Origin of the sequence: Mesobacillus maritimus (genome assembly GCF_023715205.1) — a bacterium.
Lineage (GTDB): Bacteria > Bacillota > Bacilli > Bacillales > Cytobacillaceae > Mesobacillus_B > Mesobacillus_B maritimus_C.
This window is the reverse complement of record NZ_JAMBNR010000008.1, coordinates 115,343-173,013: the sequence shown is the minus strand read 5'-3', so window position 1 is coordinate 173,013 and position 57,671 is coordinate 115,343. Positions and strand designations below refer to the sequence as shown.

Sequence of the window (57,671 nt, the reverse complement as noted above, 5' to 3'; positions counted from 1 at the left end):
TCCAAAATTTGTAATCCCTGTTACTTTACCTTTTACTTTACTGCCGATTTCGACTGACATAGAAATATGGTTCCCCCTCAATAATGTTAAACACCACTTCATTATAACAAATAATCGAGAAATAACCTCGCACTATTTTTCACCTATTTTTACCGTTTTCACAATCGGTTATTCTTGTTGTAGGGTGATTTTGAAATGGTCATACTAACAGAAACTTAGCACAAGTTCAGCATTATGGGAAGTAAAGAATGAAATTTATGTAATAAAAATAAGGGGGAAAGTAATAAATGGGTGAAGAAACGACAGAGAAAAAGGTTAAGACAGCGAATATTGGCGACGTTATCCAAATCTCAAAAGGTATTGAAAAAGGGAAAAAAGGCAAGGTTGTTGTATTGCGTGAAAACTCCGTTATCGCAGAAATAGGGAAGAATAAAAAAACAGATGAACCGATTAAAACAGTCGTTAATCATAAAAATTACAAATTGGTGAAATAAACGAAAGGGAGCAGGGGTACCTGCTTCCTCTTTAATCATGTATTTTGCTTGTTAATGGGAAAAGGTACAGCAGCAGAATGATGTATGTTGATTAAGAAAATGTTTGAGCCATACTAAAGGATTTATGGAAGAAATAATTAAGACTTGAACATGAAATGCCTGCGCATTATGCTAATTAAGGTATAAATATTAGATTTGCCACAACTCATGAAAACACGGAGGTTATCAAAATGACACTTGAAGGAAAAGCGGCAATTATTACTGGAGCTAGTAGTGGGATTGGCGAAGCAACAGCATTAGCCTTAGCTAACTTAGGAGTGAATGTTGCGCTTGCTGCACGTCGGACAGACCGACTTGAGGAATTAAAAGTGAAGATTGAAAATAATACAAATGCCAAGGCGATTGTTGTTAAAACAGATGTGACAAGTAAAACAGATGTAGAAAACCTAGCTAAAGAAACTAAAACGGCATTCGGTAACATCGATATTCTTGTTAATAATGCTGGTGTGATGCTGTTATCCTATTTAAAAAACGATGCAATCGATGAATGGATTCAAATGGTCGATGTTAATGTCAAAGGGGTGCTACATGCACTACATGCGGTTTTACCAACAATGCTTGAACAAAATGAAGGTCATATTATCAATATTTCATCAGTTGCCGGACATGAAGTTGCTCCGAATCATTCTGTTTATTCTGCTACAAAATATGCAGTAAAAGCTTTATCGATGAGTATGGAAAAAGAATTTAGCAGGACAGGGATCCGCGTGACGAACATTTCTCCAGGAGCGGTTGCTACTGAGCTAGCCCAACATATTACAGATGAAGAAGTACTTGAGAGTTTTGCTGACCAGAAAATCACGTTTTTACAGGCGGAGGACATCGCAAATGCGATTACATATTCGGTAACACAACCAGAACATGTACATGTTAATGAAATCATCGTACGGCCTAAAATGTTTTTAGGCCAAGTTTAATCATCCCTTTTTGAAAAAGTCTCCCGCTTACATAATTCATAACCATTAGTATAAGCTAACAGTGGAGGTGAATGTTTGTGGAAAAACGTGATGAGAACATTTACAACAATGAAGCTCAGGCAAATGGACAAAAGCAAGGTTTCTTTGCTTCATTAGAAAACTTAAGCAATAATCTTTTATCATATGTCACGGATGAGGATCCAAATAATAATCAGGAAGATCAATTACATTAACCTATAAAAACGCCGATTCGGCGTTTTTTATTTTTTCTTGTTGAAGTGAGTAATTAGTATAATCATAAACCCCAAGAGCGATGAATTTTTGATGAATAATCAGACGGCACGCGTTTTTGAGAGAGTTATGGTACAATCTGTTCATAGAATGAACGGTGTTTTGGCGTTATCAAAAGAAAGGCGTCATTTGATTGGGAGGGGCAATTGGTTTGGACATTGTAATTACTCAGAAAAGTATTAAAGAGAAGTGTGGAACCGTCTCCTTCAAAAGAGGAGACGCTTTTTATCGTGCCAATAAAGTAATCATTCAAGAGAATACAGATGATCAATGTACAGCTATTGTACAAGGTACAGAAGACTTTCATGTAAAGATTGAAAGAAGAGATGCAGGAGGCTACCAATCACATTGTTCCTGTCCTAAACTGGCGAGTGTGAAAAATGATTGTCAACATGTTGCAGCCGTCTTAATTGCTTTTTATGAACAACAACGAGTAAATAAGCAACAAAAGATGCCCGCCACATTTGATGAGGGTGAACAGAACATATCCAATGATTTTTTGACGCTTTTTAATAATGAACCGCGACGTGAAAGGGGTCATCAGTATCATTTTGAAAATCGAGAAATACTAGATATTCAATTTCTATGTAAACCAGTTGAAGACGATAATCGACAACTAAAAATGGCAATTGCAATAGACATTGCCTCAAACCAGGTAGAGGACATTCACTCATTTTTACTGAAAGTAGACGAAGGATTACCAGTGGAGATGGGGTCATTCTACTATGATCCTAAACTCCATTGTTTTGAAAGGGTTAATGAAAGTGTTCTTCAGCAATTGATTCAAGTTGTAAGAGATGAAAATGCTTTTGTTTCTAAAACAAAGAAACAGCCAATGCTGATAATCCCGGCCTCGGCATGGGAAAAGCTTGTCCTTGCTTTAAACCAAGCTTCAGGTGTAAAAGTTCAGTTTCCAGGTTTTACTGTTAATGGACTTCACCTAAGCGAGGGTCCACTTCCTTTGAAATTTGAATTGATTCAAACCGAAGGCAATCAAATCCAATTAAAAGTTGAAGGGTTAGCAGAGCTAATCGTTCTACATCCCTATCAAACAGTTATGGCTCAAGGAAAGCTTGTACAGTTAAAAAAGAATGACTTTACCCGCTTACATGAGCTAATTCGTATGCTTGAGCCATATGGAAGAAGCCGGTTACCAATCCAAAAAAATCAATTAGGCTTTTTTATTGATAAAGTGGTTCCAGGAATAAAGCAGTTAGGTGAGGTGAAAATCCCTAGCAAGCTTACAAAAGAGATGTATCAAACGCCGCTTAAAGCCAAGTTGTATTTGGATCGAGTGAATAATCGCTTACTGGCGGGTTTAGAATTTCACTACGGAAGTATCGCTTTTAACCCATTAGATCATCGGGAACGAAGAGCTGCATCCATGGTAATCCGTGACGAAGAAAAAGAAAATATGATAATTGACTTAATGGAAGAGAGCGAATTTGGAAGAACAGAAAGTGGTTATTTTTTGCATAACGAGCAAAAAGAATATGAGTTCTTATATCATACAGTTCCAAAGTTACAGAAGTTAGTACAACTCTATGCAACAACTGCAGTCCGTAACCGAATGTTCAAAGGGAATCAAGCTCCACGTATTCAGATTAAGGTTAAAAAGCAACGTACCAATTGGCTGGAGTTTAAATTTAAAATGGACGGGATTGCAGATCATGAAATAAAAGAAGTGTTACAGGCTTTAGAAGAAAAACGTAAATATTATCGCCTAAGAAATGGAGCATTTCTTTCTTTGGAGACGAAGGAATTCGAGGAAATTGAAAGATTTCTGAAAGCACTTCCTATCGAGAAGGATGAAATTGAATCAGAATGGCGTGTACCACTTGTCCGTGGTCTTGGTTTGCTAGACAAGGTGGGAAATCAGGACATGTTACAGGTTGAGGAATCTTTTCGTGAATTTTTAAAAGAACTCACGCAGGTAAAGCTAGATAAATTCAAGGTTCCGGACCAATTAGGGCCGATTTTAAGAGAATATCAGGTCGCGGGATTTCAATGGATGAAAACATTGGCCAGCTATGGGTTTGGAGGAATTCTCGCCGATGATATGGGACTAGGAAAAACGGTGCAAAGTATTGCTTTTATTTTATCAGAGCTTGAGCAAATACGCTCTGAACGGTGCCCGGCGTTAATTGTGTGTCCGTCATCCTTGTCTTATAACTGGTTAAGTGAATGGATGAAATTTGCTCCGGAAATTCACGCCATTGTTCTTGATGGTCATCATCAAGAACGGAAAGAGCTGCAAAAACAGATTAAAGAAATGGATGTGGTCATCACTTCCTATCCGCTTTTGCGCCAGGATATCGTTTGGTTCGAAAAACAATCTTTTCATGTGGTGTTTTTTGATGAAGCACAAAACTTTAAGAATCCATTGACGCAGACAGCACGTGCAGTAAAGAAGCTTAAAGCAAACCATCGTTTTGCTTTAACGGGTACTCCAATGGAAAATTCGCTTGAAGAATTATGGTCCATTTTCCATGTTGTTTTTCCTGAGTTATTTCTTGGTTTAAAAGAGTTTAGTCAATTAACACAAAAACAAATTTCACGGAGAATTCGACCATTTATGCTCCGTAGGGTCAAGGAGGATGTTCTGGGAGAACTGCCTAAAAAAGTTGAATCGCTGGAATTTGTGGATCTTCTTCCCGAGCAAAAGAAATTATATGGTGCATATTTAGCAAAATTACGTCATGATACCTTAAAGCACTTAGATAAAGACACATTTCGTAAAAATAAGATAAAAATTCTGGCAGGGTTAACCCGTTTGCGGCAAATTTGCTGTCATCCCGCATTGTTTGTGGACAGCTATCAAGGTGGTTCGGCAAAATTTGATCAGCTTATACAGATAGTCGAGGAAGCAAGAATTGCTGGACGAAGATTATTGATTTTCTCTCAATTCACAAAAATGCTTGAAATCATCGGAAGAGAATTAGCGATTCGCGGTTTGCCGTTTTTCTACTTGGACGGACAAACACCTTCTAACGAACGAGTGAATTTATGCGACAAGTTCAACAAAGGAGAACGTGATTTCTTCCTCATCTCCTTAAAAGCAGGAGGAACAGGATTGAACTTGACCGGGGCTGATACTGTAATTCTTTATGATTTATGGTGGAATCCTGCGGTGGAGGAGCAGGCTGCTGACCGGGTACATCGCATGGGGCAAACTAAAAAAGTAGAAGTGATTAAAATGGTCACTCGTGGTTCCATTGAAGAAAAAATGAATGAATTACAAGCAAGAAAGAAGCATTTAATCGATGAAATCATTGAAGCTAATGAAGATACTTCCTCCCTTACCGAAAGTGATATTAAAGAATTGCTGATGATTGATTAACAAAGGCTGTTTTCGTAAAGTTTGTTGTTAAAATCCTAAAGCCGATAATGTACGGCGTTTGAGGTTTTATTCTTCTTGTTCTTTAACTTTTAATTATGTAGTACGACCAGTTCTTAAAATATAATTATCCCTTTATATAAGCTGTCTTATAGTAATATTGTGAGAGTTCCTTAAGGGACTCTTTTTTTGGAGGTTTAAAAAACTATTGGTAAAAATCCTTATTTTGTAAATAATATTTATAATATGGTTTTAAAGGATAAGGGAATAGGTCGAGAACAAAGAGGAGGAAACTCTTCATAAGGTAAGAAAGACTGAAACATCATTTGGAACGGTTCCTGCTAGGTACTACAATATAATAAAAGTGAAGGTGGGGTAAAATGCCACGGAAACTTTCAATTGTTCAAGATGAAAATATAGCGGACGCGGAAGAAAAAGAGAAACAAGAAGAGAAAGAAGAAAAAGAGAAAGATAAGAAAAAGGAAATAAGAACGAAATCCGACGAAGAAAAGACGGATCCAAAGCTAGAAATTGAAAATCTAAATCGGATGTTAGCAGCGGTTCTGGAGTATTTATCAGATGATGAAGTAGAGGAGATTGATATTGAATATTTACTTGAAAATACTGAAGGATTACGCGATTGGTGGGATCAGTACCGAGAAAAAAATCGCAAGAAGATTGAAGAAGAAATTACAAAGTCTTTAGGTGAGTTGACATTAGAAGAACTTGAAAAAATTCGTGAACAATTGAGAGAAAAAAAGAGCTGACCACATAAATTAGAGGGATTAGACTGGAGTCTAATCCCTCTATAATTTATTTTGTTAACCGTTCCCACTCTGTTGCTAATAAGGAAAAAACGTAGGCATCATGATGCTGTTTCCCTTGATAGAGATATCCTCTTAATAATCCTTCATGTGTAAATCCTAACTTTTCTAGTAGCATATTAGAAGCTTTATTTGTCGGAAATGTAACGGCGCCGATTCGAAACAATTCTAGTTCTTTAAACGCAAACCGTAAAACCTCTTTAACTGCTTCGGTAGTATAGCCCTTTCTCCAATAGGCAGGATGTAATTCATAACCGATTTCAGCTTTTTTGCCCCATAAGCTTAAATTGTTTAAACCTAGAGTTCCAATGAATTCTCCTGTTTCCTTGTGTATCATTCCCCATCTCATGGCTTTTTGGTTTTTAAATCCCTCTTGGAATGAACCAATCAAATTAGCAGCTTCTTCTAAAGTTGTTAATCTGTCCATCCCATAGTACTTTGTTACTTCTTCTTTTGACATGATCTCATAATAGCACTCCATATAATCTGGCGTGATTTGTACTAATTGAAGTCTCTCAGTGCTTAACTCTGGAAATTCCATCCTAATCTCTCCTAATTTGATATCGAACAATCTAGTTTTAATTCTTCGCCAGGGTAAAGGAAAAATCCTTTAATAATAAAACAAACAGGCTAGAACTAACGAACTATATTGAGGATTAGTCCTTTTATCGGTTTTAAAATCAGATTATTTAGAATAGTCATAACAATAATTGGCGTGTCCTTTTAAATGAACAAGGGCAAATCTTCACAGAAAAATGAGATGAATGATCATCAGGATTATACACTTTAGCAGTAAATCTCGAAATTCGGAAATGTCTTGTTTGTGTAAAAAACTATAGGAGGCGGTTAGGTGTTGTCAAAATATCCTCAAATGAAGAAGTGGCTTTATAGTATGTTAATACTCGTTTTTCTTATTTTAGAAACGCCATTCATTTTAATGGCAAATGCTGCTGAACCTTTTGTGTTAGGGCTACCATTCTTTCTTTTTTGGAATCTACTATGGTGGTTGATCGGAACAATACTCTTTTTCATTGCTTACTTAACAGACTGGGGTAGTAAATCAGTTAAAGCTAAATCTAAATCTAAATAGGATAAAGAGAGGAGGAATTAGATGACAGTAGGTGTTTTGATTATCGCAGCATTTATGATTATTCCGTTAGTAGTTGGCTTTTTTGCAGCTTCAAAGTCGACCAAAACGAGTGAAGATTTCTTTATTCAGGGCAGGGGAATGGGAGCTGTTGCGGTGTTCTTTACAGTAGCTGCAACTTGGTGGAGCTCATTTGCCTTTCTAGGCTCGAACGCTACTTTTTATACGAGTGGTCCTGTCTATTTAACGGCATTAGCATGGAATCTACTATTTGGGTTTATGTACTATTGGGTCGGGAAACGAGTTTGGTACCTAGGTAAAAGATTTAATTATATTACTCCATCTGATTTATTAGGTGATTTTTATAACAATGAGAAACTACGTATGGTTGTTGCAGCAATTCTGTTAATCTTCACCATTCCATACTTACAAATTCAATTAACGGGTGGAGCTTACTTAATTGAGGTCGCATCAGGGGGAGTCATACCTTTTTGGTTTGCAGCACTGATTTTTTACTTCATCATTGTCATTTATGTTTGGGTTGGTGGGATTCGAGCGGTTGCATGGACAGATATTATTTATGGGGCATTGCTTTTCTTTGGGATGTTGTTTGCAGGTATTTATATCTCTCAATATCTTGGAGGCCCTACAGGATTATTTAAGAGTTTATTAGAAAATAGTCCTGAACATTTAACTTTACCTGGGCCTCTAGGCACTAGTGGATACGGACAATGGTTTTCGCTGTTTATCGTGACTGCCATTGGTGCATTTATGGGGCCACAGATTTGGTTGCGGATGTATGCTGTAAAAAGTGGCAAGCTGTTTAATTTAATGCCTTTCTTACTAGGATTTGCAGCAATTGCCTATATGGGGTCGGTCTTAACAGGTTTTTCTGGCGTACTTTTAGAGCCGGATGTCGCTAATGCTGATCAAATTTTACCGATTATGCTTACGAAATATGCACCATTTGCATTAGCATCACTCATTTTAGCTGCTGGTGCAGCCGCGGCTATGTCTACGGCGAACTCCCAAATTCATGCAATTTCGACGATCGTAACATTAGATATTTATCAGCGGTATGCAAATCCGAACGCGAGTCAGGACAAGATTGTCAAAGTTGGCCGCATTTCATTAGTCGTTTTTTCCCTTATCGCATATGTGATGGCTTTAACTGTACCGGGTGTACTTGTAACGATTGGGATTGCAGCATTAGCGGGAACAGCTCAATTAATTGTCCCGACGATTGGTGCGATTTCATGGCGAAGGTCACATCCAACTGCTGCGATGTGGGGACTAATCGGAGGGGTAGCGACGGTCCTTTTGATTACATTTATTCCAGCTTTCAGTGCACCTCTAGGATTTCATGCGGGTGTTTGGGGTCTGCTCGTAAATTCAATTCTCTTTATTTTGATTAGCTTGAAGTTAAAGAGAACAGATGAAAAAGTGGTTAAAAGATTTGATGAAGCTCGCTTTGACTATAACCAGGAATATCATCCTGAATTAATTGATGATTCAATCGAAACTAGAAAATCAATTTAATGATAGGCTGTTTTCGTAATTTTATCTAAAGTCGATTCTAACGTAATAGTAGCCATTTCGTATGTTTAAATTCGTTTGCAAGCTCTCACTCGTTTTTGTTCAAAGCAACAAAGTTTGAGAAAAGAGCTTAATGAAAAGGAGAGTATTAATTATGTCTAGTTATTCGGAAGCGGTCCAATTAACGCGGGAATTGGTGCAAATACCAACCGAAAACCCAAATGGTACAGAATTAGAATGTTCTAAATTTGTAGAGTCCTGGCTAAGAAAACTAGAAAATGTAAGTGTTAGAACCCAAAAAGTAGAGGAAAGCAGAATCAACATTATCGCGAAATATGCGGGAATATCCTCCTCTCTTCCACCTCTTGTTATAATTGCACATATGGATACCGTACCGGTCGAAGGAAATTGGTCAGTGGACCCCTTTGGTGGAGAGATTATAGACGGAAAGTTATACGGTCGGGGTTCATGTGATATGAAAAGTGGTTTAGCATGTGCATTAATGACGATGAAACAGGTGAGTGACAGCAATACCAAGCTTTCTAGAGATTTATATGTGATAGCCAGTATTGATGAAGAAGGTCCTTATATGAAAGGAGCAGTAGCTCTTGTCGATGAAAAAATCATTCCGAAGGATGCTTTATTAATCGCCACAGAACCGACCAATGCTACTTTGGCAACCGCTCATAAAGGGACAATTTGGTATGAAGTGAACATAACAGGAAAAAGTTCTCATGGCGGGAATGCACACTTAGGGGCAGATGCAGTACACGCTGCTGCAGAGATCATCAGCTTAATCAAAGAAAAAGTGAAGGAGTTGCCATATCACCATTCTATATTTGGGGCGCCGGCAGTTTCGGTTGGTACAATCCAAGGAGGTCATAAAACAAATATGGTCGCGGGTTCTTGTCGCTTTGAACTTGATTTTCGCCTTGTACCACCGATGACGAAAGAAGAAGCCAATCAACTCGTGAAAGAAGCAGTCTTGCAGGGGTGTAATCACGTAGAAGCGACAAGTGCAACAATTGAACATTATGGCTGGGAACGGCCCCCAATCGAAACGTCAAATGATAGTTCTTTGATTGATTTCTTCCATGCTGCATATTCCGATGTAACAGGTTTTAGAATACAAGAAAGCGGCTTTCCGGCATATACGGATGTAAGTATGATTGGATTAAAAACAGGAAACAGAGATCTGGTTGTATTTGGCCCAGGTCACTTAGATCAAGCCCATGCAATCGATGAGTATGTTGACATTGCTCAAATTGATTTGTGCGTACAAGTTTTAACAGAAGTTGTTAAATTATCATGATTCGGACTTTTTCTTTAGGAACCATAAATAATATGCTATTTTTAAACAAGGAGCTAACAATAAAGAAATAATAAGAATGGTTGAGGGAGAATTCCATGAAGGTACGCTTGAGTGCATATAATGAAAATTGGGTCATTCAGTTTCAACAAGAAGCTCAACGGATGCGAGAAATCTTTGGCGAAGAAATTGTTCGGATTGAACATTTTGGAAGTACCGCTGTAAAAGGAATGAAAGCCAAACCTGTCATTGACATGATGTGCCTTGTCAAAAATATCATAAAAGTAGATGCTATGAATGACAAACTGATTTCACTTGGATATGATGTAGCGGGTGAATGGGGAATTGAAGGAAGACGGCTGTTTCGAAAAGGTGGAGAGAATAGAACCCATCATATTCATTTTTATCAAGAAGGTCACCCAGAAATTGACCGTCACTTAATCTTTCGCGATTATTTACGTGCACATCCTCAAAAGGTAGATGAGTATAGTGCATTCAAGGAAGGGTTGGCACAGCAATATAAAGAGACAAAGGAATATAGCCCCGCTAAAAAGAAATTTGTAAGTGAAATGGAGCTAAAAGCACTACTTTGGTTTGTTAATAAGAAATGAAGAGCATAAAAGTGGTAAGCGCCGCTTTTATGCTTTTTTAGTATAGGGAATCCGTTCTGTCCTACTTTTCTATTGTTTTAATAAAAATTCATTGCCATCTTCATCTTCAAATTGAACAAAAGTTCCCCATTGCATTTTTTGAGGTTCCCCTTGGAACTTTACTCCGTTAGCTTTTAACGATACATATGTAGTTTGTACGTCTTCACATTCGAAAACGATAGATGCTTGCTTCGTTTCTGATCCTTGCATCATTGCTTTTGGATAAATAACTAGGTGGGATTCAGCTCCTTTTGGTGCCACCTCAAGCCAATAGGCATTAGGACCCATTGGGTGTTCCGCGATTACTTCGAAGCCTACCTTTTCTGACCAAAAAGTTTTCGCTTTTTGTTGATCTTCAACGTAAACAGCAACTGTTGCGATTTTCTTAATCATTCTGAATACCCTCCGCTTCTTAATCATGGTTATTATATCAGAGAACCTCAAATTGATGCCATTTAGGTAAGATGAAAATTTTTTTGAAATTCCAAAAAAATACTTTATTTAGGAATAAATACTTAGTACAATAGTTGTGTAAGCTATCGTTGTGGAGGTGAAAGGGATGGAAGCAAAACCAATGCATTATGATGGAAGTCAGCAGAACAATGATAGTTCAATAAATCATCAGACTACATACGAACCATTTATGCTAACAGATGAAATGAGAGTAAATATTAGTGGGAATCCATATTTTGTTCCTGAATCTGAATAATAGGAATGTAGTGAAAATCGCTGTCTTTTAAAAGGACGGCGATTTTTTTATGCTCAAAATAGTGATTTAGTATGGGGATAAGGTATATATTTTCTTTCCGCTGGAAAACTAAAATGCATATATTTTAGAAAACAGAAAGGAAAGATGAACTATGACAAAGGTACTATATATTACAGCTCATCCACATGATGATACGATGTCATACAGTATGGCTGTGGGGAAAGCATTTCTCGATACGTATAAGGAAGTAAATCCCGACCATGAAATCGTTAATGTGGACCTGTATAAGGAACATGTTCCACATATAGATGTCGATGTCTTTAATGGCTGGGGAAAACTTCGTTCAGGAGAAGAGTTCGATAAACTATCTGCAGAGGAGAAAGCTAAAGTTGGTCGTCTTTCAGAACTAAGTGAACAGTTTATTGGGGCGGATAAATATGTATTTGTAACGCCTTTATGGAATTTCTCTTTTCCACCTGTGATGAAAGCTTATATTGACTCTGTTGCAGTGGCAGGAAAGACGTTTAAATACACGGAACAAGGTCCAGTGGGGCTATTATCAGATAAAAAAGCATTACATATTCAAGCACGGGGTGGGATCTATTCCGAGGGACCAGCAGCGCAACTTGAAATGGGACATCGGTACTTAGAAATCATTATGCAATTTTTTGGCGTTCCATCCTTTGAAGGTCTGTTTGTAGAAGGTCAAAACGCAATGCCAGATAAAGCAGCTGAAATAAAAGAAAATGCGATTGCCCGTGCCAAAGATTTAGCACATACATTTTAAAGTGGGGCAATTATAAGCGGAACCGATTTAGAAGGAAGTCTAAGTCTGTTTCGCTTTTTTTTGTGGATTTCTGGTTTCCTCTTTTCCCGTACCAGCGCTCGGTAAGAACCCACTTGAATTCATCGTGTAATGAATTGCGTTTGATTCGGAAATTAAGTAAGGAAGATTATTACCCTAGATTCAGATTTGAGTGTAAAATAAGATAAATAAAGGACTTTGGTAAAAAGGGGCTTGTCTTTAAAGTCCACATGTATTCGGTCTTGTTAAGAGGAGAAACAGAGAATGATGTCAGATAATCACACTGAAATAAAAGTAAAAAATCCACAATTGTTCATTGTGGCGATTGCGTTAGGGGTAATATTAAATCCTTTAAATACCACAATGATTACGGTCGCCCTTCCTGCCATTCAAAGTGAGTTTGAATTAACTTCCAAGGAAATCTCTTGGTTGATTGCATCCTATTTTATTGTCAGTGCGATTTTTCTTCCACTAATCGGGAAATTGAGTGATTATTATGGTCGGAAAAGGATCTTTCTTTTAGGCTTGCTATTGGTCGGAATCTCATCCTTTCTAGCTCCATTATCGCCCAATATGATGGTACTGCTTGGAATGAGAACAATCCAAGCCGTTGGAACCTCCGCCCTTTATCCGGCAGGCATTGGGATGGTACGTTCCTATGTTGAAAAAAATCAAAATCGAGTCATTGCCACATTATCTGTCTTTGCCACGACATCGGCTGCTTTTGGTCCAACGATCAGTGGATTGTTGATTCAACTTGGCGGGTGGCCCGTCATCTTTTATGTTAACTTTCCTGTAATTTTGGTCTCAGCATTGCTAGCCATTAGATACATACCGAACGATATTGTCACCACGAAAACAAAGTATAAATGGGACATTGTTGGAATCCTTTTATTTGGATCGTTCATGTCCTGTTGGATGTTTTTTTTACAGGCATTAGAAGAAGGTGTGAAAGTTTGGCCACTACTGTTAGCGGTCACACTAACGCTCGCTTTTTATTTTTACGAAAAGAAAAAAGCAGAGCCGTTTATCAATGTGAGCTTTTTAAGGAAGAATCTAAACATCTCTTTTATTTATGTTCAGTATGTATTAGCAACGGTTGTGTTTTTCGCGATGCTGCTCGCAATGCCTGCATATTATCAGATGGTTCTACATCTTGATTCAAAGACAGCCGGCATCATGATGCTGTCCCTTTCCGTGTTTGCGATGATGATGACACCAATCGCTACTCGATGGACAGAGAGGCATGGATTTAGGTTTCCGCTGTTGTTTGGGTCGATTGTGGGGATTATCGGCGTTGGATTGTTATTAACTGCGCATCAGTCATCCCCATTATATTGGCTGTTTATGATTTTGGCGATTTTAGGAATAAGCAATGGAGCCTTAAGTATAAGCTCACAAAACCTGTTGTATTCATTCGTAACAAAGGAGCAAAGCGGAATTGCTTCAGGTTTGTTGATGACCTCGAGATTTATTGGGAATATTTTAGCTTCTAGTCTTTATGGGGTGGTGTATGCAACGGGAATTAGTGATGCTAATAAAAATTCGATGACAATTGTGTTGCTAATCGTATCGTTTGTGATGATTCCAGGTGTGTTTTTTGTTACAAAACGGAAAGCTTCTGAAGGTGAAATATAGAACATAGGTGATGGGGGAACTGGATTATGAAAAATAAAGACGAAATCGAAATAAAAACGTTTTCAGTTGGCTTACCGCAAAAGGTGAAGGTCATGTATGGACAAGATTATGAAATGGATTCGGCTATATGCAAGCAAGCGGTCGATGAGGCTTTCTTAGCAACGGATGGTTTCCGGGGGGATGGCGTAGCTGACCTTCGATATCATGGGGGGCCAGATCGTGCCGTATGTGTCTATCCTTATGAACATTATGCTCTATGGGAAAAAGAAATAAACCAAAAGCTACCTTCGGCGGCATTTGGAGAAAATCTCACATTGACTAATATGCTAGAAAAGAATGTTTGTATCGGCGATATCTATAAAGTTGGTGATGCGATTGTCCAAATTGCCCAAGGACGAGTACCTTGCAGCACGATTACGAAACGGTTAGGGAACCCTATTTTATTGAAAAAAATGGTTCAGACTGGTTTTACGGGGTATTTGTGCCGTGTTTTGGAAGAAGGAACGGTCAGGAAAGATTCAAGGATTGAATTAATACTGCCTCATCCTAAAAAGGTAAGTATTCATAAGGCAAATGAAATTTATTATCACCAACATAAAGATGTGGACGGAATTAAAGAGATATTAACTGTAGAAGAATTAGCATCTGAATGGCGAGAAGAATTAAGTGGTCGCTTAAAAAAGCTGACTACACAAAGTTAGGATGAAAAGTTAATATGGGTCTCAATAAAGGGTTTTCCCAGAATAGATCGAAATAATTGTAAGTAGTTTTAATAGGGGGAGAAGGTAGCATGGATTCTATTTGGTTAGCACTCGGTATAGCAGCTGCAGGTTATTTTATTGGTGAAGGGTTAAAGAATTTCAAAAACCCTGAGGCTCAAAGTCTTACGGGGAGTTTTGATTTTGATGATGACCATGAGTTAATTAAAGACAGCAATGTTCATCATTTTATGGGAATTACGAAAGAAGACGCGAAAGTGTTGTTGAAGGAACATCCGGATGTACCACATGTTTTGATTAATGGGAAAATTTATTATCCTAAAAATAAATTAAAACAGTGGTTATTGGATATAGGAAAGTGAAGGTGGAACGAATTCTATTTTTAGGATTCGTTTTTTTATTTTAAGTAATGTTTTAGTAATCGGTAGAAACAGCTATTCAAGGTTCTATTGGGGGTTATTGGGTTTATCGAAGAAAATTGGTAGTAAATGAATTGGCACTGAAAAGAAAAATAGTCGATACTTCGATATATTAAAAAAAGGTAGGAATACAGCCTATAAACCTTTTATACTAGGATGTATGGGAATAATAGGAATATATACATAGAGGAGGGAGCTTGAATGTATCATCAACGGGTAAATGGAGTGGAACTTTATTATGACCGTATGGGGAGTGGGGAGCCCCTTGTGTTGATCCATGGGTTAGGAGAGCGAAAAGAAGGATGGAAGTTCCAATATGAATTTGCAGAACATTTTGATTTAATCATTCCTGATTTGCGTGGTTTTGGTAAAACAAAGTGTCCTGAAGGAGAGGAAATCACCATCAATGCGTTTGCAAAAGATATTGTTGGTTTATTGGATCAATTAGGGATTCAAGAAGCACATATTTGTGGACTATCCATGGGCGGCATTATCTCGCAGGAAATCTATCATATTCGTCCAGAAATGGTAAAGTCATTTATCTTGGCAAGTTCTGTGTCATATGTGCCCAAGTGGCTTGAAAAGTTATTATTGATGATAAATGAAAAAAGATATCAAAACATGACATTAGAAAGTTATCTAGAGCAAGCGACTTTAAGTTGTTTGCATGATAAAAGTGAAGCTACTGTTCAAAAAGTGAAACCGATATGGTCGGAACATTTAGATGGGTTTTATCAGGCATGGCGAGCTTGTTTGCGAATCGATTACCGCGAAATGCTTAAACAGGTAAACGTGCCCACCTTGGTGATTGCTTGTCAAAAGGATAAAATTTTGCCGACTTATAGTCAAAAACAAATGCATAAATTCATTCCGAATGCAAAGCTTTATATGATTAAAAATGCAGGTCATGTCGGGAAAGTGGAAAAGGCAAAAGAGTTTAACCGAGTAGCATTGGAGTTTCTGTTGCAGGAGGTTGGATAGCTGCTGCTTTTATTATTGATTAAATTCTAATGGGGGCAAACATGCTGGAATACATAAAAAGCTTAAGAGAAATGGTTGGGAGTCAGCCATTGATTTTAGTTGGTGCAACGGTGATCGTGTTAAATGAACGAGGTGAATTGTTGCTGCAACTTCGTTCAGATACGAAGGAATGGGGACTCCCAGGTGGCTCAATGGAGTTAGGAGAAATTTTAGTAGAAACTGCGGCGAGGGAGTTGTTCGAAGAGACGGGACTCAAGGCCCAAAGATATACTTTTATAGAGTTGTTATCTGGGAGGGATTTTTACTTCCGATATCCAAATGGAGATGAGGTTTATAATGTAATTGCTGTTTTCCGGGCAGAAGATGTTTGTGGTGAAATTGAGGCGAAGGATAGGGAAAGTTTGGATTTAGCGTATTTTCCGTTAACTGCGTTGCCTATGGATTTGGATGAACGAGCGAAAATAATTATTGAAAAGCATTGTTTCTAGTTGGTGTAATGATAATGGAGAGTTTGTTTTGAATTCTTAATAGAGAGATTCTGATCGGTTGAGGCTGGTTATGTAAGGTAAGGATGTTTGACTCAAAAGGAGAGAACGAAATAGACTTTAAAACACACCAAAATAACAAAGGCCTATTGTATTAAATAGGTCTTTGGTGGGTGAAGGATTCAATTGTTTGGATCCCCGATAAGTGAATGAGGTGAAGTTTATTCCGACTATCCTTTAAAGATAGAATTTGGTCTTCGATATTGAGACTATGAACGCGTCCTGTACAAGTTTTTGTTGCCCCTTTCTGACGATAGGAAACAGTAAGGAATCCGTCAGTCATGGCGAGTTTTTTTAGGTACATAGAAATTCTCCTCCATTATTTTATCTACATCGCCACCTATTGTAGTATAGAAATGTTAACAGAGAATGAAGCAATGGTTAACAAAATGTTTTTATATGTAACAAAAAAATTCACAAAATTTGTATGAATGAAATGTAATGTATGAGAGATGCATCTTAACTACTTTGGGGGAATGAGAATTGATAAAGATTAGAAATGTGATGATGAAGGATTTACCGCAACTTTTGGAAATTGAGAATCAGTGTTTTCCGAAAGAAGAGGCTGCGACTGAAGATGCATTTATCAGACGGATTCAACAAATATCTGACAGTTTCTTTGTTGCCGTTAAGGAAGGCAAATTGGTTGGATTGATAAATGGGCCGGTAATTGCTGATCCATATATCTCAGACAACTTGTTTGCTGAGATACAATCGAATCCTGAAATAGGTGGTCACCAAAGTGTTCTCGGTTTAGCTGTACATCCTGGTTTTCAAAACAGAGGAATTGCAAAAGCATTGCTTACGTACTTTGAGGAATCAGCGAGTAAGAAAAAGCGAGAAACGGTTACACTAACCTGTAAAGATTCTTTAATCAGTTTTTATGAAGCATTAGGATATCGGAATGAGGGAGTATCCGAGTCCGAGCATGGAGGTGTGATCTGGTACAATCTTACGAAACAATTATAGAAAAGGTGCTTCTTATTTTATGACAAGAGTCCTATGACTTTTGGTATTCATTTACACATTTGTCATCTAGAGTTTGAACTAGCTATACATCCTATTAATAAGTGATTAATGATTTACTGTTAATCTGAATTTAAGTTGAAACTGATAGGAGTGGAGCATAATGAAGGGAAAATGGATACCGGTAGTAGGAGCGGTCGCATTGGGCTTAAGCTTGTCTTTTGGAGGAGATGTGGCGATGGCAAAAGAGAAATATAAGGAGATTGTCAATGTCTCGCACCGAGGAGCATCAGGGCTTGCGCCTGAACATACACTAGTCGCTTACAAGATGGGCGAGAAAATGCATGGAGATTACATAGAAGTTGATTTGCAAATGACCAAGGATGGACATTTAATTGCCATGCATGATGAACGGGTGGATCGGACGACGGATGGGACAGGCCTAGTAAAAGATATGACATTGGAAGAAATTAAAGAATTGGATGCTGGGACCTGGTTTAATGAAACGTATACTCAATACGCCAATCCAAACTTTGAAGATTTACAAGTCCCGACTTTAGAAGAGGTTTTTCAAACATTTGGGAAAAATAAAAGCTATTATATCGAAACAAAATCACCAGATGTTTATCCTGGAATGGAAGAGGAGTTATTGCGATTAGTTAATGAATATAGGATTGATAAGGACAAGCTCTTAGTTCAATCCTTTAGTAAGGAAAGTTTAATAAAGATGAACGAGCTTGATCCGACTGTAAAACTCGTTCAGTTGCTATCCTATCGTGCTAATGCAGAGATTTCAAAGGAAGACATCAATGAAATCAAAGAATATGCGATAGGTGTTGGACCTAATCATACATACTTAACTGAAGAATATGTTCAAACAATTGTCTCAAGCGGTCTGGAGTTACATCCATATACTGTTAATGAAAAAGAGCGAATGAAACAATTGATTGACTGGGGTGTTACGGGAATGTTCACCAACTTTCCTAATCTCCTTCATGAAGTCAAAAAAGGAAAATAATTGGATGGTGCCTGGCACCATCCATTTGGCACCATCCATTAATTGGCAGTCGTGTATTCACGGCTGTTTTTTTGCATGTTTGAAGTTTATCTATTATCGGTTCTTCAGTTTTGTCATATTACTACTTTGGAGGAGGGGGGATGGTGAGGTTTTTCAAACTGATTTTAGCTACTGTGCTTTTATCTTTTTTCCTTTCCGTGATCGGAGCCTTTATGAATTACACACCCATTTTCCAAAGAGAGCCAAACGTTTACTATGCTTCTATTCTCGAGTCTGTTCTATTTTCGATAGTGATGATTACACCGGTTTTGCTAGCGGTTATAATTCTCAGCTTTCTCATTGTTAAGATTCTGAGTAGGTTCAGGAATCTGTCTGCGTTTGGGAGAATAACAATTGGTTTTGTGCTTGCTATTTTCATGATTACGGTAACAATCTTTATGATGAAAAAGGCTAATCAAACGAATGATCTTTATTTAATCCCGCAGGGCTATGAGGGGGATGTTTTCGTTTTCTATAATGTTGACGGGGCACCAAAACTTGAAAGCGAGAATGGATATGAAGTGCATGTGATAAATGAACAAGGGTATTTTGTAACATCAGAACCTGATCTGGACTATGGGACGGTAACTGATCAATATTTTTATGTAGATGAAAGAGGAAGCAGAACCCCAATAAATGACCAATGTGTAAAGTTATTTGGAACAGGTGGATTTTCAATGGAGCACGGAAATCAAGAAATTGAACTAAAGTATACTGGTTTTACACTCACAAAGAATCAGTGTGGCGAAGAATTTATCAACAGCGAATTTAATGTGGATGATAGCAAAGAACAGTTTATTAATGATATTTTGAAACACTACTATAAAGTAGATCGTTCCTATTGAGAACAGAATGTAAATAGAAGGCTCTTTAACGAATATCATGCAATTTTAAATGCAGTGTTTTCATTTCTAGTAAATAACTGTTGTAAATTCTTTTATATTAATGACCACGGAATTGACACGTTGTTGTGGGACCATTACTAGTAAGCATCAATGGTCATAAATCAACCCAATGTGTTAGTTATAAACTCTCTCAAGGTTGTAAAGGTATAAAGAGTCTAGTAATGATTCTTCTAAAACAGGAATAAGTTGTATTAATAGGAAGTTCAACTCTATTTGTAATCTTTCATGAATAAATTCAGAGAGGGGGAGCAAGCGATTGGATCCAGCTGCGCATAATGACGTTACGAATAATGAAAACAGTGTGCACGTCAATAATCAAATACAAATTACCATTAATTTTGGAGATGCCCTAAATTTATTAGGATTAATACTTGGGATCTTTTTCCTTAAGAAGCTATTTTTGAAGAAACAAGCTAGAATAAAACAAACATAATCTAAAAGAGCGTTCGCATGATTGCGAGCGCTCTTTTATTAGGAACTACTTCTTTTTAAATTTACTTCCTTTATTTTTGGAGCGGATTTTAGACATTAAATCGTCAACCTTTTCTTGTTCAGACTGGGTGACTCTCGAATCGAGTCTCATCGATGAAATTTGATTTTTTTCAATGGTTACGTCTAAATATGAGTGGACGGTACTGCCCTCAGGTAATCGTTCCCTAGATACAACAAACTCTTCATTGAATTCTTCAACTAAGATAACCGCAAATCCATTATCCTCAAATCGATCGATATATCCTTTCAATGATTACCCTCCAATGCATGCAATTCCTTGTGATTTAATATCTTCGATTCTTGCTGGTCCGATACCCTTTATTTTCGAGAGTTCGTCAATCGAACGGTATGGACGTAAGCGAATCAACTCTTCAGCACGCTCAGGACCAATATGAATAATTTCCTGAAGTTGTTGTGCTGAGGCGGAGTTAAGATTGATGCAGTCATTTGGTAAAGGTGTAAATTCAGGTTGACTCGGCTTAATGTCCGTTCTGGAAGATTCGTTTTTAGCAGGAGAAATATTTCCGTTATATTGGGTATTTACTTGATAGTCTTTACCATTGGTAGTAACGAGAATCGTTCCATGAACGTCAGTACCATAGAGCGCAATATCTTGGTCTTGGATTCGCTGTACTATTTCATCATGAGGATGTCCATATGAATTATCATCACCGGCACTATAAATCGCTACAAACGGTTTTACAGTCTCCAGAAATTGTGGATGAGTAGATGTCGATGAACCATGATGGCCGAGTTGGAGAATATCAGCTTCTAAGTTTAACCCGCTTTCAATCATCTTTAACTCATCATCTGTGTTTGCATCCCCAGTAAAAATAAATCGAACATCTCCATATGTCATTTTTAATGATATCGACTCAGCATTATCTTTTTCTGAAATCGTGCGCGGATATAGTACTTGAATTTGGAGTGGGCCAACCTCAAATTCATCACCCATCCGCGGTTCATAGTAATCTATATCGTTTTCATCAATGGCTTGTAACAATTTCTGAAACGTTTGCGAAGGGTTCGTGTTTCCAGATAACCAAACTTCTCCGACAGAAAAGTCATTCAATACTTTAGCTAATTGGCCAATATGATCGGCGTCGGGATGGGTGCCAATCGCAAGGTCAATTTCTGTCACACCTTTTGAGTTTAGATAGTTCACAACATCATTCTGGTTCCAATTGCCCGCATCAAGGAGAATCGTATAATCTTCACCTTCGAATGAGTATTGAAACAAAGTTGAGTCGGATTGTCCAACATCTAGGTAATGGACTTTTAATTCAGAAAGAGAATTGGTTTTCTCATTGTATTGTTTTTCAGATAGGTTACCTGAAGAACTAGTATCCTGTGTCTCATTTTCTTCTGGAATCGTGTCATTAGTTTGACTGGTTGCATCTTGCTTCAGTGGGTTAGTATTTGTTGGGTTAGAACCATCCTGTGTACAACCTGTTAAGATGATAATGGTTAAGAATGTGATGATGACAAATATGTAGTTTTTATTCATTTCATTCCCCTTTCAATTACATTGTAACACTCCTAATAGAGAAAAATAGAAGTGTTACAAAAGGGAATATTAGTTCATGTAGGTAATTTTTTGATATTCAAAAATAAAATAGTCGAGCTCCCTACTAGCTTGAAGAGTACGGTCACTATTAAAACCATAAGTTAAACCTTTGTTGATTAAGTCCTGCCGTAAAAATTCAATATAACCAAGTAGCTCTGTCGGAGTTAGAACGGTCGAGAGAGTGCTTGTATTCATGATATAACGACTCCTTGCATCAAAAATACAGATATAAAAACTATTCTACCGATTCTTTTACTAGAATGGAACCATAATTTACATGATTAGGAAACAAATTGCGAAAAATGGGAATAAAGTGGGATGAAACAGCAACTTAACCCTTTTAAGTGTGCAGATTTTTTAACCCGCTATTTGGAGCCATTCCTATAAAATAACACTAGATATATTATGGATTCCGCTGCCGTAAAGTTTACGGAAAGATATTTGGTTATACTCAGTCAATCTGTTTTTATTTTAACCTCCTCCCTGTAAACGAATTTTAGAATCATAGCAGAAATGGTTATCATCAGGAAATGATAGGGAAGGTTAAGTACGATTTTGGATAAATTCCCTTTCATCCATTTTAATTTTATAAACAGAAAATCACAGGCAACCCGAAACCAGAGGATCTCGCGCCATGTTTTAAAATCAGTATTTCTTTTCATTTTCCATGCTGTCAAAATGGTAAGGACAATTGAATAGAGTGGACCAATGATAAAGTGTTCACGCCACGTATGGTGTTTGCCATAACCAAAACGGACATTCCCTCTAATCGCACGAAAAAACAAGAGATTGACACATGTTATTAAAATTATATTGTAAAAAGAGAAGAATAAAATGAGTGGCGAACCTTTCTGCAGCTTTTGATACCATTTATCGCTAATCCAAAAGTAAAAAGGGAGCAATAAAAAAGTGTAAGTTGACCGCCACCAGTTATGGGTATAGACACGTAAGTGAACAAATAAGTTTTCAATAAAGAAAAAGTAGAAACTAAACAGCCATTTTAGTTTCCAGTTTAATTGAAAGATTGTGATAAACACAGCTGTGAATGGGACAAACATAGCTTGCGATAGAATGGCACCAAATATTTGATCAAATTGTTTATTTTTAAAAACAGCTGGCTTGTATACATAACCTCGAAATAAATTTACGACAAAGTACTCGAAATAATAACCTAATGCAATGTTGGAAGAGAGCAACATCAAGGTATTACGTCGGTTTCCTGTTTTAGAAAAAGCAATGAGAAGCATAATCGTATGAATGACAAGTAAGACGATGTAAGGATACTTGTTGAACGACTTTTGGTTCCTTCTCAAAATCAATCGCTCCTTCCTGGAAAAATTGGGGCAGTTAGGAATGAACTTTCCTGCATACTTGCCTCAATGACGTCTAAGTGAAAATCTTTCCCTAAATTAGCTTCAATTTAGCGCTGGCTTACCTGCAAAAATCTCATTTAATCAAAGTCGGGGAGACTGGGTATATCGAGTGAGAAATGATCAATTTTTACTTAGTCAACAATGGGACCGGGCCTAGAATTGAATGTCCTACAGCTGTTGCATTGACTTTTTATCCTCTGAAAGGAATGTGTTTTTTTTAGACATAGTAAAAAATGGATGTGTTGCTGGTCTGGGGTAAGTTACAACGGTTGACCGATTTTCGTTCATTGTTCTTATAAGCCCGAATGATCACCAATGTTTTGCGCTAAAGTCAATCGAATTCTCTGTTCACAAAATTATAGATACAAGTATTACTATTTGATGGAATCAAGGTAAATATTCGGGAGTTATACAAGAAACAGGAAAGAAGGATTTAAATTTGTTTCTAATGAGGGAAATTCATTTTATTGACTGGAAATTGAATTAAAGAAAACATAATTTAATTATGCAAACTAAAAGTTGGGTGGTAGTAAGTGGGAGGGATCCTTTTTCTAGGTCAACTTGTCGAGATATTTGGGAATTTTGAGGTTGAAAAAAATTTCTACTTTCACCAATGTTATAAAAACAGTATAGTAAGGAAGGATGTATTATTATACGGAAAATATAAAAGAGGTACCATCTATGGACTTACAAATAGATAAAATTTTGCTTCAAATATTAATGGTATTATTTCCAATTATTCTATATCAAGCTTTACAAAATAATCGGCAATTTGGGAAAAATGAAAAGGTATACTGGGGAATAGTTTTTACCATTACGATGGCATTGTGTATTTTATATGCGATTAAAATCAAAGAAGGCGTTTATTTAGACTTACGGATGGTTCCCTGGTTTTTAGCTTTTATTTACGGAGGAAAATCCGTCGGTATTTTCGTAACGTTGTTTTATGCTTTTTTACGATTTCTTGTTGGGGGACCAGGAATGGGGCCGGCTTTTCTTGTCTTGTTTTTAGGAGGCTTTGTCATCTTAGAATTTCGAAAATATTATTTTAACTGGACAAGGTCGATTAAAATCGTTCGTTCTATGCTACTTACTTTTGTTTTAGTAACGTTACTACCAATTCTAGGAATATTTCTGCTTGGTAACTCTTTAATATTGGAAACAATACATCTAATTGGTGTATTTATTTTGGCGAATGTTCTTAGTGTATGGCTGGCTGTTCATTTGTTTGAATCGCACAGGGAAAAGCAAGAATTAATCAAGGAAATTCAGAAGAACGAGAAACTACAAGTGGTTGGACAAGTAGCGGCGAGTGTTGCTCATGAAATCCGAAACCCGATGACTAGTATTCGTGGATTTATTCAGTTGTTAACAGGTTCAAAAAATATTGATTCAACCGAGAGAAATTATTTAAATATTTGTATAGATGAGCTTGATCGTGCGAATGATATCATTTCTGATTATTTAAGCTTAGGAAAAAAACATGAACAAGAGCCACAACAATTAATTGATGTTTCAGCACTTGCACTTAAATCAGTAAATACATTATATTCTTATGCAAACCTAAATAATGCTGCCATTTCTATCGAAACTAGTGAGGGTGCCATAGTCCTAGGGGCATCCAGCAGGCTTCAACAATTGATTATTAACTTAATTAAGAATGCGATTGAAGCTTCGAAACAGAACGGTAAGATTCACGTGTCGGTTTTGATTAAAGGTGACCAGGTAGAAATGAATATAGAAGATTCAGGCATTGGAATGACGGGAGAACAACTAGAAAACATCGGACTACCGTATTACTCAACAAAAGAAAAAGGGACAGGATTAGGATTAATGGTCTCTCTCCAGATTATTAAAGAAATGAACGGATATTTAAACGTACAAAGCAAGCAAAATAAAGGTACAATATTCAAAATCACTTTCCCGCTAGCCAAACAAGAAAATCTCTAATGGAAAAAATGGATGGTGCCACACCATCCATTTTTTTTAATCATAGTAATTTTCTAGTAAATATGAGGTCCATTTGGTAATAGGATGTTGGCGGATATTTCTAATTAATCCTTTTATAATGGCTCGAGGTAATGTTGGCATGTTTAACTGGTCCCTCAATAAAATTAGAGATTCGCGCTCGATCCCTTGTTCGACTTCCTCGAGATTTTGATTAATGACTTCCACAATTTTTTCCTTTGATATTTCGTTGTTCTTTGGTGATTGCAATAGAGGTGCATACTCAGCTGTAATAAACGGAAGCTTAGTATGCTTAGCTAAAAGATTCGTTTTCTCTACCAGAGAATGTGATAGTTTTTCGAAATCCGGTGGTGTATGTGAGACGAAAAACAGCTCGGTATAAATTCGAATAAAGCCCTTTATACAGTATACTAGGTCATATTTAATGTCCTGTACATGGTCTCCATATACGCGTTCTACCAATTCAAGGATGGTTTTCTCATTTAGGAGGTTATAATAGTGCATTTTTTCAATGAATTCTTCCTTAATAAGGTGGAGTTGTTCTTGCATAAAGGTTTTAGCGTAATCAGAGTACTTTTCAAATAAAGATAAGTTGATATAGAAGAAGTCGAATAATAATTCATCTTTTGACTTGTTGCTTTTGACTATTGAGTCAATATCGGTAATGATCTCTGTCATGAATTGATCAATTAACGCTAAAATCAGTTCGTCTTTCGATTTGAACGATAAATAAAATGCCCCTTTTGATATCCCACAACGGTCGGTGATTTGTTGAACGGATGTTGCCTCGAAACCTTGTTCAGCAAATAGTTCAACGGCTTTCTGCATAATTAATTGTTTTTTTAACATAATCTTTAGATTCTCCCCAGATAAAATCCTTTGACAAATGACTGATTGGTCATTATTATAAATATCTGTATTATATAAGTCAATAAAGGGCAGGTGTCATTGTGAAAGGACTAGTCAATTTTGTCCTGAAAAATAAGCTAGCAGTATGGTTATTAACAATTATTATTACTGTATCAGGTATTTACTCAGGGACACAAATGAAAACAGAAACAATCCCGGATATCTCCATTCCTTACCTTATGGTCATGGATGTATATCCTGGTGCCACGCCTGAAAAGGTGATGGAAGATGTATCGATGCCGGTTGAAAAGGCTTTGGAAGGGCTTGAAGATGTCAAGGCAGTTTACTCCAACTCCTCATCCAATCTTTCTAATATTCAAGTAGAATATGAATATGGTGTTGATATGGATGAGAAAAAGCGTCAATTAGAAGCAACATTAGATAATATCACTTTACCAGATGCTGCGGAAGAACCGATCATTACGGCAATTAGTATGAATATGATGCCAGTTGTTGCTCTTAGCGTTAGTAGCTCAACGGAGGATATAGTAGAGTTAACCTCTACAGTGAATGATCTTTTATTACCGAAGATTGAAAAACTCGATGGTGTTGCCTCAGCTACAATCACTGGTCAGCATATCGAAGAAGTGGAATTCACTTATGATGAAGAAAAAATGGCTGAGTTAGGCCTAACTGAGGATACAGTTAAGCAAATGATTCAGGCAAGCGATATGGCTGTTTCCTTAGGTCTCTATGAGTTCAAAGAAGGCGAACAAGCGGTTGCTGTTGATGGAAAGTTTATGACTGTTGATGAGTTAAAGGAAATGCTCATTCCGGTAACACCATCGGAAACAAATCCTGTACCGTTTGTAAAATTAAGTGATATAGCCACTATTAAGACAGTCGGAAAAGTTCAGTCAGTCTCTCGAACGAACGGCGAAGATGCGATTGCGATTCAGATTGTAAAAGGTCAACAAGAAAATACAGTTGATGTCGTAAACGCAGTAAAAGAATTAGTTGAAGAGGAAGAGGCTAAAATCGACGGACTTACTGTTGAAATTTCCCTTGACCAAGCAGAGCCGATTGAGGAATCGGTCAATACGATGATTGAAAAAGCTTTATTTGGTGGATTAATTGCTGTTCTCATCATCCTCTTGTTCTTGAGAGACTTTAAATCTACCATTATCTCGATCATTTCGATTCCAGTCTCCATTTTTATGGCCTTTCTCTTGCTGAACTGGATGGATATTACATTAAACATAATGACACTCGGTGCGGTTACTGTTGCTATCGGTCGTGTAATCGATGACTCAATTGTTGTCGTAGAAAATATTTATCGTCGCCTGCATTTAAAAGAAGAGAAGCTAACTGGTCGAGCTTTGATTCGTGAAGCAACGATTGAAATGTTTAAACCAATCCTATCTTCAACACTAGTAACGGTTGCCGTCTTTGCACCACTCATTTTTGTTGGCGGAATGGTTGGGGAATTGTTCATGCCATTTGCATTAACAATGACGTTTGCGCTTGGAGCTTCCTTGCTTGTAGCGATTACGATTGTTCCGGCTTTATCGCACTTCTTATTTAAAAAGAAGCTTTATAGTACTAAAACAGAAAGCAGTCATAAAGAACAAGGGAAACTAGCAAATTGGTATAAAAAAGTTCTTGAATGGACTTTAAATCATAAAGTGGTGACCTCTGCTTTAGCGATAGTTTTATTAATAGGAAGCTTGGCCCTTACCCCGTTAATTGGTTTTAGCTTCATGGGTAGTGAAGAAGAAAAGGTGATGTACCTAACTTATACACCAGCTACTGGAGAATTAAAAGATGAAACGTTAGAAAACATAGCAGAGGTTGAGGAAGAATTACTTAAGCGAGTAGACATTGATATTCTTCAAGTTTCTGTAACGGATTCAGCAGATCCAATGGCAGCGATGATGGGCGGAGGATCAAACGGTGCCCTCATGTACTTGATTTTTGATCCAGATATGGAAAATTTCCCAGAAGTTCGTGAGGAAATTGAAGATTATGTGTTTAATATGGGTCAATCTGGTGAATGGAAGAGTCAGAATTTCTCTTCGATGTCAATGAATACAAACGAGGTTAGCTACACTTTTTATAGTGAAGATTTAAATAAACTCAATGATGCCGTTAAAATGGTAGAAGACGTTATGAATGACAATGACGGACTAGAAGATGTTTCTTCCAGTGCAGAAGACGCCTATGTTGAGTACACTTTTAAGGTCGAGCAAGATGAGCTGTTACAGTATGGCTTAACAACTGCTCAAATTGTGATGATGTTAAATCCAACATCATCTAAAGAAGTGTTAACAACGATTGAAAAAGATGGCGAAGAGTTAGAGGTCATCGTTCAGAAGGAAAAGGTAGCGGAGCCGAAGTCGATTGATGAGCTATTAGAAACAGATGTCAAAACTGCAACCGGTCAGAATTTGCCACTATCTGAACTTGTAACTGTTGAAGAAGGGACAACGTTAAATACTCTTTCACGTAGTGCTGGCGAGTATTATGCTACAGTTTCCGGAACAATTATCGGCGAAGATATTTCTAAAGCGACGGCCGAAATGGATGAAGCGATAGAAAATCTTGATTTACCAAAAGGTGTTAGCGTCGGTGTTGCTGGGGTTGCTGCTGATATGAATGAAACCTTTACCCAGCTAGGTGTAGCGATGCTTGCTGCGATTGCGATTGTTTACTTCATCTTAGTTGTAACGTTTGGCGAAGGACTCGCGCCATTTGCGATTCTATTCTCGTTACCATTTGCAGTGATTGGTTCATTTGTTGGTCTTTTGATTGCCGACGAAACGATTTCTGTCTCTGTTATGATGGGGCTATTGATGTTAATTGGGATTGTGGTAACAAACGCGATTGTACTCGTGGACCGAATCATTCATATGGAACGTGATGGAATGACAATGCGCGAAGCGATTCTTGAAGCAGGTGCGACACGTTTACGTCCAATCCTGATGACAGCTATTGCTACAATCGGTGCCTTAATACCATTAGCAATTGGAAATGGTGGTGGAGGATTAATTTCGAAAGGGCTAGGAATTACCGTTATTGGTGGATTAACTAGTTCGACGTTATTAACATTAATCATCGTCCCAATCGTATATGAGGTTTTATCAAAAGTATTTAAGAAAAACCGAAAAGAAGTACAAGAAAATTAAAAGAAAATCCCTATAAGCTGTCGCTTATAGGGATTTTACTATATGGGTAATATCAAGTAGGCATTGAAATCCCTAAATTGGAATCATTTAGTTAAATTAAGTACTTTTTAAATTTTTTATTGACTAAACCAACTGTAATGTTTAAAGTTACAGTATGGAAATTAATTTAATGGCTAGTTAGTTTTTTGAGTTGATCCTGGGAGGGTGTAAACATGGTTACTCTATATACAACGTCAAGCTGCACTTCTTGCCGAAAGGCTAAAGCATGGCTAGAAGAGCATCAGATTGATTATATTGAGAGAGATATTCTCTCCGAACCACTAACAAAAAATGAAATCAAAGCGATTCTTCGATTAACAGAGGATGGGACAGATGAAATCATTTCAAAAAAGTCAAAAACGTATCAAGAGTTAAATTTAAACCTTGATTCATTACCTTTGAAGGAATTATATCAAATTATTAGTGACAATCCTAAAATATTGCGTAGACCGATCCTTCATGATGAAAAACGCTTACAAGTAGGGTATAGTGAAGAGGAGATTCGAAGTTTTCTTCCTCGGAAACTCCGCATATTTCCGATTGCTGAAAACGAGAAATTTGCTAATTGACGTATTTTTAACTATTATATTTCTCTTTGACTATCCAAACTATAATTTTTGCGATTTCAGTATAAGCTGATTCAATGCGCTCTTAGACAGATTGCGTTAGGAGGATAAGAATGAACAGCGATTTTACCCTTGCGATTCATAGCTTAACACTGCTTGCACTTCAGCCAGATCGGATGGCGACAAGTGAGACCATATCAGAAAGTGCTGGAGTTCATCCAGTTCGGATACGAAAGATATTGAGTTTATTAAAAAGACAAGGCTGGATTAAATCAAAAGAAGGAATAGGTGGGGGATTCATTTTTGCAACAGAGCTAAGTGAAGTGAATCTATGGGACATCTACAAAATTACAAGTGAAGGTGCCCTTCAGCCTAAGTGTCCAAATTCGAATGAAGAATGTATTGTAGGGGCTAATATGCACCATGTTTTGTTTCGTATTTTTTTAGGAGCTGAGGAGCACCTTGGAGAATACTTGAAAAATTATTCAATTAAGGATATTGTCGATTTAATTAATCAACAATCATAGATTTATACCTTATTTTTTGTTTGAAATGTAATAAAATAAATTACAGATAGTCAAGGTGGAAAATGAAATTTTAAGTAGGTGAAAAGAATGCTTCCAAATAAAAACAAAATTTTAAAAATAGGGGATTGGGTAAAAGGGAGTTCACGTGATGGTGAACTGATCATTGGATATATTGATTCAATAAATATACTTGAAGAACTGGTCAACGTGAAAGTAGTTAAAAGTGATAATCCTAACTCAATCAGTTGCACCTTTCAATTAAACATTCACCAGGTGAAAATTTTACCTGAATCAAATGTAACAAACAAAGAGCAAATCCGTTTCTTAATTGATTTGGCTCTTTCTACGGGAGATGAGGAGTGGTTCTTGGAACTTTCTTCGAAAATCCAAACAATGGAACAGTTAGTAAGAGAGACTACTTAATTTAATAACTCAAATCGGTAAAATATATAAGATCGTGAAAAGTGAAGCCTGCCCACTAAGATTGAATGTTCATCTTACCGAGCAGGCTTCATTTCTCATTATTCTTCTAGCTCTTTCTTTTGTTTCTTCGTTGATTTCGAAGTTTTGTTCGTTGTTTGGAGTTGATCATATGCTCGGTTTGAAACATAGATTACTTGGTTTTTTAGGTGTTTATGGGCCATATTCATCATCCTTTCATCAAAAATATGGCTCAAATCGCAGACCCTTATTCTTTTTTACACTTATTCTTAAATATTTTTTAGTGAAAAAGACACATGAAAATTATTTTTCTTCTAATAGCGACTTAGCCAATGAAATGGCCCTTTCCTTTGAGTAGCCGTTGTAAAGGCTCGTGTTTAATCTAATAGGGTCACCAAAAAAGAAACGTTCGTAAAGCGTTTGTCTGCCTCCGAATGCACTTGTGCTAATATCCCAAGCCAGTCTAAAAAGCTGCGTCCGTACCTTTGCATCACAAGTAGCACCTTGAAGGTATTTTTGTAAATCCTCTTGGATAGGCGATTCAAAATCTTGTTCAGTAGGAATGGAAATGAGTCCACTCGCACCAAGTAATTGTAATATTTCAGTAAACCTAGGGTAAAATCGAGGAAAGCTTGTAATGGCTGCATATAATGGATTGGCATCTGGAATCATTGTTCCACGTTGATTTACGGTTGCTTCTAGTTCAGAAGCTAACAATAAGGACTTCATGGTTTCATATCCAATAATAAGTTCGCTGACTTTTTCTTTTACATGTAAATACTCACCGATATCAATGGTATCGACGATTAGCTGAGCAACACCTAATAAAAATTCGGTTTTAACAGTTTGTCGAGCAACGGTTTGGTGGAGTAAAAAAGTATTGAATTGTGATTCTTCATACATCCTTGCTACAATGTTGTAATTTTTATATAAAAAAACACGTTCCCATGGAACTAGAACATCATCAAATACGACAATTGTATCAATTTCTTCAAATCGGGAGGCTAAGGGATGGTCGAATTGCGAGGGCCGGTAGGTAAAGGATTCTCTACAGATAAATTTAAGATTTTTTGTATCACTTGGAATTGAAAATGCATAGAGAGAAGCCTCATCAATGTATTTCCCCCCAATCGGTAATACTAACAACTCATCAGTGATCCCACCCTGAGTAGCTAACAAACGTGCGCCTTTCATGATGATCCCATCACTAGTGGTATTAACTATACGAGCAGAGATAAGGGATTCGTCTTTTTCTAAGTAGGCTGATGATCGGTTCACTTGAGGATTGACAAATGTATGCGAAAAGGTTAGATCTTTTTCGCGGGCTGTCTCATAAAGCATTTTTATTCGTTGATCACAGCAATCATCATCTTCAAATACGTCACAGGCGGCAGCCAATGCCATTAATCCAGTATTCATATAATCAGGAGACCGCCCCATCATTCCACCAGATGTTTTCGCCCACTCTTGCGTTGTTAGTCTTCGTCTTTCTAAATCCTCTTTACTACGGGGTTCCATAAAAGATGTTCCCACACGTTCGCCAGTTAATGGCGATTTAAATGTCATAAAATCCACTTTGTCAGATGATAATTGCATATCAAAGAGCTTTGCTTTACTTTTTAGAATTCCTTTAAAAGCGTAATGGTCACATAGATTACCATTAATTTTTTGTCCATCGAGCCATATTTCAGAATCTAAGTTTCCGATTCTCTGAAGGTAGGTCGCGCCATCACATGCTGACATCTTACCCTCTCCTTTTACGGTGTATTTGAGGGAAATCGTTTTCCAATCAATATATGAAGAATGTTAGCAAAGCTTGCTTTTCCAAGACACATTTCCTTGATTCATTAATTTTAGGCATTAACAGATACATTATTAAGTTATGTAAAACAATCGTTAATATAGTCGGAATATTCTGTTATAATTTAAATTAAGATATTTGTAAGCGATTCCAATTAACTTAAATAAAAATTTAAATGGTGGTGGAGCAAATATGTTTTCAAGGCATTTTGAGTTTTGGCCAAAACGTTTACCAAAATCGTTACCAATTCCTGAGACCACAATCTATGACAACTTAGAGGTTACGACGAAGCGCTATCCGGATAAGACAGCTATTGTTTTCTATGGAAATGAAATAAGTTATAAACAGCTTCACAAAGAAGTGAATCAATTAGCCGGCTATTTGCAGCATGAGCTTGGAGTGGAAAAAGGCGATCGCGTGGTCTTATATATGCAAAATTCACCGCAATATATGATCGCTTATTATGCAATCATGCGTTTGGACGCAGTGGTAGTTCCAATAAATCCGATGAATGTAAAAGATGAAGTCTCTTTTTATTTAGCTGACTGTGACGCAAAAGTGGCAATGGTTGGGCAAGAGTTAATGCCGGAAATTAAACCTTGTTTAGGTAGCTCTCCATTGAAAAAGATTATTGTAGCTACGTATTCGGACTATGCCCAACATGACGTCGAATATGCGATACCTCCGGTTGTAGCTGCTGCTAAGGAGTCTTTTCATTCCGAAGCAATTATCGATTGGGAAGAAACACTAGCTGCCAATAAAAATCCAAGACCAAGCGAGGCAATAGCTGATGATTTGTGTTGTTTGCCGTATACGTCGGGCACAACAGGGAAACCAAAAGGCTGTATGCATACACATAAAACGTTACAAGCGACATTGTTAGGCGGAATTGTCTGGGCAAACTCTTCTCCGGCAGATGTTGGTTTATCAACCTTGCCACTATTCCATGTCACAGGAATGCAACATAGTATGAACGGACCGATTTATCTTGGTGGAACAATGGTGCTCATGACTCGTTGGGACCGTGATGTAGCATTAACCTTAATTGAACGTTACCAAGTTACTCGCTGGACAAATATCTCGACGATGGTTGTCGATTTCTTAGCAAATCCAAGATTAACAAAAGGAGCGATAAAATCGCTGAAAATGATTGGTGGTGGCGGTGCGCCACTACCAGAAGCGGTCGGAGAGAAACTTTATGAATTGACTGGGCTTCGTTATGTGGAAGGGTATGGTTTAACAGAAACGATGTCGCAAATTCATCAAAATCCACTAGAAAGGCCAAAGCTACAATGCTTAGGGATGCCACAGTTCGATGTGGATGCTAGAGTGGTTGACCCGGTCACGCTTAAGGAACTTGGACCGAATGAAGAAGGCGAAGTTATTGTGACAGGAAACCAAATCTTTAAAGGCTATTGGAACCGTCCAGAAGAGACAAAAGGTGCGTTTGTGAAGCTTGATGGAAAGGAATTTTTTAGAACTGGAGATATTGCTCGTTATGATGAGGAGGGGTATTTCTTTATAGTGGATCGAGTTAAGCGGATGATCAATGCTTCCGGGTTTAAAGTATGGCCAGCGGAAGTAGAAATGACGTTATACAAACATCCATCCGTTCAAAATGCCTGTGTGATTGGAGTACCTGATGCTAGACGAGGTGAAACGGTAAAGGCTTTTATTGTCTTAAATGAGCAAGGCAAAGGAACAACGGAAGAAGAAATTATTAGTTGGTCCAAAGAGCATATGGCAACCTATAAAATTCCAAGGATTATACAATTCCTCGATGCTCTTCCAATGTCTGGGAGTGGGAAAATTTTGTGGAGAAAGCTTCAAGAACAAGAAGAACACAAAGTGAAAGGGTAGGTTTGGTAAGTGCTGATAACCTTCTCTCACAATAGAGGGGGAAGGTTATCTATTTTAAAAAGCAAATGAAACTGTTAAAACCTAACAAACCAATATTGACACCGAGGGAAAGACGCTGGTACTATTGTTATCAGATAATTCATAATTTTCTATAGTTGTTTTTGAATTGGAAGCGTTACCAACAATGAAAATACATATTTTGCAAATCAAAATCATGATGGTCGCGCTATGAGTTATGAATTACTAAAATTATTACCTAAGTGAAAGGGGAGTATTGAATGACATTAATTCAATCTGTAACTGGTCCAGTTGAGACGTCCAAATTGGGTTTAACATTGATTCATGAACATATGCGTGTTCGTTCAGAATCTGTCTTTCTTCAATTTCCACATTTATACGATGAAGAGAAAGAGTTCGTTAAAGCGGTTCAACAAGTAAACAATGTGAAAAAGCTTGGAGTAAACACGATTTGTGATCCTACTGTTATGGAACTTGGCCGTGACATCCGCTTTATTGAAAGAGTCTCTCGTGAAACTGGGGTTCAGATCATTGCTGCAACAGGAATTTATTCTTATCATTATATCCCGCCACATTTCCAAAACCGTGATATTGACTATATGGCTGAATTATTTGTCCGCGACATTGAAGTAGGTATCCAAAACACTTCGATAAAAGCCGGTTTCTTAAAATGTGCAACAGATGCACAGGGGGTTACACCAGATGTTGAAAAAGTTATCCGTGCGGTCGCACGTGCACATAAGAAAACTGGAGTACCAATCATGACTCATTCGCATCCTGGGACAGGAACGGGCATAAACCAGCTAGATATATTAATAGAAGAAGGAGTTGATCCAAGTAGAATTTTAATCGGACATACTGGTGATACAGACAATATGGAATATATTTTACAGGTCATTGAATATGGTTGTTTTATAGGCATGGATCGTTATGGGTTAACAGGTGAATGTGCAACCGAGAATCGAAATACAACTGTAATTGAATTGGCGAAAAAGGGTTATGCTGACCGGATGTTCTTATCGCAAGATCATTGCTGTACAATTGATTGGTACCCTGAAGAAGCACCAGGGCTTATGTATCCAAAATGGACAATGAGTTTTGTTCTTGAAGAAATTATTCCAGAATTGAGAAATAATGGAGTGACCGAGGAACAAATCAAGTTGATGATGGTTGATAATGCTCGCCATTGGTTTGAAGGAAGTAATCAAACAAAATCGTCCGCCAATGTTGAAATAGGAGGAGTAGAATTTGGCAATTCCAAGTAAAATGAAGGCTGCTCGATTCTACGAAGTCAATGAGCCCCTTAAAGTAGAAGAAATCCCCACTCCCGAGATTCGGGATGATGAAGTATTAGTGGAAATCAAAGCGGTCGGATTGTGCGGTTCTGATGTTCATATCGTTTATGAGGGGGTAACCCCAACTTCTCATAAACCAATTATTCTCGGGCATGAACCTTCAGGCGTGGTAGCTGCTGTCGGAAAGGATGTTACAGGGTGGAAGCCGGGGGACCGTGTTTCAATTACTCCAGGGATTTTCTGTGGTTCTTGTTCTAACTGTATAAATGGGCATGCTGAAATTTGTTTAAGTCGACAAGTGATTGGGATTCAACGGGATGGTGCTCTCGCTGAGTACCTAAATATACCAGCAAAAAATTTAGTTAGGCTTCCTGAGCAGGTTCCATTTGAAGTTGGAGCGATTATCACTGATGCTATCGCGACTCCGTTTCACGCGTTGATTGACCGTGCACAGTTAAAACCGGGAGAGTCAATCGCGATATTTGGTGCTGGAGGTTTAGGTCTTCATGCGGTACAAATTGCAAAGTTAGCTGGTGCTAAACAAATTTTTGTCATTGATACCCGTGATGATCAATTGGAAAGAGCAAAAAGCTTAGGTGCCGATGTTACAATTAATCCAAGTAAAGAATCACCAGTTGATCGCATAAATAACATGACGAACGGATTTGGGGTGGATGTTTCCGCTGAGTTTATTGGTTTGCAAAACACTATTGCTCAAGCAGTTGAATCTGTTGCAATAGGTGGACGAACCGTTGTTGTAGGTTTAGGTCCAGAACCCATTTCGGTGCTACCACCTACCATTTTCGTTAGAAAACAACTTTCACTTCTCGGTTCGTATGGTTTCACGAAACAAACAATTGAACAGTTGGTTGAGCTTGTTGCCGCAGGGAAACTAAATGTCGAAGAATCCATCACGCATACTTTCCCATTAGAGGAGGTTAATACGGCCCTGCGTTATTTACATGAAAAAGTCGAAAACCCAATCAGGGTGGTTGTAAACTTTCCATAAAGTTACTACCTATTAACCTTTGTCTGAAACTAATCTCCTTAAAAAGCCTCGTTGTATTCGAGGCTTTTTTGTATTGAAAAATAATCATGTTGTTCCGTATTTGAAAGCTTTGTATAGATGGAATTTCGCTTGTTATAAAATTAGCTTGCAATTGCACACTTCTTTCTTGAAAAATTTGTAGGCTGGTGTATAATTGGTGCGGTGATTTAGTGGTTTTTACATGTTTAAAGTATGTTTCTTGTATTAGAACAGGACTGATATAGATTGGTATAAGGAGGTCATTATGACAAACTCGACAATTATTCAATTTAATAATGTGACAAAGCAATATGACAATGACCCTGCTGTGTTGGATGATGTAAGTTTTGAAATCGAAAGGGGGAAATTTTATACCCTTTTAGGACCATCAGGATGTGGGAAAACGACGATTTTAAGGTTAATCGCTGGTTTTACCGAAGCTACTTCTGGGGAAATTTATTTTAATGGAAAGAAAATCAATGACCTTCCAGCGAATAAACGGCAAGTAAATACTGTTTTTCAGGATTATGCGCTGTTTCCTCATTTAAATGTGTTTGAAAATGTGGCTTTCGGCTTACGGATTAAAAAGTTAAAGAAAACTGATATTGAACAAAGAGTAAAAGAAGCACTTCATTTCGTGAATCTTGCTGGCTATGAGCAAAGAGAAATTAAAGAGATGTCAGGCGGGCAACGTCAACGTGTTGCGATTGCGAGAGCGATTGTTAATGAGCCTGAGGTGATTTTGCTTGATGAACCATTGTCAGCGCTCGATTTAAAACTACGTACAGAAATGCAATACGAATTACGAGATTTGCAGAAACGTTTAGGGATTACGTTCATTTTTGTTACGCATGATCAAGAAGAAGCCTTAGCAATGTCCGATGAAATTTTTGTTTTAAATAAAGGGAAAATCCAGCAAAGCGGTACGCCAACAGATATTTATGATGAGCCGATAAACCGATTTGTAGCTGATTTTATTGGCGAATCGAATATTGTAAAAGGAACCATGATCAAGGATTATTTGGTTTCCTTCACTGGGAAACAATTTGATTGTGTAGACCAGGGCTTTGATACAAACGAACCAGTCGAAATTGTCATCCGTCCCGAAGATTTAGAGATTACAAGTATAGAAAAAGGTAAATTACAAGTACAAGTAGATTCACAATTATTCCGTGGAGTTCATTACGAGATTTGCTGCTATGATACCGCTGGAAATGAGTGGCTTGTGCATTCAACAAAAAAAGCAACCGTCGGGGATCAGATTGGTTTATATTTCGATCCAGAAGCCATCCACGTCATGCGTTTAGGAGAAACAGAAGAAGAGTTTGACCGCCGTTTAGAGTCCTATAAGGATGGAGACGGGAAATGAATCAAAAAGTAACTCGTCAACTGTATATGCTTCCTTATACGTTGTGGATGATTTTCTTTGTCATCGCACCGATCGTCCTCGTGGTCTATTATTCTTTTTTAGACATAAATGGCGACTTTTCATTAGCAAATTATGAAAAATTCTTTACACCAAAATACTTAAAGATGGCATTAAGTTCGTTTTGGTACTCGTTTTTGATCACATTGTTTAGCTTACTGATCGCTTATCCAACGGCTTTATTGTTAACGAGAACAAAACATAAGCAATTATGGTTGTTGCTTATTATTGTTCCATCATGGATTAATTTGTTGTTAAAAGCGTATGCCTTTATAGGGATTTTTGGTACCTATGGGATTACCAATCGTTTTTTAGAGGCCATTGGCATTGGGACACAACAAATCCTGTTTACAGATTTCAGTTTTATCTTTGTTGCGGTATATATTTTTATTCCGTTTATGATTTTGCCAATCTTTAATTCTTTAAATCAATTGAATCCAGCGTTAATCGATGCTGCAAATGATTTAGGTGCGTCAAAATGGACAACATTCCGACGTGTCATTTTTCCATTAACGATGGAAGGGGTTAAATCTGGCTGTCAGGTTGTGTTTATACCTGCTCTATCCTTGTTCATGCTGACAAGATTGATTGCTGGAAACCGTGTGATTACCCTAGGAACAGCTATTGAGCAACATTTTCTTGTTACACAAGATTGGGGAATGGGTTCCACAATTGCTGTCTTCTTAATTTTAATTATGTTCCTGTTCATGGCTTTAACAGGGAAAAGAAAGCGAGGGGTGTAAATGGACCAGAAATTATCCCCTGTATCAAAATTCTTTTTGATTGTGATTTTTGTGATCCTTTATGCGCCGATCTTCTTTTTGGTTTTTTATTCGTTTAATAGTGGTGGCACTATGTATGATTTTGAGGGTTTCACGCTTGAATGGTATCAAGAGCTGTTTAGTGATACGAGATTATTAATTATAGTGTTAAATACCCTTGTCGTGGCATTATTGTCGGCCTTGATTGCTACCATTATTGGAGTTATTGGTGCGATTGGGATTCATTCAGTAAAAAAGCGGTCTCGTAAAAATGCGATTCTTTCACTGAATAATGTTTTGATTGTCAGCCCTGATGTAATCATGGGAGCATCGTTCTTGATCCTGTTTACGATTGCAGGTTATCAGCTTGGATTCTATTCGGTGCTACTTTCACACATCGCTTTTAGTGTACCAATTGTCGTTTTGATGGTGCTGCCAAAATTATATGAAATGAGTCCAACATTAGTTGATGCCGCAAAGGATTTAGGAGCCAATAGCTGGGAAGTGGTAACAAAGGTTATCTTGCCATTCATTTCACCAGGGATTATGGCGGGGTTTTTTATGGCTTTAACTTACTCACTTGATGATTTTGCGGTTACCTTTTTTGTGACTGGAAATGGATTTAGCACATTATCTGTTGAAATCTATTCCTTGGCTCGCCGTGGTGTTTCTTTAAATATCAATGCTTTATCCACCCTGTTATTCTTGTTTACAATCGTCTTGGTTGTCGTTTACTACTTTATTAATCAACGATTGAAGACAAATGGAACGGGGGGAAGAAAGTGAAGCAATTAGTTCGACTGTTTTTAGCGATTGTGATTGTTTCTGCGTTGTTGTTATGGGGAATTTCTTCTTTAAACGCATCCCAAGGATACTCTGGTGACAATACATTGACCGTCTACAACTGGGGAGATTATATAGATCCAGAGTTGATCTCTCAATTTGAGGAAGAAACAGGAATAAGTGTGATCTACGAAACATTTGATTCGAATGAAGCGATGATGACAAAAATTCAACAAGGTGGGACGTCTTATGATGTTGCCGTTCCTTCGGAATATACAATTGATAAAATGCGCGAAGAGGGTTTGTTAATACCACTCGATCATAATCAAATCCCTAATTTGAAAAATATTGATTCACGGTTTATGGATCTCCCATTTGATCCAGGAAATCAATATTCGGTTCCGTATTTTTGGGGGACGGTTGGGATTGTATATAATCCGTCGATGATTGATAACCGAAAGCTTACAAGCTGGAATGACCTTTGGAATCCAGCATTTGAAAATGAAATTTTGTTGATTGATGGTGCCCGTGAAGTTATGGGGATGGGATTGAATAGTCTAGGATATTCGCTTAATGACACAAACGTTGACCATTTAAGAGCAGCGAAAGAAAAACTTGATGAACTCACACCAAATGTAAAAGCAATAGTCGGGGATGAAATCAAAATGCTGATGGCGAATGAAGAGGCGGCAATTGGTTTGGTGTGGTCGGGAGACGCATCTGACATTATGTACGAGAATGAAAACCTTGACTATGTAGTACCTAGTGAAGGCTCGAACTTATGGTTTGACAGTATGGTCATCCCAAAAACAGCTAAAAATGTTGAAGGAGCGCATAAATTTATCAATTTTATGCTCGACCCGGAAGTTTCCGCCCAAAATACGGAGTGGGTAAGCTATTCCACTCCAAACAAAGCGGCACTGCAGTTAATGCCTGAGGATATGACGAGCGACGAACGTTTTTATCCGTCTGAAGAATTAACCAAAAAACTTGAGGTTTATGAAAACCTTGGTCAAAGCAATTTGGCATTTTATAACGAATTATTTCTCGAGTTTAAAATGCATCGGAAGTAAAGGAAGCAGGAATTTCCTGCTTCTTTTTTTACCTCTTAAAGTTATCAATTCCTTCAAGTCCACGTTTGGAGGCCATCATCTTGATCAAATTCAATGATGACATCTGTAACTCCTTTGATTTCTTGTATTTTGCCTTCAATTATATTTTTCAAGGCAATCGCTTCTTTGACAGATATGGACGCATCAATTTCTAACTTCATTTCAATGTGATAGTCTTCCCCTTCTTTAAGGGCATATAACGTTTTAATATCCCGAATCTCAGGGTGGTTGGTAAAAATATATTGACCAATTTTCTCTTCTAGTTCTTCATCAGCCTCTCCGAGAACTCCTTTTGCATTATCTAAAAATACTTTTCCAACTACATAAAACATCATTATCCCAATAATGATAGAGGCAATCCCTTCGGCAGCATGTAAACCAGCAAAATAAGATAATAAAATCCCAATGATGGCAATAATCCCACCCATTGTTGCCACCAAGTCTTCCATAAAAACAAGCTTTGTCGCTGGTTTTGCTTTTTTTAAACCGGTAAAACTTTTAGCCAAAATTCCTAAACCTTTTGCTTCTATTCCAGTTTCATGGAGAACCTCTTTCATAGCCTTATACAGGACAAAGGCTTCTAGTAGGACCGCTAAACCTAAAACGGAAAGATTAATGATAATTCCTGTTGATTCGGTAGGATGCAAAAGATGGTGATAGCCTTCTTTAATTGTTTCGTAACTCATAATTCCGACAATAATGACTGCTCCAAGCAACACCAAGTTGACGAGTCGTCCAAAACCATTTGGGTATTGCTCGGTTGGCATTTTCTTACTTAATGCACTCCCAATAAAAACAAAGAATTGATTCGCGGCATCTCCAAGGGAGTGCATCGTTTCAGCGAACATTGCGACATTCCCAGTAAAAAAATAAGCAATTCCCTTAATAATGGCAATGATTGTGTTAACTGTTGCAGCGATGAGTGAAGATTTATTTCCTTGTCTTAATAAATTTTGCTTTTGTGCCATATTCTCCTCCATCTAGTTAAAGATAGGGATAGTGTGTGCACTTTTTGTTGGATTATAGCAATGATTTGGAGGGAGAGTAGATTTTTCTTTTATCATAAATTGGCGGAAGTAGGTATGATTAGATATATGCTGTTTTTTTTACACGAATGATGCTAAAAGCAGATGATAGAAAGTAGATAGTGTCGATTATCTATGTGCTATCTAACTGCTATCATAGCGTAAATTCCTTTAATTAATTGAAGGTTGTAAGGTTTTAAGCAGTAGTGTTACTATTAAAATGGAAAAAAGTACATAACGGGAGGAAATTATAGTGATAAAAAGAGAATTAACAGCAATCGGCTGTTTTTTTATTTGTATTTCAGCTTTCTTATATGCAGCAAAACATCTAACCGCTGCAATCATGACAGCGTACATCAATAGTCCTGATGTTAATTATTACGGTGGTGGTTACCAGACTGTTGGTTTTGGAATCACTTTTTGGATTGCAATCTCTTTTGTTGTGGGGCTTCTCTTTTTTATTGGAGGCATCTATCCCATCTTTATGAAACGAGTTCCGGAGAAAAATATAGCTGTTCAACAAGAAAAGATAGAAAAGCAAGTTTGAACATAAAGTGGGGATGACCTATTCAGGACCAAAAGAAAATGCAAGAAGTAGATTTATATAAGCCAATTCACAAGTATTTTACTCGCGAGGGCTATGAAGTATATGGGGAAGTGAAGGATTGTGATATTGCCGCTGTTAAAGGTAACGAACTAGTCATCATTGAGTTGAAGCGAACATTGAGTGTAGACTTATTAATACAAGCGACAAAGCGACAAAAACTTTCCGATCAAGTTTATATTGCGATTCCAAGGCCTAAACATCGTTTGAACTCGAGACAATGGCAGGATAAATGTCATTTAGTTCGAAGACTGGAACTAGGATTGATTTTGGTCTCTTTTCCTGGCAAAAGTTCAAAAGCAGAAGTGCTTTTTCACCCAACACCCTTTAATCGTAATTTAAGTAAAAGTCGAAACACCAGTAAGCGGGAAGTATTGCTGAAGGAAATAGAAGGGCGGAGTGCTGACTATAATGTCGGCGGTAGCAGTCGGACAAAAATTATGACCGCTTATAAAGAGAACTGTATTCAGATTGCTACATATCTTGATCAATTTGGCTCGTTGTCTCCTAAAGCATTAGTGGATTTGGGGACGGGGAAAAAAACTTCCTCCATTTTAACAAAAAACTTCTATGGTTGGTATGTACGGGTTAAACGAGGGACTTATATTCTTAGTGAACTGGGAAAAGAAGAGTTAATAAAATATCCTGAACTAGTGGAGTATTTTTTGCAACAAATAAAGAAGGACAGCTAAGATACATGGGAATCCTTCTTAAACTATAGGCGAACGCTCTCATGAGGGTTCTTTTTTATTTTAATCTTACGTATATAACTATAATAATATTATGTAAAGTGATGTACTGTCTGATTATTAACTTGACAACATGCTCCGCTCAGCTAAAGAATTAATTGGGAAGGTGAATGGTTTATGAATGAGCCTAAAATTCATGAATTCCGAGTGTTGTTTTAATGAGTCCCAATATCCTGTGGTTTTCACAGGAGCAGGGATGTCAACAGAAGCGGGTTTGCCTGATTTTTGTTCGCCTTCATCAGGGTTGTGGAATAAGTTTAATTCAAAAGAATTGGCAAGTATAGAGGCAATGAAATGTAACATTTCAGCGTTTATGGATTTTATCGATTTCGCGTCAAAAGTTTACGACATGTGATGAGAAGAAGTAGGAACGACTGCTTCTTCTGCCTATTATCGGTGGTTAAGCTCAAAATGATTTTCATTCAATTGGATGATTTTTATCCCATCGTTTATTTCCAAGATTTTTCTAGCAAGCTTCTCTACACCAAATATTTCAGTAAAATTGTGACTTCCAACTAGAAGGTTTAATCCAATAAAATGAGCATATTGAATGGTGTATAAACTTGCCTCTCCAGTTATGTAGGTATCGCACCCTTGGTCAAATGCATACCTTAAATGGTTTGTAGAATGCCGCACTCCCGTTAAACCTCACTTTTTTCACTCGAATGTTGTTATTCTTCCATGCTCGAACAGGCTCCGCTAATCTCGTTCTCATTTTGCCTACGAGCACATCAAAATCTAATGGCTTAGCAAAGACTCCAATAGCTGGATAATCCTAATCTTGATCATAATGAGAGTAGCGGAGAATTTTATGGATACTTAATTCATTCATTCATGAGAGAAGTCGAAGAACCCAAAATCAACATAATCCAATGGTCCGTGAACCCAAAAATGACTAATGTTTTCTTCTTTTAACTTCTTTTCCCAAGCTTCTTTAAATCGATAAATAAAATCCCATGCGTCGTGATGCGTAAGGATCAAATCCACCTCTTTTTTTGCCGCTTTTTCAATTACTTCTTATTGACAAATTAGTAGAATAACCAATAGTTGAAATGGTTTGATTAGTAAACCCAAAGTCATCTCTAAACTCTTCTAATGATTCTCTATCAAAAAGTTGTTGAATAGACTGTTCAAATTTAGCAATGTTCACAAACATCCCCCCTTTTTTTCATATTATCGGGCGCCAGTTAAATTAGCTATGAAAATCGCTTTTTGAGAGTCCTAAATTCATTACTAGGTTGTTTACCGAATTTATTGCTCGAGCTCTTCTGGCTGTAATTTGCTTGTTTCGTAAATAGAAAAAGACATTATGATAATAGAACTTATAAGATGAAAATAAAGGGGGATTTCCGAAAAAAAGTGAGAATAGTGAAAATAAAATAGTATACCAAAAAAAATGGTTCCTAATTTGTAAGTAGTTTTTTCGGATTTTATCAGACTAATGAAAAAATTTATTGACATTGATAATCATTTTCATTTAGAATAATAATTGATAATCATTATCAATTAAAAGGACTAAATAACGAGTTCTAAAATTATAAACTTACATAAATCAGAGGAGGCTACAACGATTAATAAGAAGCATTGTGAGTTGTGTGGTTATATGAAGGATGAGCTGCTGGTGGATATGGAGGTTTGCCCTTGTTGTGGGCTACATGAGATTGAAATCATTCATAGGAGGGAAAAATCGTGAATTCCTTGCTTATTGTCGGTGCCGATCATTTAGGTATCATACCAGACAAATTAACATCGGTTGGTTTTGATGAAATCCTACATGTCAATGGGAGAAAAGCAAAAATGGTTAATATTGAGATTCCTGAAAAGGTCAATTGTATTCTTGTGTTAACTGACTATGTTAACCATAATCTTACATCCGTGATAAAAAAGCGGGCAAAAAGTCAATCAATCCCTATTTACTTTGCAAAGCGTTCTTGGTGTTCAATCGCCAAAGTATTAAAAGATGTAGTTTAATCTGTTTTTTTTATACAAAAATGAGAATGTTTCTCAATGTATTATAGTGGAATGAACAAAGAGAGGATGAGTTGCATGAAAGAATATCACCCTCAGGTATCTGTGAAGGCGATTACCGATTATCATTTAGAAGCTTTTTTAAGATGTCCGTATAAATTTTATTATCAACATATATTGTCGGACCATTCTAGTGAGCTAAAGTGGCGCCAAATTGTTCAGTTGATCATCAATCAGATTGTTCAAGAATATTATCAACTCCCGCTATCGGAACAAAAGAAATTGAATGTATTAAAATTAATTGATCGTTATTGGCAGAAAATCAATCCCATGTTATTCGATAATCCAATTCAATATTATACTGTTGTAGCAAAGATTACTGACCATCTACTTCGTTTTTTAGAATCAAAGGAAGAAACAACTCTCCCCTTATTTTTATTTAAGAAACTGGACGCTTATATAGATGAATTAGAGAGTCAAGTTTCCCTTACCTTTGAGGTAGTAGAGTGGTCCACTTATTCTTTTAAAATCAAAAAATTTCTTGTAGAAGCAGATAGAGAAATGGTTGAACTTTATCATTACTTAATGGTTGTATTTGCAAAGAAAGCGTTTAGAAAAATACCGGAACAGGTAGAAGTTATTAATTTATTAGAAGGAAAAAGGTATACGTTTACACCTTCTGAGGAGGAAGTCCAACGAGGTATATTGTATTTAACCTATTTGAAGGAAAGTGTCCAGAAGCCTGACCGATATTCGCCTCCAAGCTCATCAAAGGAGTGCAAACAGTGTCCTTTTCACTCGAAATGTACTCATTCGAATGAACCTATAGCAAACAAAAGTGACGATAAATCTAGAAGATTGAATTAGGGATTTTTCTAGGGGGATTTCTGATTGAAGTACCAAATGAACAGAATCGATTTCTCCTTCAAAATGGTAAACAACACACGTGGTTTAATAAGGAAGAAACCTTCTCAACCCTTTCCAGACATAATACAAGTCAATGAATACTACAATATAATAACATTCATTATTTGTAATGCACCTTTCTACACTAGGAGGGATTTGGTGGTGGAAGTGTTTGAGGCCATTCAAACTAGGAGGAGCAATGGGCTCGTTACAGAACAAGATGTTTCAAATGAGGTGATTGAAAAAGTTTTAAGAGCAGGAACTTGGGCTCCGAGCCATTTTAGAACAGAACCTTGGAGGTTTTTTGTTTTAATGGGAGAGGGGCGAACGCGTTTGGGGAAAGTTCTTGCGGAAATCGCTGAATTAGAAATGGATGATCCCAAAAGTGACAGTAACCAAAAAAAACTTCAAAAGATCCTCGACAAGCCTTTTCGAGCGCCAGTGATTGTAGCCGTTGCTGTTGAACCGAATGTTCCTTCCGATAGGGTAATTATCCAGGAAGAGTACGGTGCTGTGTATGCAGCGATTCAAAATATGCTGTTAGCTGCCCATGCTTTAGGGGTAGCTGGATATTGGCGTACAGGAAAGCCAACTTATCATCCGCTTATGAAAAAGCTATTTGGTTTATCAGAAAAAGGAGAAGTGTTGGGATTCCTATATTTCGGCTACCCGAAGAGACACTTGCCTGGTGGGAAACGGAAGACTGTACAAGAAGTAACAAAGTGGATAACTAGTGATGATGATTATGATGCGGTATAAAAAGATAAAGATATGGTAAAGGTTCAGCTATTTTCTAGTCTGTTAAAGAGATAGTATTCTCCCGTTTTAACTCCTCCACTGAATGAAGTTTCCCTTTAAGAATAAGTAGGAGCGCTTTGATTTAGGAAATCTAAGCGCTTTTCTCTATGGATGGATCACAATAGATAAATAGACTAGTCTATATCGCTAGTATATTTTTCTGGCAACAATTCTAGGATATTACACTTTACGAGTTCACTGTGATAAGAAAGAATAATGTTTGTATCCTTTCCATAATCACTAATCAGTTCACGGCACATCCCGCAAGGTGCGACAACCCAACATTTCTCAATCTCTTCATGCGGATGGGGATGTGCAACAGCGACTATCGTTTCAAATTCGTGATCTCCCTCAGAGATGGCCTTCCCAATCGCCATTGCCTCACCACATACGGTAATTCTCCCAACGTTTGCTTCTACGTGGACCGCTGAAAAAATTGTACCAGATTTCGTTCTAACTGCTGCACCAATATGATGACGTCCATACCGATAATTTTTTTCAATCACTTGTTCTGCTGATTTAATCAATTCATAATCTCTGTTCGTTAAAGCTTTCGTTTTTAACATCGTTCTCCTCCTAATCAAACTAGTGCGTACAATGGTAATGACTTTATGTATCCTTAGAAATTTTATTAGAACTATAGACCAGTGAAAAATACTAGTATATTCGTTTCTACTAAATTTACTTTTTACCCGGGTGATTAAAGAGAGTGAATACTTTTTGTATTCTAACATAACCAAGGCAATTCATGTTTGATAATAGATATTTTCTCAAAACAAACTACTGTACAAAATGCATCGTAATGAATAAAATATAATTATACAAAACTTATAGGAAAGGTCGGAATTAAAAATGAATGATACACTTCGTTCGATTCCGCGTCCACTTGTGAAGACCAATCAAACTGTAATTGTCATTAGTGTTTTACTGACTTGGGCAACAGGACAAGCGTGGATTTTATTAATACCTTTTATTGCTGGACTATTGGGGCTTTTTTTCGGATATAATCCCATAATGGAAATAGCTAAGCACTTTCTCCGCAAAGAATTGAAATCGTACATTCCGGAGGATTGGGAACAACAACAATTTAACCAGAAAATTGCTGTCACCTGTCTTGGCATCGGCTATGTTAGCTTTTTAATGAATTGGACAGTCATTGGTTATGTGTTTACCGGAATGGTTGCCATCGCAGCTTTTATCGCCATTCTTGGTTTTTGCATTGGCTGCTTTATTCTTTTTCAATGGAAACAATATAAATATCGAAGAACCGCATAATGGGTGGAGACAACTTTTCATATTAAGTTGTCTCTTTTTAATTACTAAAAAAAATTACTTCTAAGTTAGTTTCCTAGCAGGCAAATTATTAGTATACAAGAGAATAACTCTGTGCTATATTCTTATTAATCAGAAAATTCTTTAAACAGGAGGATTCGAATGGAAGAGACAGATCTTTGTATTCATTTTCTTCTTGGAAAAGCATTGCAACATGTTAAGCAAATCAGCAAGGCAAAGTTAGCTCCATATGGAGTGACACCCGTTCAATTCGCTCTTCTGCGATTGCTTTGGGAAAGGGATGGCGAATACGGCTTTGTGTTAGCGAACCGACTACTAATCGATAGTGCTACGATTACAGGAGTGATTGATCGATTAGAACAGAATGGATTAATTCAGCGACGAATTGACCAAAAAGATCGCCGCAATAAACGAGTGTTTTTAACTGAAAAAGGCAGGTCTTTAGAGGCCCCATTAATTAAAAAAATGAATGAAATGAATGATGAAGTGATGTCACAATTTGACGCTGACAAGGTTCAGTGTTTTAGAGAAATGCTTTTTGAAATTGGTATTAAGAAAAAAGTGCGGATGTAGGTTTGATGATGATATTCGTCCTAAACTAGTATCAGAAAGGAGAGGAAGCAAGCAATATGCCTCAAATTAATGTAAAGGAAGAGGTTATTTGTTTTAAAGGTGACGTCGTCAAAATTGGTCAAAAAGCCGGAACAGTATATCTCTTTTTAGTAGATGGCATGATTATTGATACTGGTCCTCAATGTATTGAATCAGAAATTATCCTTTTCTATAAGGAACACTCTTTTGACCTTGTGACCTTAACTCATAGCCATGAGGATCATTCAGGGACAGCTGCATGGATTCAGGAAAATCATGAGGTGCCTATTTTTGTCCATGAAAAAGGCGTTCACTTATGTGCCGAACCTTGTAATTATCCAAAATATCGGCAAAAGACATGGGGGATTAGACGTGAATTCAGGGCTAGTCCATTAGCGAACAAAATTCAATCGCGTACAGAAGAGTGGGAGGTAATTTATACTCCAGGACATGCCGAAGACCATGTTGCCTTATTTAATAAAAAAACAGGGCGCATGTTTTCTGGAGATTTATTTGTCTCGCCAAGAACGAAAGTAATAATGGCCAGTGAGTCTACCCCGGTGACAATGGAATCAATTCGAACCTTGCTAGATTACGATTTTGGTCCGATGTATTGCTGTCATTCCGGCTATCATGAAAACGGCAAAGCTTTATTGCGGCAAAAGCTGGACTATCTAGAAAATATTACTGGTGAAGTAAAACATTTATATCATCAAGGACGGTCCGTTGCAGAAATTAATGACAAGCTGTTCCCGACTAAATATCCAATCATTGAAGTTTCCAGCGGAGAATGGGATTCTGTCCACATTATCACATCGGTCCTAGCGGAGGAAGGAATTGATGTTAAGCAGCTTTAATGAGGAGATTTAACTTTACAGTATTTTCATTGCATTCTGAATTTAGGTTGACGGCTCTATCTGTATGCGGTAATTTTAAATTAACTAAACTAACTGGTTAGTAGGATACAAGATTGCTTGATTTCAAAACAAAGAATGGAGGATATACATATGTCAAAAGTTCCAGAAATTCTTAAAAGCTTGAGAATCCCTGTGATTGGTTCCCCGTTGTTCATTATTAGCAACCCGAAATTGGTGATTGAACAATGTAAGGCGGGAATTGTAGGTTCGATGCCAGCGTTGAATGCAAGACCGGCTTCTCAATTGGATGAGTGGTTAGCGGAAATTACCGAAGAACTTGCAGCCTATAATGCTCGTAATCCTGAGCGACCAGCAGCACCTTTTGCCATTAACCAGATTGTTCACAAATCCAATGACCGTCTTGAACAGGATATGGAGTTATGTGCGAAATACAAAGTTCCGATTATTATTTCATCACTTGGTGCCCGTGAAGAAATTAATGTTGCGGCACACAGTTATGGCGGCGTTGTCTTGCATGATGTAATCAATAATAAGTTTGCACATAAGGCAATTGAAAAAGGAGCAGACGGGTTAATCGCTGTTGCTGCTGGTGCTGGCGGACATGCTGGGAACAAAAGTCCGTTTGCATTGATTCAAGAAATTCGAGAGTGGTTTGATGGACCGCTTGCTTTGTCTGGGTCCATTGCAAATGGAAGCGCTGTCCTATCAGCGCAAGCACTGGGAGCGGACTTTGCTTACATAGGTTCTCCGTTCATTGCGACGTACGAAGCACGTGCAGCTGAGGACTATAAAAAAGCAATTGTTGAAAGCACATCTGATGATATTGTTTATAGCAATTTATTTACAGGTGTTCATGGGAACTATCTAGCTCCTTCCATTCGAGCAGCTGGTCTAGATCCAGATAACCTTCCAGAATCGGATCCATCTAAGATGAATTTTGGTGGAGATGGAAAAGCAAAAGCATGGAAAGATATATGGGGAAGTGGGCAAGGCATTGGTGCTGTTAAAGAGATTACCAGTGCAGCAGAGTATGTAGATAAGCTGCACCGTGAATATACGGAAGCAAGAGAACGCTTGATTCAAACGACACAAGTTTTTGCTTAAAGTGAAACTTATCAAGGAAAGTGTTGTGGAACAAAACAGCGCTTTTCTTGAACTTTACATATGAGGAATAGAAATTTACTCACTTCATTCAAAATTTTTGGAGGTAACCAAATGAAGCAGGCAACAAAAGGAATCTATCAGGCAACGGAAACCTATTCTTGGAAAAAATTAAGGAATGGTGCGGAAAGTATTATATTTGAACCAGTTAAAATTGGAGCGTGGAATCTCAAAACACGCACGGCAATGGCGCCAATGACTCGTTGTTTTGCTGATGATGAGACGGGTGTCGTAGGGGAAGATGTGGTGGAATATTACCGCAAGCGCGCTGCTGACGGAGTTGGGTTAATTATTACGGAAGGAATATTAGTTAGCCCACGAGCTAAGGGGAATCCGCAAGTTCCAGGATTATACACAAAAGATCAAGTGGAGGCGTGGAAAAAAGTAACCGAAGCTGTACATAACGAAGGTGGTACGATTATTGCTCAGCTTTGGCATGTTGGTCGTCTGTCCCATCATGAGCTAACATTAGGGTACCCACCTCAAGCACCGTCGGCGATTGCAGCAGAAGGAAGGGTTCCGCGTTTTAGAAAGCCTTATGATGTCCCTGAAGCGATGACAGTAGAAGATATTCAGCAATTGGTCGATCAATTTGCTCAGGCTGGTAAAAATGCGATTGAAGCTGGTTTTGATGGGGTCGAAATTCACGGTGCACATGGGTATTTGATTGACCAATTTAATTCCGATCTCTCGAATAAACGTAAAGACAAGTATGGTGGAGATTTAGGACAAAGATTAACGCTTATGAAAGAAGTAACGAAGGCTGTCATTGAGGCAGTGGGTACAGACCGAACGGTGATTCGCTTCTCTGCTCATAAAAGTGATGTGCCTACTTATATGTGGGAAGACCCTGAAGAAGCGATTCGGACATTTGTTGAAGCGTTTAAGGAAGTGGGGGCAACTTTGCTACACCCGTCGACAATGGATTTTACACGAGTACTAGTAGATGGAAAAACGATGCATCAACTTGTACGCAAATATTGGGATGGCATCATTATCGGAGTAGGGACATTGGATCCAGGAACGGCAGAAGAAGCATTAGAAGAAGGTACTATCGATGTTGCTGCTTTTGGAAGACCGTTAATTTCGAACCCTGATTTTATAAACCGATTGAAAAATGGTGAGGAATTAGAAGAGTATGAAGCTCGGAAACATTTACCGATATTGATTTAAAATAAAGGTTAGGAAGCAGCATTCGCTGTTTCCTCAGACTGTAGACAAACTCGTATGAAATCGAGCTTGCCTGCAGTCTTTTTATTTTGGGTATTAATGAGTACTGTTGATTTCCGTTCCAGGCGCTTCGCTTTCCGCGGGGCGTGCGGTGAGCCTCCTCGTCGCTATTGCTCCTGCGGGGTCTCACCTGTCCCGCTGATCCCGCAGGAGTCTTCGCGCCTTCCACTCCAATCAACAGGTTTTCAAAAATTCATGTAGCCGTAAAACCTCGGCTATTTTAAAATTGATATATATTTAATGCTTGAGGTGATGAAGATGCTATCGAAAAACAATCCAATCCAACGAGACCAACTTGAAATGGTTGCTTTAGACCAGCTCGTTCCCCAGGACCATTTGGTCCGGAAGATGGAAGCAGCCCTTGATTTCTCTTTCATATATGATCTGGTAAAAGATGTTTATTCGGAAGTGGGCCGCCCAAGCATAGATCCTGTTATTTTAATCAAACTCACCTTCATTCAGTATACCTTCGGCATCCGTTCTATGCGCCAAACAATCGCAGAAGTGGAAACAAATCTGGCTTACCGCTGGTTTCTAGGTTACGGATTCTATGATAAAGTACCCCACTTCTCTACTTTCGGTAAGAACTATAAGCGCCGTTTCCAAGATAGCGATTTGTTTGAACAGATCTTTTATCGAATTCTAAAGGTCGCAGCGGAAAAGAAACTAATCAGTGCCGAACATGTCTTTATCGATTCCACTCACGTAAAAGCTAGTGCGAATAAGCATAAATTTGAGAAGAAAGTGGTCCGAAAGGAAACACGTGCATATCAGGAGCGCCTTCAGGAAGAAATCAATCAGGATCGGGAGGAGCACGGGAAAAAGCCTTTCCCGCCTGAAAAATTTAACAAGGATGAAACCAAGGTAATTAAAGAGAGCACTACAGATCCGGACAGCGGTTACTATGTCAAGGACGAACGGACGAAACAGTTCGCGTATTCCTTTCATGCGGCCTCCGACCGCAAAGGGTTTGTCCTGGGTACGATAGTGACACCAGGCAATACGCATGACAGCGTGGTCCTTGAGCCTTTGGTGAAACAAGTGATGAAGAATTTCGGAAAGCCTGAAGCGATTGCCGCAGATGCAGCTTATAAAACACCCGCCATTGCAAAATTCCTAATTCAAAACGAGATGACACCAGCTTTGCCTTATACACGACCACGGACGAAGGAAGGCTTCTTTAGAAAGCATGACTATGTTTATGACGAACACTACGATTGTTACTTATGCCCAGCTGGTGAAATTCTAAAGTATACGACCACGAACAAAGAGGGATACCGAGAATATAAATCACCAAAACTCATTTGTGCCTCCTGTCCGTTTCTTGCCCAATGTACAGAAAGCAAGGACCACCAAAAGGTGGTCACAAGACATATCTGGCAGGAGTATGTGGAAGAAGCTGACCACCTGAGACATAAACAAAAAGTAAAAGAGATTTACACGAAACGCAAGGAAACGATTGAGCGTGTATTTGCGGATGCAAAAGAGAAGCATGGTATGCGTTGGACAACCCTGAGGGGGCTTAAAAAATTGTCCATGCAGGCGATGCTTACTTTCGCTGCCCTGAATCTGAAAAAGATGGCCAACTGGATTTGGAAAGGTCCGGTACCGGCCTACAAAATAGGTTTGGGATCTCCACGTTTTTATGAAAACTCATTAAAATTAATAAAAAACAAAAAAGGTTCGGAATGAGAGCATTCCGAACCTCTTTTTGTCTACAAACTGAGGAAGCAGCATTCGCTGTTTCCTTTTGTTTTTGTAGCACCAACTTACCAAGAGTTTTTTTAAAAAGAATAGTGACAATAATTTGAAAAAGTGTGAAAAAGAACACAGCAGACATTTTTGTGCTATGCTATCCTCACAGTAGAATATTTTGTGAGGTGAAGATGATGGTACTTTATGTAGATACAAAAACAGAAAATAAAAATGTGCCAACAACTTATTCAAGAACAAATCCTTTCCGAGCATCAGTGCTCAATAATAGAAATTTAAATGGAGCAGGCTCTAGTAAAGAAACTAGACATATTGAACTGTCCTTAAAAGGATCAGGTCTTTCTTATGGCCCTGGGGATTGCCTTGGCATTTTACCAGAGAATGACCCAGCGTTAGTTGATGCAGTTCTTGAGGAAATGAAATGGGATCCAAACGAAGCGATTACCATTAACAAGCAGGGTGAAACACTTACTCTAAAAAAAGCGCTTTTGACGCACTTTGAAATAACGCTACTAAATAAAAAAATTGTTCAGCAAGCAGCTGCATTTTCAGATAGTGAAACGCTTCAAAGCTTAGTTCACCCTGAAAATGTTGATGAACTTAAAAATTATCTTGAAGGACGTGATTTCCTAGATCTTTTACGTGAATTCGGTCCTTGGAAGGCGACAGCTCAAGAATTGCTTGGTTTATTACGTAAGATGCCACCTCGACTATATTCAATTGCAAGCAGCATGAATGCTCATCCAGACGAAGTACATTTAACAATTGGCGCGGTACGTTACACTGCTCATGGCCGTGACCGTAAAGGAGTATGTTCAGTTCAATGTGCTGAACGGACTGAAGTAGGAGACAGGCTTCCAGTGTTTATCCAAAAAAATAAACATTTTCATCTACCTGATAGCCCAGAAACCGATATTATTATGGTTGGACCAGGAACTGGTATTGCCCCATTTCGGTCATTCATTGAAGAGCGCGTAGCAACGGGGGCAACAGGGCGTTCATGGTTGTTTTTCGGAGACCAACATGCAGCATCTGATTTCCTTTACGAAGATGAATTAACTGCATATCAAGAAGCTGGGTCTTTAACGAAAGTCGATGCGGCTTTCTCGCGTGACACCGAACAAAAAGTATATGTACAGCACAAAATGTTAGAAAATAGTAAGGAATTATACGAGTGGCTTAAGAACGGCGCTTATTTCTATGTTTGTGGCGATAAACAGTATATGGCAAAAGATGTCCATGAAACCCTGATTACCATTGTTGAAAAAGAAGGCAAAATGAGCCGTGAGGATGCAGAAGCTTATGTTACGGCCATGCAAAAAGAAGACAAGCGTTATTTACGTGATGTCTATTAATTCCTGTTTTCGTAAGGGATGTTGTTAAAATCTTAAAGTGATTTTAACTCAATAATTTTTATTTCGTTAGGGATTAAGTTTTTAATTGATAAAATAAAACAACCGTTTCTGCCCCTATTTTGGAGGAGAGGCGGTTGTTTTTTAGTGGGATTGGGAACATAAGATGGTTACCTCATGGATTGTTTTGTTTAACCTAGGTGCGATACACCTATTTACTGAAAAGTTGTTGCTGAATTTCTTTTAATAAATAGATGATTCTAACAAGGCAGCCGACGATCATCCTAAAAGCAAGCACATAACCTAGTTCGTTTAAAGGTAATAAAAGGTAACCGAGAAAACTAGTTACCACGAATATAAACAATAGAAACAAAATATCCCCCATCCACTCGAAAATATCATTTCTGTATACAACTCTCCATATTAAAGTGGGCCGATTCGATATACTGGAAAGTTTATCTAAGTACTACAGTCTGAGAATGAAGGGAGCTTATTAATCGATGAAAATATCAATTTTACTCTTTTATCTTTAAAAGTGAGAAACTCTACCATAAATTGATATAATTGTTCTGAAAGAAAAATTCGAGAAGGGGAATCGAGATGAGTGAATGCCTGGGCTGTTTGTTAGCAGCTAAAAAATTACCGGTTCACGTTGTTTATGAAGATAAATGGGTTTGCTGCATTTTAGATGGCGATCCGTTTAATGAGGGCCATGTGCTCATTCTTCCAAAGAGGCATGTGGAGGATTTTGATCACTTGGAAAATGAGATGGGGATTGCGATCATGCAGGCGGCAAAGCTTCTTTCGAAAGTACAAAAAAAGTTGTTTCAGCCTGAGGGGATTACAGTTTGTCAAAATGGCGGTGTATTTAGTGATTTAACACATTTTCATATGCATGTTGTTCCAAGGTATCAACATCAAAACTTTGCTCTTTTTTATCTAGATGAACCTTTTAATAATGCTGAAACAAAAGAAAAGCTTGCAGAAACAGCAACAAAAATGAGGGAGAGGATTAGAAAGATGATTTAATCCTCTCCCTTATTAGGTTCGACCGCTTTTTTCGCTAAAATCTGCTTATTAGCGCTTATTTTCTACAAAAGTGGTGTCGAAATAGACACTAGGTTGTCATTTGTTGCGCTTCCCCGGGAAATCTGTTATTTCCAGAAGCTATTGAGGGCTTATTCACGTATATTAACGACAACTGCTTTGTGATCATGTTCAATTTTTTCAACGTGAAGGACGCGAAAACCAGCTTTTTCAATCCGTTCTTTTAGTTTTAAAATAACTTCCTCGTTGTCTTCTGCGATGGTAAATGTGAGACGGCGAACTAATTCGTTTCCGTTCCCAAATGTATGCGCTCCTTCAATATTAAACGATTTTAGTAGTTTTAAAAGTTTTAGGAATGCGCCAGTCTGTTCCCAAATTGAGACCGTAAAGCAATAACCACCTGTTTTCATTCCAAACCCGTCGCGGAATAAGTCCATGAGTACTGAATGGGTGATAATTCCTAAGAATTCTCCATCATCGTTCGTGACAGCTAAAAATGGCAATCGATCAATCCTTAACAGCGCAAGACTTAAAGAGCTATCTCTGCTAATCGAAGAATCCTTTTCTTTGACTACTTTTAATACAGAATCCTCTGATTTTCCACCGTTTTCATATAAATGCTCCAACAAATGTACTTTATAAATTTGTCCTTTATACTGGTTTTTCTCTGTATCGACAACAGGAATACACCGAAAACCGGTTTTCCGAAGCAAATCAAGTGCTTCTCTCGTTGTATAAGAACTTGGGCAGAAAGTGACCTTGTGTTTTTCTACATACACATTGCGAACAAACATGTTTGTTCCCCCTTAATGACATAGTGGATTTATAATCTAAATTAAAATATGATTTTTCTGTTTCCGAAAATAGGGTATCTAGAGGGTGATGATACAAGGGTAGATGAATAGATGATAAACTGGATGATGGTGATCAATGTTCTATCCTTATATACAACTAATTTTGTTTCGCGGTTATGTATATATCGTTGCCCCAACTAATATATTCGCTGTTAATGTGTTAATTCCTTTAATCAATGAAATAAATAGAATCTTTTTATGCAATAGAATGAGTAAGTAGAAATGTAATGAAAGTTTATCTGGATTTGAACAGAAAGAGTAGAAACTGATCTCGAATACGTATAAAAAGATTGCACCTTTCTTGTGAAATAGGATATAATAACACCAAGATTATAATTAACAATTTGCAAATTAAAAATCGGTGGAGGTGAAACCTCATGGCAAAATATAAAAATGAAAATGAAGTATTACAACATTATCATTCGAGGAACTATATTACTCCGGATGGTTATACAAGTGATATTGCCGTTTTTACCATCGAATTGATGTATCCCGAGGCACATAAACCTCCAGAAGCTAGTTTAAAGTTGGTTTTGATTCAACGAGCCGAATTGGATCAGGAGGGTGAACCGAATATTGCAGCGGAAAAATGGGCCTTACCTGGTGGTTTTGTTCGGCCAAATGAGACGGCTTTTCAAACGGCATTACGTGAACTGAAGGAAGAAGCAGGAGTCAGAAATATTCATTTAAAACATTTTAATATCTATGATCGACCTGGCCGTGACCCACGGGGGTGGATTGTCTCGAATGCATTTTATGCGATTGTCACTGAAGAACATTTGCGTGAGCGAAAAGCAGCTTCAGATGCGCAAAATGTTGAATTGTTTACAAAAGAGGAAATTGAAAAACTTGAATTAGCATTCGACCATAAGGAAATTATTTCTGACGCGTTTGAAGTAATAAAGAGAGAACTCTTACAAACGACGGTTGCGAAGGAATTTCTACCAACAGAGTTTACCTTATCTGAACTACGAAGTGTGCTTTTACTTGTAAGTGAAGACCCAGGTGTCACGAATGAATCTGCTTTTGTCCGCGATGCACCGAAATATCCATTTTTAGAAGTAGCTAAAAATCATAAAGGTGAAGTAAAAACAACGACTAGAACGGCAAAACGCTCAACACGGATGTTCCGCTTCAAAGATTTCAAACCAACGCTTTCGATT

At 37.7% G+C, this 57,671-nt stretch carries 63 protein-coding genes and 1 pseudogene (2 of these 64 running past the window's edge); 47 read left to right on the top strand and 17 right to left on the bottom strand.

Features of this window, described 5'->3' with window-relative positions; genetic code table 11:
- A protein-coding gene (locus tag M3182_RS13280) for a S1 domain-containing RNA-binding protein (RefSeq protein WP_251427176.1) crosses the window boundary here: on the bottom strand, positions 1–60 show its beginning. The gene continues 387 nt to the left of window position 1, outside the view; 60 of the gene's 447 nt are visible here — the first part of the coding sequence; the start codon lies at positions 58–60; its stop codon lies beyond the left edge, outside the window.
- Positions 61–287: 227 nt separating this feature from the next.
- Between M3182_RS13280 and M3182_RS13275 the strand changes: the two genes are divergently transcribed.
- The 5 genes from M3182_RS13275 to M3182_RS13255 all read left to right on the top strand — a co-directional run bounded on the left by M3182_RS13275 (position 288) and on the right by M3182_RS13255 (position 5,866).
- Positions 288–494 carry a DUF2187 family protein gene (locus M3182_RS13275; RefSeq protein ID WP_251558426.1) on the top strand — a complete coding sequence of 69 codons (207 nt, stop codon included), beginning with the start codon at positions 288–290 and terminating at the stop codon, positions 492–494.
- Positions 495–724: 230 nt separating this feature from the next.
- A complete protein-coding gene (locus M3182_RS13270) occupies positions 725–1,471 on the top strand; it encodes an SDR family oxidoreductase (protein WP_251558424.1) in 747 nt (248 codons plus the stop codon).
- Between the two features lie 77 nt (positions 1,472–1,548).
- Positions 1,549–1,704 carry a hypothetical protein gene (locus M3182_RS13265; RefSeq protein WP_251427183.1) on the top strand — a complete coding sequence of 52 codons (156 nt, stop codon included), beginning with the start codon at positions 1,549–1,551 and terminating at the stop codon, positions 1,702–1,704.
- A gap of 209 nt (positions 1,705–1,913) precedes the next feature.
- Entirely contained in the window at positions 1,914–5,102 is a 3,189-nt protein-coding gene (locus M3182_RS13260) for a DEAD/DEAH box helicase (RefSeq protein WP_251558422.1), read from the top strand.
- Positions 5,103–5,479: 377 nt separating this feature from the next.
- On the top strand, positions 5,480–5,866 hold the full coding sequence (locus M3182_RS13255; protein WP_251558420.1) for a hypothetical protein: 387 nt from the start codon (positions 5,480–5,482) through the stop codon (positions 5,864–5,866).
- A 46-nt stretch (positions 5,867–5,912) separates the two neighbouring features.
- Here the strand turns inward: M3182_RS13255 and M3182_RS13250 are convergent, their stop codons facing one another.
- The gene (locus tag M3182_RS13250; protein ID WP_251558418.1) at positions 5,913–6,464 is read right to left on the bottom strand and encodes a GNAT family N-acetyltransferase; all 552 of its coding nucleotides are present in this window, start codon (positions 6,462–6,464) and stop codon (positions 5,913–5,915) included.
- A gap of 309 nt (positions 6,465–6,773) precedes the next feature.
- Between M3182_RS13250 and M3182_RS13245 the strand changes: the two genes are divergently transcribed.
- The 4 genes from M3182_RS13245 (at position 6,774) to M3182_RS13230 (ending at position 10,466) form a co-directional block, all read left to right on the top strand.
- Positions 6,774–7,013 (top strand): DUF3311 domain-containing protein, encoded by a 240-nt coding sequence (locus M3182_RS13245; RefSeq protein WP_251427193.1) that lies wholly within the window; start codon positions 6,774–6,776, stop codon positions 7,011–7,013.
- 21 nt (positions 7,014–7,034) lie between these two features.
- The gene (locus tag M3182_RS13240; protein WP_251427196.1) at positions 7,035–8,549 is read left to right on the top strand and encodes a sodium:solute symporter family protein; all 1,515 of its coding nucleotides are present in this window, start codon (positions 7,035–7,037) and stop codon (positions 8,547–8,549) included.
- Between the two features lie 151 nt (positions 8,550–8,700).
- Positions 8,701–9,858: a M20 family metallopeptidase gene (locus M3182_RS13235; protein WP_251558416.1), complete on the top strand. Its 1,158-nt coding sequence runs from the start codon at positions 8,701–8,703 to the stop codon at positions 9,856–9,858.
- Between the two features lie 95 nt (positions 9,859–9,953).
- A complete protein-coding gene (locus M3182_RS13230; RefSeq protein WP_251427204.1) occupies positions 9,954–10,466 on the top strand; it encodes a GrpB family protein in 513 nt (170 codons plus the stop codon).
- 69 nt (positions 10,467–10,535) lie between these two features.
- Here M3182_RS13230 and M3182_RS13225 read toward each other — a convergent pair whose 3' ends face one another.
- Positions 10,536–10,898, bottom strand: coding sequence for a VOC family protein (locus M3182_RS13225; RefSeq protein WP_251558414.1), 363 nt, complete (start codon positions 10,896–10,898; stop codon positions 10,536–10,538).
- Positions 10,899–11,064: 166 nt separating this feature from the next.
- Here M3182_RS13225 and M3182_RS13220 point away from each other — a divergent pair, with 166 nt between their 5' ends.
- The 7 genes from M3182_RS13220 (at position 11,065) to M3182_RS13190 (ending at position 16,264) form a co-directional block, all read left to right on the top strand.
- The gene (locus M3182_RS13220; RefSeq protein ID WP_251427210.1) at positions 11,065–11,214 is read left to right on the top strand and encodes a hypothetical protein; all 150 of its coding nucleotides are present in this window, start codon (positions 11,065–11,067) and stop codon (positions 11,212–11,214) included.
- Between the two features lie 151 nt (positions 11,215–11,365).
- Positions 11,366–12,001, top strand: a complete 636-nt coding sequence (locus tag M3182_RS13215) for an FMN-dependent NADH-azoreductase (protein WP_251558412.1) — start codon at positions 11,366–11,368, stop codon at positions 11,999–12,001.
- Between the two features lie 282 nt (positions 12,002–12,283).
- Positions 12,284–13,657, top strand: coding sequence for an MFS transporter (locus M3182_RS13210; RefSeq protein WP_251558410.1), 1,374 nt, complete (start codon positions 12,284–12,286; stop codon positions 13,655–13,657).
- A gap of 26 nt (positions 13,658–13,683) precedes the next feature.
- Positions 13,684–14,358: an MOSC domain-containing protein gene (locus M3182_RS13205; RefSeq protein WP_251558408.1), complete on the top strand. Its 675-nt coding sequence runs from the start codon at positions 13,684–13,686 to the stop codon at positions 14,356–14,358.
- Positions 14,359–14,447: 89 nt separating this feature from the next.
- Positions 14,448–14,738 (top strand): DNA-binding protein, encoded by a 291-nt coding sequence (locus M3182_RS13200; protein WP_251427216.1) that lies wholly within the window; start codon positions 14,448–14,450, stop codon positions 14,736–14,738.
- Positions 14,739–14,996: 258 nt separating this feature from the next.
- Positions 14,997–15,776 carry an alpha/beta fold hydrolase gene (locus M3182_RS13195; protein ID WP_251558407.1) on the top strand — a complete coding sequence of 260 codons (780 nt, stop codon included), beginning with the start codon at positions 14,997–14,999 and terminating at the stop codon, positions 15,774–15,776.
- 44 nt (positions 15,777–15,820) lie between these two features.
- Positions 15,821–16,264, top strand: coding sequence for an NUDIX hydrolase (locus M3182_RS13190; protein WP_285868119.1), 444 nt, complete (start codon positions 15,821–15,823; stop codon positions 16,262–16,264).
- Between the two features lie 151 nt (positions 16,265–16,415).
- Here the strand turns inward: M3182_RS13190 and M3182_RS13185 are convergent, their stop codons facing one another.
- Complete coding sequence (locus M3182_RS13185) at positions 16,416–16,625, bottom strand: hypothetical protein (protein WP_251558403.1); 210 nt, start codon at positions 16,623–16,625, stop codon at positions 16,416–16,418.
- A 179-nt stretch (positions 16,626–16,804) separates the two neighbouring features.
- Between M3182_RS13185 and M3182_RS13180 the strand changes: the two genes are divergently transcribed.
- The 4 genes from M3182_RS13180 to M3182_RS13165 all read left to right on the top strand — a co-directional run bounded on the left by M3182_RS13180 (position 16,805) and on the right by M3182_RS13165 (position 19,682).
- The gene (locus M3182_RS13180) at positions 16,805–17,290 is read left to right on the top strand and encodes a GNAT family N-acetyltransferase (RefSeq protein ID WP_251427226.1); all 486 of its coding nucleotides are present in this window, start codon (positions 16,805–16,807) and stop codon (positions 17,288–17,290) included.
- A 160-nt stretch (positions 17,291–17,450) separates the two neighbouring features.
- Entirely contained in the window at positions 17,451–18,305 is an 855-nt protein-coding gene (locus M3182_RS13175) for a glycerophosphodiester phosphodiesterase (RefSeq protein ID WP_251427229.1), read from the top strand.
- Between the two features lie 140 nt (positions 18,306–18,445).
- A complete protein-coding gene (locus M3182_RS13170) occupies positions 18,446–19,189 on the top strand; it encodes a DUF6843 domain-containing protein (protein ID WP_251558401.1) in 744 nt (247 codons plus the stop codon).
- A 316-nt stretch (positions 19,190–19,505) separates the two neighbouring features.
- Entirely contained in the window at positions 19,506–19,682 is a 177-nt protein-coding gene (locus M3182_RS13165) for a hypothetical protein (protein ID WP_251427233.1), read from the top strand.
- A 45-nt stretch (positions 19,683–19,727) separates the two neighbouring features.
- Here M3182_RS13165 and M3182_RS13160 read toward each other — a convergent pair whose 3' ends face one another.
- The 4 genes from M3182_RS13160 to M3182_RS13145 form a co-directional block, all read right to left on the bottom strand.
- The gene (locus M3182_RS13160) at positions 19,728–19,991 is read right to left on the bottom strand and encodes a DUF3006 domain-containing protein (protein ID WP_251558399.1); all 264 of its coding nucleotides are present in this window, start codon (positions 19,989–19,991) and stop codon (positions 19,728–19,730) included.
- A gap of 3 nt (positions 19,992–19,994) precedes the next feature.
- On the bottom strand, positions 19,995–21,248 hold the full coding sequence (locus M3182_RS13155) for an MBL fold metallo-hydrolase (protein WP_251558398.1): 1,254 nt from the start codon (positions 21,246–21,248) through the stop codon (positions 19,995–19,997).
- A gap of 69 nt (positions 21,249–21,317) precedes the next feature.
- Positions 21,318–21,503, bottom strand: coding sequence for an aspartyl-phosphate phosphatase Spo0E family protein (locus tag M3182_RS13150; protein WP_251427241.1), 186 nt, complete (start codon positions 21,501–21,503; stop codon positions 21,318–21,320).
- 260 nt (positions 21,504–21,763) lie between these two features.
- The gene (locus tag M3182_RS13145) at positions 21,764–22,621 is read right to left on the bottom strand and encodes a hypothetical protein (RefSeq protein WP_251558395.1); all 858 of its coding nucleotides are present in this window, start codon (positions 22,619–22,621) and stop codon (positions 21,764–21,766) included.
- Between the two features lie 741 nt (positions 22,622–23,362).
- On the opposite strand from M3182_RS13145, the gene M3182_RS13140 reads away from it, so the two are divergent.
- Positions 23,363–24,631, top strand: coding sequence for an ATP-binding protein (locus tag M3182_RS13140; protein WP_251427247.1), 1,269 nt, complete (start codon positions 23,363–23,365; stop codon positions 24,629–24,631).
- A gap of 36 nt (positions 24,632–24,667) precedes the next feature.
- Here M3182_RS13140 and M3182_RS13135 read toward each other — a convergent pair whose 3' ends face one another.
- Entirely contained in the window at positions 24,668–25,498 is an 831-nt protein-coding gene (locus M3182_RS13135; protein ID WP_251558393.1) for a TetR/AcrR family transcriptional regulator, read from the bottom strand.
- A 101-nt stretch (positions 25,499–25,599) separates the two neighbouring features.
- On the opposite strand from M3182_RS13135, the gene M3182_RS13130 reads away from it, so the two are divergent.
- From M3182_RS13130 to M3182_RS13115, 4 genes are all read left to right on the top strand, one after another.
- Positions 25,600–28,683 carry an efflux RND transporter permease subunit gene (locus M3182_RS13130; protein ID WP_251558391.1) on the top strand — a complete coding sequence of 1,028 codons (3,084 nt, stop codon included), beginning with the start codon at positions 25,600–25,602 and terminating at the stop codon, positions 28,681–28,683.
- A gap of 212 nt (positions 28,684–28,895) precedes the next feature.
- The gene (spxA, locus tag M3182_RS13125; protein WP_251427255.1) at positions 28,896–29,291 is read left to right on the top strand and encodes a transcriptional regulator SpxA; all 396 of its coding nucleotides are present in this window, start codon (positions 28,896–28,898) and stop codon (positions 29,289–29,291) included.
- A 110-nt stretch (positions 29,292–29,401) separates the two neighbouring features.
- Positions 29,402–29,815, top strand: coding sequence for an Rrf2 family transcriptional regulator (locus tag M3182_RS13120; protein ID WP_251427259.1), 414 nt, complete (start codon positions 29,402–29,404; stop codon positions 29,813–29,815).
- Positions 29,816–29,902: 87 nt separating this feature from the next.
- Positions 29,903–30,238 carry an IDEAL domain-containing protein gene (locus M3182_RS13115; protein ID WP_251427262.1) on the top strand — a complete coding sequence of 112 codons (336 nt, stop codon included), beginning with the start codon at positions 29,903–29,905 and terminating at the stop codon, positions 30,236–30,238.
- Positions 30,239–30,336: 98 nt separating this feature from the next.
- Here M3182_RS13115 and M3182_RS26175 read toward each other — a convergent pair whose 3' ends face one another.
- Positions 30,337–30,459 (bottom strand): hypothetical protein, encoded by a 123-nt coding sequence (locus M3182_RS26175; protein ID WP_285868028.1) that lies wholly within the window; start codon positions 30,457–30,459, stop codon positions 30,337–30,339.
- Between the two features lie 100 nt (positions 30,460–30,559).
- A complete protein-coding gene (gene hpaB, locus M3182_RS13110; protein WP_251558389.1) occupies positions 30,560–31,999 on the bottom strand; it encodes a 4-hydroxyphenylacetate 3-monooxygenase, oxygenase component in 1,440 nt (479 codons plus the stop codon).
- A gap of 250 nt (positions 32,000–32,249) precedes the next feature.
- Between hpaB and M3182_RS13105 the strand changes: the two genes are divergently transcribed.
- The 7 genes from M3182_RS13105 (at position 32,250) to M3182_RS13075 (ending at position 40,300) form a co-directional block, all read left to right on the top strand.
- Positions 32,250–33,917, top strand: a complete 1,668-nt coding sequence (locus M3182_RS13105) for a long-chain fatty acid--CoA ligase (RefSeq protein WP_251558387.1) — start codon at positions 32,250–32,252, stop codon at positions 33,915–33,917.
- A gap of 278 nt (positions 33,918–34,195) precedes the next feature.
- Positions 34,196–35,200, top strand: coding sequence for a phosphotriesterase family protein (locus tag M3182_RS13100; protein ID WP_251427270.1), 1,005 nt, complete (start codon positions 34,196–34,198; stop codon positions 35,198–35,200).
- The gene (locus tag M3182_RS13095) at positions 35,184–36,239 is read left to right on the top strand and encodes a zinc-dependent alcohol dehydrogenase (protein ID WP_251558385.1); all 1,056 of its coding nucleotides are present in this window, start codon (positions 35,184–35,186) and stop codon (positions 36,237–36,239) included. Before M3182_RS13100 ends, M3182_RS13095 begins: the two co-directional genes overlap by 17 nt.
- A gap of 283 nt (positions 36,240–36,522) precedes the next feature.
- A complete protein-coding gene (locus M3182_RS13090; RefSeq protein ID WP_251427276.1) occupies positions 36,523–37,626 on the top strand; it encodes an ABC transporter ATP-binding protein in 1,104 nt (367 codons plus the stop codon).
- On the top strand, positions 37,623–38,426 hold the full coding sequence (locus M3182_RS13085; protein ID WP_251558383.1) for an ABC transporter permease: 804 nt from the start codon (positions 37,623–37,625) through the stop codon (positions 38,424–38,426). Before M3182_RS13090 ends, M3182_RS13085 begins: the two co-directional genes overlap by 4 nt.
- Positions 38,427–39,230, top strand: coding sequence for an ABC transporter permease (locus M3182_RS13080; protein WP_251427282.1), 804 nt, complete (start codon positions 38,427–38,429; stop codon positions 39,228–39,230).
- Entirely contained in the window at positions 39,227–40,300 is a 1,074-nt protein-coding gene (locus M3182_RS13075) for an ABC transporter substrate-binding protein (RefSeq protein WP_251558381.1), read from the top strand. The genes M3182_RS13080 and M3182_RS13075 overlap by 4 nt, the downstream gene beginning before the upstream one ends.
- 53 nt (positions 40,301–40,353) lie before the next feature.
- Here the strand turns inward: M3182_RS13075 and M3182_RS13070 are convergent, their stop codons facing one another.
- Positions 40,354–41,307, bottom strand: coding sequence for a cation diffusion facilitator family transporter (locus tag M3182_RS13070; protein ID WP_251427286.1), 954 nt, complete (start codon positions 41,305–41,307; stop codon positions 40,354–40,356).
- Positions 41,308–41,617: 310 nt separating this feature from the next.
- Between M3182_RS13070 and M3182_RS13065 the strand changes: the two genes are divergently transcribed.
- The 3 genes from M3182_RS13065 to M3182_RS13055 all read left to right on the top strand — a co-directional run bounded on the left by M3182_RS13065 (position 41,618) and on the right by M3182_RS13055 (position 43,072).
- Positions 41,618–41,911: a hypothetical protein gene (locus M3182_RS13065; protein WP_251427288.1), complete on the top strand. Its 294-nt coding sequence runs from the start codon at positions 41,618–41,620 to the stop codon at positions 41,909–41,911.
- Between the two features lie 38 nt (positions 41,912–41,949).
- Positions 41,950–42,660: a DUF2161 domain-containing phosphodiesterase gene (locus M3182_RS13060; protein ID WP_251558379.1), complete on the top strand. Its 711-nt coding sequence runs from the start codon at positions 41,950–41,952 to the stop codon at positions 42,658–42,660.
- A 178-nt stretch (positions 42,661–42,838) separates the two neighbouring features.
- Positions 42,839–43,072, top strand: a complete 234-nt coding sequence (locus M3182_RS13055; protein ID WP_349775453.1) for a Sir2 family NAD-dependent protein deacetylase — start codon at positions 42,839–42,841, stop codon at positions 43,070–43,072.
- A gap of 35 nt (positions 43,073–43,107) precedes the next feature.
- Here the strand turns inward: M3182_RS13055 and M3182_RS13050 are convergent, their stop codons facing one another.
- The 3 genes from M3182_RS13050 to M3182_RS13040 form a co-directional block, all read right to left on the bottom strand.
- A complete protein-coding gene (locus M3182_RS13050) occupies positions 43,108–43,353 on the bottom strand; it encodes a Nif3-like dinuclear metal center hexameric protein (protein WP_251427298.1) in 246 nt (81 codons plus the stop codon).
- Between the two features lie 192 nt (positions 43,354–43,545).
- Positions 43,546–43,698 (bottom strand): Nif3-like dinuclear metal center hexameric protein, encoded by a 153-nt coding sequence (locus M3182_RS13045; RefSeq protein WP_251427301.1) that lies wholly within the window; start codon positions 43,696–43,698, stop codon positions 43,546–43,548.
- A 25-nt stretch (positions 43,699–43,723) separates the two neighbouring features.
- The gene (locus M3182_RS13040; protein ID WP_251427304.1) at positions 43,724–43,867 is read right to left on the bottom strand and encodes a hypothetical protein; all 144 of its coding nucleotides are present in this window, start codon (positions 43,865–43,867) and stop codon (positions 43,724–43,726) included.
- Between the two features lie 539 nt (positions 43,868–44,406).
- Here M3182_RS13040 and M3182_RS13035 point away from each other — a divergent pair.
- From M3182_RS13035 to M3182_RS13025, 3 genes are all read left to right on the top strand, one after another.
- Positions 44,407–44,688, top strand: a complete 282-nt coding sequence (locus M3182_RS13035) for a DUF2325 domain-containing protein (RefSeq protein ID WP_251427307.1) — start codon at positions 44,407–44,409, stop codon at positions 44,686–44,688.
- Positions 44,689–44,763: 75 nt separating this feature from the next.
- Entirely contained in the window at positions 44,764–45,552 is a 789-nt protein-coding gene (locus M3182_RS13030; protein WP_251558377.1) for a PD-(D/E)XK nuclease family protein, read from the top strand.
- A gap of 198 nt (positions 45,553–45,750) precedes the next feature.
- Complete coding sequence (locus M3182_RS13025) at positions 45,751–46,350, top strand: nitroreductase family protein (protein ID WP_251427313.1); 600 nt, start codon at positions 45,751–45,753, stop codon at positions 46,348–46,350.
- A 173-nt stretch (positions 46,351–46,523) separates the two neighbouring features.
- Here the strand turns inward: M3182_RS13025 and M3182_RS13020 are convergent, their stop codons facing one another.
- Positions 46,524–46,955: a cytidine deaminase gene (locus M3182_RS13020; RefSeq protein WP_251558376.1), complete on the bottom strand. Its 432-nt coding sequence runs from the start codon at positions 46,953–46,955 to the stop codon at positions 46,524–46,526.
- Positions 46,956–47,241: 286 nt separating this feature from the next.
- On the opposite strand from M3182_RS13020, the gene M3182_RS13015 reads away from it, so the two are divergent.
- The 8 genes and pseudogenes from M3182_RS13015 to M3182_RS12980 all read left to right on the top strand — a co-directional run.
- Positions 47,242–47,664: a DUF4395 domain-containing protein gene (locus tag M3182_RS13015; RefSeq protein WP_251558374.1), complete on the top strand. Its 423-nt coding sequence runs from the start codon at positions 47,242–47,244 to the stop codon at positions 47,662–47,664.
- A 159-nt stretch (positions 47,665–47,823) separates the two neighbouring features.
- The gene (locus tag M3182_RS13010) at positions 47,824–48,255 is read left to right on the top strand and encodes a MarR family winged helix-turn-helix transcriptional regulator (protein ID WP_251558372.1); all 432 of its coding nucleotides are present in this window, start codon (positions 47,824–47,826) and stop codon (positions 48,253–48,255) included.
- Positions 48,256–48,311: 56 nt separating this feature from the next.
- Positions 48,312–49,130, top strand: coding sequence for an MBL fold metallo-hydrolase (locus M3182_RS13005; RefSeq protein ID WP_251558370.1), 819 nt, complete (start codon positions 48,312–48,314; stop codon positions 49,128–49,130).
- 150 nt (positions 49,131–49,280) lie between these two features.
- Positions 49,281–50,255 (top strand): NAD(P)H-dependent flavin oxidoreductase, encoded by a 975-nt coding sequence (locus M3182_RS13000; protein WP_251427331.1) that lies wholly within the window; start codon positions 49,281–49,283, stop codon positions 50,253–50,255.
- Positions 50,256–50,366: 111 nt separating this feature from the next.
- Positions 50,367–51,485 (top strand): alkene reductase, encoded by a 1,119-nt coding sequence (locus tag M3182_RS12995; RefSeq protein ID WP_251427334.1) that lies wholly within the window; start codon positions 50,367–50,369, stop codon positions 51,483–51,485.
- Between the two features lie 315 nt (positions 51,486–51,800).
- The gene (locus tag M3182_RS12990) at positions 51,801–53,234 is read left to right on the top strand and encodes an IS1182 family transposase (RefSeq protein WP_251558368.1); all 1,434 of its coding nucleotides are present in this window, start codon (positions 51,801–51,803) and stop codon (positions 53,232–53,234) included.
- A gap of 194 nt (positions 53,235–53,428) precedes the next feature.
- Positions 53,429–54,610, top strand: coding sequence for a sulfite reductase subunit alpha (locus tag M3182_RS12985; protein ID WP_251427340.1), 1,182 nt, complete (start codon positions 53,429–53,431; stop codon positions 54,608–54,610).
- A 585-nt stretch (positions 54,611–55,195) separates the two neighbouring features.
- A pseudogene (locus tag M3182_RS12980) lies at positions 55,196–55,636 on the top strand (HIT family protein); the annotation flags it as partial.
- Between the two features lie 149 nt (positions 55,637–55,785).
- On the opposite strand, the gene M3182_RS12975 reads toward M3182_RS12980, so the two are convergent.
- Positions 55,786–56,448, bottom strand: a complete 663-nt coding sequence (locus M3182_RS12975; protein ID WP_251427347.1) for a CBS domain-containing protein — start codon at positions 56,446–56,448, stop codon at positions 55,786–55,788.
- A gap of 437 nt (positions 56,449–56,885) precedes the next feature.
- Between M3182_RS12975 and M3182_RS12970 the strand changes: the two genes are divergently transcribed.
- Positions 56,886–57,671, top strand: partial view of an NUDIX domain-containing protein gene (locus M3182_RS12970; RefSeq protein WP_251558366.1) — the 5' portion only. The gene runs 6 nt beyond the window's last position; the window shows 786 of its 792 coding nt (coding positions 1–786); the start codon lies at positions 56,886–56,888; its stop codon lies beyond the right edge, outside the window.

Coding starts and splice junctions, on each gene's coding strand:
- M3182_RS13070 (WP_251427286.1), bottom strand. CDS start 41,307: ATGGCACAAAAGCAAAATTTATTAAGACAAGGAAATAAATCTTCACTC.
- M3182_RS13215 (WP_251558412.1), top strand. CDS start 11,366: ATGACAAAGGTACTATATATTACAGCTCATCCACATGATGATACGATG.
- M3182_RS13135 (WP_251558393.1), bottom strand. CDS start 25,498: ATGTTAAAAAAACAATTAATTATGCAGAAAGCCGTTGAACTATTTGCT.
- M3182_RS26175 (WP_285868028.1), bottom strand. CDS start 30,459: ATGGCCCATAAACACCTAAAAAACCAAGTAATCTATGTTTCAAACCGA.
- M3182_RS13175 (WP_251427229.1), top strand. CDS start 17,451: ATGAAGGGAAAATGGATACCGGTAGTAGGAGCGGTCGCATTGGGCTTA.
- M3182_RS13230 (WP_251427204.1), top strand. CDS start 9,954: ATGAAGGTACGCTTGAGTGCATATAATGAAAATTGGGTCATTCAGTTT.
- M3182_RS13020 (WP_251558376.1), bottom strand. CDS start 46,955: ATGTTAAAAACGAAAGCTTTAACGAACAGAGATTATGAATTGATTAAA.
- M3182_RS12995 (WP_251427334.1), top strand. CDS start 50,367: ATGAAGCAGGCAACAAAAGGAATCTATCAGGCAACGGAAACCTATTCT.
- M3182_RS13085 (WP_251558383.1), top strand. CDS start 37,623: ATGAATCAAAAAGTAACTCGTCAACTGTATATGCTTCCTTATACGTTG.
- M3182_RS13100 (WP_251427270.1), top strand. CDS start 34,196: ATGACATTAATTCAATCTGTAACTGGTCCAGTTGAGACGTCCAAATTG.
- M3182_RS13140 (WP_251427247.1), top strand. CDS start 23,363: ATGGACTTACAAATAGATAAAATTTTGCTTCAAATATTAATGGTATTA.
- spxA (WP_251427255.1), top strand. CDS start 28,896: ATGGTTACTCTATATACAACGTCAAGCTGCACTTCTTGCCGAAAGGCT.
- M3182_RS13120 (WP_251427259.1), top strand. CDS start 29,402: ATGAACAGCGATTTTACCCTTGCGATTCATAGCTTAACACTGCTTGCA.
- M3182_RS12990 (WP_251558368.1), top strand. CDS start 51,801: ATGCTATCGAAAAACAATCCAATCCAACGAGACCAACTTGAAATGGTT.
- M3182_RS13275 (WP_251558426.1), top strand. CDS start 288: ATGGGTGAAGAAACGACAGAGAAAAAGGTTAAGACAGCGAATATTGGC.
- M3182_RS13200 (WP_251427216.1), top strand. CDS start 14,448: ATGGATTCTATTTGGTTAGCACTCGGTATAGCAGCTGCAGGTTATTTT.
- M3182_RS13235 (WP_251558416.1), top strand. CDS start 8,701: ATGTCTAGTTATTCGGAAGCGGTCCAATTAACGCGGGAATTGGTGCAA.
- M3182_RS13090 (WP_251427276.1), top strand. CDS start 36,523: ATGACAAACTCGACAATTATTCAATTTAATAATGTGACAAAGCAATAT.
- M3182_RS13225 (WP_251558414.1), bottom strand. CDS start 10,898: ATGATTAAGAAAATCGCAACAGTTGCTGTTTACGTTGAAGATCAACAA.
- M3182_RS13115 (WP_251427262.1), top strand. CDS start 29,903: ATGCTTCCAAATAAAAACAAAATTTTAAAAATAGGGGATTGGGTAAAA.
- M3182_RS13055 (WP_349775453.1), top strand. CDS start 42,839: ATGAGCCTAAAATTCATGAATTCCGAGTGTTGTTTTAATGAGTCCCAA.
- M3182_RS13105 (WP_251558387.1), top strand. CDS start 32,250: ATGTTTTCAAGGCATTTTGAGTTTTGGCCAAAACGTTTACCAAAATCG.
- M3182_RS13195 (WP_251558407.1), top strand. CDS start 14,997: ATGTATCATCAACGGGTAAATGGAGTGGAACTTTATTATGACCGTATG.
- M3182_RS13155 (WP_251558398.1), bottom strand. CDS start 21,248: ATGAATAAAAACTACATATTTGTCATCATCACATTCTTAACCATTATC.
- M3182_RS13000 (WP_251427331.1), top strand. CDS start 49,281: ATGTCAAAAGTTCCAGAAATTCTTAAAAGCTTGAGAATCCCTGTGATT.
- M3182_RS13080 (WP_251427282.1), top strand. CDS start 38,427: ATGGACCAGAAATTATCCCCTGTATCAAAATTCTTTTTGATTGTGATT.
- M3182_RS13250 (WP_251558418.1), bottom strand. CDS start 6,464: ATGGAATTTCCAGAGTTAAGCACTGAGAGACTTCAATTAGTACAAATC.
- M3182_RS13255 (WP_251558420.1), top strand. CDS start 5,480: ATGCCACGGAAACTTTCAATTGTTCAAGATGAAAATATAGCGGACGCG.
- hpaB (WP_251558389.1), bottom strand. CDS start 31,999: ATGTCAGCATGTGATGGCGCGACCTACCTTCAGAGAATCGGAAACTTA.
- M3182_RS13015 (WP_251558374.1), top strand. CDS start 47,242: ATGAATGATACACTTCGTTCGATTCCGCGTCCACTTGTGAAGACCAAT.
- M3182_RS12975 (WP_251427347.1), bottom strand. CDS start 56,448: ATGTTTGTTCGCAATGTGTATGTAGAAAAACACAAGGTCACTTTCTGC.
- M3182_RS13150 (WP_251427241.1), bottom strand. CDS start 21,503: ATGAATACAAGCACTCTCTCGACCGTTCTAACTCCGACAGAGCTACTT.
- M3182_RS13220 (WP_251427210.1), top strand. CDS start 11,065: ATGGAAGCAAAACCAATGCATTATGATGGAAGTCAGCAGAACAATGAT.
- M3182_RS13060 (WP_251558379.1), top strand. CDS start 41,950: ATGCAAGAAGTAGATTTATATAAGCCAATTCACAAGTATTTTACTCGC.
- M3182_RS13240 (WP_251427196.1), top strand. CDS start 7,035: ATGACAGTAGGTGTTTTGATTATCGCAGCATTTATGATTATTCCGTTA.
- M3182_RS13030 (WP_251558377.1), top strand. CDS start 44,764: ATGAAAGAATATCACCCTCAGGTATCTGTGAAGGCGATTACCGATTAT.
- M3182_RS13270 (WP_251558424.1), top strand. CDS start 725: ATGACACTTGAAGGAAAAGCGGCAATTATTACTGGAGCTAGTAGTGGG.
- M3182_RS13185 (WP_251558403.1), bottom strand. CDS start 16,625: ATGTACCTAAAAAAACTCGCCATGACTGACGGATTCCTTACTGTTTCC.
- M3182_RS12985 (WP_251427340.1), top strand. CDS start 53,429: ATGATGGTACTTTATGTAGATACAAAAACAGAAAATAAAAATGTGCCA.
- M3182_RS13210 (WP_251558410.1), top strand. CDS start 12,284: ATGATGTCAGATAATCACACTGAAATAAAAGTAAAAAATCCACAATTG.
- M3182_RS13170 (WP_251558401.1), top strand. CDS start 18,446: ATGGTGAGGTTTTTCAAACTGATTTTAGCTACTGTGCTTTTATCTTTT.
- M3182_RS13005 (WP_251558370.1), top strand. CDS start 48,312: ATGCCTCAAATTAATGTAAAGGAAGAGGTTATTTGTTTTAAAGGTGAC.
- M3182_RS13010 (WP_251558372.1), top strand. CDS start 47,824: ATGGAAGAGACAGATCTTTGTATTCATTTTCTTCTTGGAAAAGCATTG.
- M3182_RS13205 (WP_251558408.1), top strand. CDS start 13,684: ATGAAAAATAAAGACGAAATCGAAATAAAAACGTTTTCAGTTGGCTTA.